Origin of the sequence: Bacteroides sp. 1001302B_160321_D4, assembly GCF_015667765.1 — a bacterium.
GTDB lineage: Bacteria > Bacteroidota > Bacteroidia > Bacteroidales > Bacteroidaceae > Bacteroides > Bacteroides xylanisolvens.
This window is the reverse complement of record NZ_JADPLO010000006.1, coordinates 1-57,671: the sequence shown is the minus strand read 5'-3', so window position 1 is coordinate 57,671 and position 57,671 is coordinate 1. Positions and strand designations below refer to the sequence as shown.

General features: G+C 42.1%; 45 protein-coding genes and 2 pseudogenes (1 of these 47 running past the window's edge). 24 read left to right on the top strand and 23 right to left on the bottom strand.

Features of this window, described 5'->3' with window-relative positions; genetic code table 11:
- The 5 genes from KFO40_RS03910 to msrB form a co-directional block, all read left to right on the top strand.
- A protein-coding gene (locus KFO40_RS03910) for an ABC transporter permease (protein ID WP_008026227.1) crosses the window boundary here: on the top strand, positions 1-121 show its final stretch. Its footprint begins 1,139 nt before the window's first position; only the last 121 of its 1,260 coding nucleotides appear in the window; its start codon lies beyond the left edge, outside the window; the stop codon is at positions 119-121.
- A 4-nt stretch (positions 122-125) separates the two neighbouring features.
- A complete protein-coding gene (locus KFO40_RS03905; protein WP_211146087.1) occupies positions 126-1,367 on the top strand; it encodes an ABC transporter permease in 1,242 nt (413 codons plus the stop codon).
- Positions 1,368-1,423: 56 nt separating this feature from the next.
- Positions 1,424-2,524: an efflux RND transporter periplasmic adaptor subunit gene (locus KFO40_RS03900; protein ID WP_055235819.1), complete on the top strand. Its 1,101-nt coding sequence runs from the start codon at positions 1,424-1,426 to the stop codon at positions 2,522-2,524.
- Between the two features lie 9 nt (positions 2,525-2,533).
- Complete coding sequence (locus KFO40_RS03895; protein WP_211146086.1) at positions 2,534-3,871, top strand: TolC family protein; 1,338 nt, start codon at positions 2,534-2,536, stop codon at positions 3,869-3,871.
- Between the two features lie 84 nt (positions 3,872-3,955).
- The gene (msrB, locus tag KFO40_RS03890) at positions 3,956-4,984 is read left to right on the top strand and encodes a peptide-methionine (R)-S-oxide reductase MsrB (protein ID WP_211146085.1); all 1,029 of its coding nucleotides are present in this window, start codon (positions 3,956-3,958) and stop codon (positions 4,982-4,984) included.
- Positions 4,985-5,128: 144 nt separating this feature from the next.
- Here the strand turns inward: msrB and KFO40_RS03885 are convergent, their stop codons facing one another.
- Complete coding sequence (locus KFO40_RS03885; RefSeq protein ID WP_008026222.1) at positions 5,129-5,644, bottom strand: DUF3836 domain-containing protein; 516 nt, start codon at positions 5,642-5,644, stop codon at positions 5,129-5,131.
- A gap of 315 nt (positions 5,645-5,959) precedes the next feature.
- On the opposite strand from KFO40_RS03885, the gene KFO40_RS03880 reads away from it, so the two are divergent.
- The gene (locus KFO40_RS03880; protein ID WP_087323297.1) at positions 5,960-7,918 is read left to right on the top strand and encodes a biosynthetic peptidoglycan transglycosylase; all 1,959 of its coding nucleotides are present in this window, start codon (positions 5,960-5,962) and stop codon (positions 7,916-7,918) included.
- A 27-nt stretch (positions 7,919-7,945) separates the two neighbouring features.
- On the opposite strand, the gene KFO40_RS03875 is transcribed toward KFO40_RS03880, so the two are convergent.
- The 3 genes from KFO40_RS03875 to KFO40_RS03865 all read right to left on the bottom strand — a co-directional run bounded on the left by KFO40_RS03875 (position 7,946) and on the right by KFO40_RS03865 (position 11,053).
- Positions 7,946-9,319: a hypothetical protein gene (locus KFO40_RS03875; protein WP_211146109.1), complete on the bottom strand. Its 1,374-nt coding sequence runs from the start codon at positions 9,317-9,319 to the stop codon at positions 7,946-7,948.
- Between the two features lie 86 nt (positions 9,320-9,405).
- Entirely contained in the window at positions 9,406-10,098 is a 693-nt protein-coding gene (locus tag KFO40_RS03870) for a DUF4476 domain-containing protein (protein WP_004314989.1), read from the bottom strand.
- A 115-nt stretch (positions 10,099-10,213) separates the two neighbouring features.
- A complete protein-coding gene (locus KFO40_RS03865) occupies positions 10,214-11,053 on the bottom strand; it encodes a S1 RNA-binding domain-containing protein (RefSeq protein WP_211146084.1) in 840 nt (279 codons plus the stop codon).
- Positions 11,054-11,240: 187 nt separating this feature from the next.
- On the opposite strand from KFO40_RS03865, the gene KFO40_RS03860 reads away from it, so the two are divergent.
- A complete protein-coding gene (locus KFO40_RS03860) occupies positions 11,241-12,242 on the top strand; it encodes a malate dehydrogenase (RefSeq protein ID WP_117684704.1) in 1,002 nt (333 codons plus the stop codon).
- 71 nt (positions 12,243-12,313) lie between these two features.
- Here KFO40_RS03860 and KFO40_RS03855 read toward each other — a convergent pair whose 3' ends face one another.
- From KFO40_RS03855 to KFO40_RS25810, 3 genes are all read right to left on the bottom strand, one after another.
- The gene (locus KFO40_RS03855) at positions 12,314-12,754 is read right to left on the bottom strand and encodes a Fur family transcriptional regulator (RefSeq protein ID WP_004314986.1); all 441 of its coding nucleotides are present in this window, start codon (positions 12,752-12,754) and stop codon (positions 12,314-12,316) included.
- 7 nt (positions 12,755-12,761) lie between these two features.
- Positions 12,762-14,708 carry a heavy metal translocating P-type ATPase gene (locus KFO40_RS03850; RefSeq protein ID WP_008026196.1) on the bottom strand — a complete coding sequence of 649 codons (1,947 nt, stop codon included), beginning with the start codon at positions 14,706-14,708 and terminating at the stop codon, positions 12,762-12,764.
- Between the two features lie 123 nt (positions 14,709-14,831).
- Positions 14,832-14,963 carry a hypothetical protein gene (locus tag KFO40_RS25810; RefSeq protein ID WP_008026195.1) on the bottom strand — a complete coding sequence of 44 codons (132 nt, stop codon included), beginning with the start codon at positions 14,961-14,963 and terminating at the stop codon, positions 14,832-14,834.
- Positions 14,964-15,962: 999 nt separating this feature from the next.
- Between KFO40_RS25810 and KFO40_RS03845 the strand changes: the two genes are divergently transcribed.
- Positions 15,963-17,285, top strand: coding sequence for an ATP-binding protein (locus KFO40_RS03845; RefSeq protein WP_211146083.1), 1,323 nt, complete (start codon positions 15,963-15,965; stop codon positions 17,283-17,285).
- Between the two features lie 71 nt (positions 17,286-17,356).
- On the opposite strand, the gene KFO40_RS03840 is transcribed toward KFO40_RS03845, so the two are convergent.
- The 5 genes from KFO40_RS03840 to rpoN form a co-directional block, all read right to left on the bottom strand.
- Positions 17,357-19,201 carry a 4-hydroxy-3-methylbut-2-en-1-yl diphosphate synthase gene (locus KFO40_RS03840; RefSeq protein WP_211146082.1) on the bottom strand — a complete coding sequence of 615 codons (1,845 nt, stop codon included), beginning with the start codon at positions 19,199-19,201 and terminating at the stop codon, positions 17,357-17,359.
- A 147-nt stretch (positions 19,202-19,348) separates the two neighbouring features.
- Positions 19,349-19,858, bottom strand: coding sequence for a 5-(carboxyamino)imidazole ribonucleotide mutase (purE, locus tag KFO40_RS03835; RefSeq protein ID WP_004296231.1), 510 nt, complete (start codon positions 19,856-19,858; stop codon positions 19,349-19,351).
- 52 nt (positions 19,859-19,910) lie between these two features.
- The gene (gcvH, locus tag KFO40_RS03830; RefSeq protein WP_087317834.1) at positions 19,911-20,291 is read right to left on the bottom strand and encodes a glycine cleavage system protein GcvH; all 381 of its coding nucleotides are present in this window, start codon (positions 20,289-20,291) and stop codon (positions 19,911-19,913) included.
- A 29-nt stretch (positions 20,292-20,320) separates the two neighbouring features.
- Positions 20,321-20,992, bottom strand: coding sequence for a hypothetical protein (locus KFO40_RS03825; protein ID WP_004316578.1), 672 nt, complete (start codon positions 20,990-20,992; stop codon positions 20,321-20,323).
- A 46-nt stretch (positions 20,993-21,038) separates the two neighbouring features.
- Positions 21,039-22,523: an RNA polymerase factor sigma-54 gene (gene rpoN / locus KFO40_RS03820; protein ID WP_074558636.1), complete on the bottom strand. Its 1,485-nt coding sequence runs from the start codon at positions 22,521-22,523 to the stop codon at positions 21,039-21,041.
- A 196-nt stretch (positions 22,524-22,719) separates the two neighbouring features.
- Here rpoN and KFO40_RS03815 point away from each other — a divergent pair, with 196 nt between their 5' ends.
- The 4 genes and pseudogenes from KFO40_RS03815 (at position 22,720) to KFO40_RS03795 (ending at position 31,221) form a co-directional block, all read left to right on the top strand.
- Complete coding sequence (locus KFO40_RS03815; RefSeq protein WP_087317833.1) at positions 22,720-27,531, top strand: RecQ family ATP-dependent DNA helicase; 4,812 nt, start codon at positions 22,720-22,722, stop codon at positions 27,529-27,531.
- A 74-nt stretch (positions 27,532-27,605) separates the two neighbouring features.
- Positions 27,606-28,405: pseudogene (locus KFO40_RS03805) on the top strand (KilA-N domain-containing protein).
- 115 nt (positions 28,406-28,520) lie between these two features.
- Positions 28,521-29,894, top strand: a complete 1,374-nt coding sequence (locus tag KFO40_RS03800) for an aminopeptidase P family protein (protein ID WP_015531661.1) — start codon at positions 28,521-28,523, stop codon at positions 29,892-29,894.
- Between the two features lie 16 nt (positions 29,895-29,910).
- Positions 29,911-31,221, top strand: a complete 1,311-nt coding sequence (locus KFO40_RS03795) for an acetylxylan esterase (protein ID WP_087317869.1) — start codon at positions 29,911-29,913, stop codon at positions 31,219-31,221.
- A 4-nt stretch (positions 31,222-31,225) separates the two neighbouring features.
- Here the strand turns inward: KFO40_RS03795 and KFO40_RS03790 are convergent, their stop codons facing one another.
- The gene (locus KFO40_RS03790) at positions 31,226-31,627 is read right to left on the bottom strand and encodes a hypothetical protein (protein WP_008026182.1); all 402 of its coding nucleotides are present in this window, start codon (positions 31,625-31,627) and stop codon (positions 31,226-31,228) included.
- Between the two features lie 220 nt (positions 31,628-31,847).
- Entirely contained in the window at positions 31,848-33,521 is a 1,674-nt protein-coding gene (locus tag KFO40_RS03785; RefSeq protein ID WP_008016291.1) for a nucleoside kinase, read from the bottom strand.
- 82 nt (positions 33,522-33,603) lie between these two features.
- Here KFO40_RS03785 and KFO40_RS03780 point away from each other — a divergent pair, with 82 nt between their 5' ends.
- Positions 33,604-35,301, top strand: a complete 1,698-nt coding sequence (locus tag KFO40_RS03780; RefSeq protein WP_008644967.1) for a Na/Pi cotransporter family protein — start codon at positions 33,604-33,606, stop codon at positions 35,299-35,301.
- A 158-nt stretch (positions 35,302-35,459) separates the two neighbouring features.
- Here the strand turns inward: KFO40_RS03780 and rd are convergent, their stop codons facing one another.
- Positions 35,460-35,624: a rubredoxin gene (gene rd / locus KFO40_RS03775; RefSeq protein WP_004306971.1), complete on the bottom strand. Its 165-nt coding sequence runs from the start codon at positions 35,622-35,624 to the stop codon at positions 35,460-35,462.
- A gap of 223 nt (positions 35,625-35,847) precedes the next feature.
- On the opposite strand from rd, the gene KFO40_RS03770 reads away from it, so the two are divergent.
- The 5 genes from KFO40_RS03770 to KFO40_RS03750 all read left to right on the top strand — a co-directional run bounded on the left by KFO40_RS03770 (position 35,848) and on the right by KFO40_RS03750 (position 42,342).
- Complete coding sequence (locus tag KFO40_RS03770; protein WP_087323313.1) at positions 35,848-37,023, top strand: sensor histidine kinase; 1,176 nt, start codon at positions 35,848-35,850, stop codon at positions 37,021-37,023.
- 90 nt (positions 37,024-37,113) lie between these two features.
- Entirely contained in the window at positions 37,114-39,819 is a 2,706-nt protein-coding gene (locus tag KFO40_RS03765) for a calcium-translocating P-type ATPase, PMCA-type (protein WP_211146081.1), read from the top strand.
- Complete coding sequence (locus tag KFO40_RS03760) at positions 39,809-40,432, top strand: HAD family hydrolase (RefSeq protein WP_117684711.1); 624 nt, start codon at positions 39,809-39,811, stop codon at positions 40,430-40,432. Before KFO40_RS03765 ends, KFO40_RS03760 begins: the two co-directional genes overlap by 11 nt.
- Before the next feature lie 10 nt (positions 40,433-40,442).
- Positions 40,443-41,423 (top strand): bifunctional riboflavin kinase/FAD synthetase, encoded by a 981-nt coding sequence (locus tag KFO40_RS03755; RefSeq protein ID WP_117684712.1) that lies wholly within the window; start codon positions 40,443-40,445, stop codon positions 41,421-41,423.
- Positions 41,424-41,562: 139 nt separating this feature from the next.
- Positions 41,563-42,342 (top strand): CPBP family intramembrane glutamic endopeptidase, encoded by a 780-nt coding sequence (locus KFO40_RS03750; RefSeq protein WP_008026168.1) that lies wholly within the window; start codon positions 41,563-41,565, stop codon positions 42,340-42,342.
- Between the two features lie 15 nt (positions 42,343-42,357).
- On the opposite strand, the gene KFO40_RS03745 is transcribed toward KFO40_RS03750, so the two are convergent.
- The 3 genes from KFO40_RS03745 to KFO40_RS03735 all read right to left on the bottom strand — a co-directional run bounded on the left by KFO40_RS03745 (position 42,358) and on the right by KFO40_RS03735 (position 44,780).
- Complete coding sequence (locus KFO40_RS03745) at positions 42,358-42,783, bottom strand: SufE family protein (protein ID WP_004316653.1); 426 nt, start codon at positions 42,781-42,783, stop codon at positions 42,358-42,360.
- 22 nt (positions 42,784-42,805) lie between these two features.
- Positions 42,806-43,801, bottom strand: coding sequence for a M20 family metallopeptidase (locus KFO40_RS03740; protein WP_004316652.1), 996 nt, complete (start codon positions 43,799-43,801; stop codon positions 42,806-42,808).
- 70 nt (positions 43,802-43,871) lie between these two features.
- Positions 43,872-44,780 carry an LD-carboxypeptidase gene (locus KFO40_RS03735; RefSeq protein WP_015531658.1) on the bottom strand — a complete coding sequence of 303 codons (909 nt, stop codon included), beginning with the start codon at positions 44,778-44,780 and terminating at the stop codon, positions 43,872-43,874.
- 218 nt (positions 44,781-44,998) lie between these two features.
- Here KFO40_RS03735 and KFO40_RS03730 point away from each other — a divergent pair, with 218 nt between their 5' ends.
- Positions 44,999-45,958: a phosphate acyltransferase gene (locus KFO40_RS03730; protein ID WP_008026160.1), complete on the top strand. Its 960-nt coding sequence runs from the start codon at positions 44,999-45,001 to the stop codon at positions 45,956-45,958.
- 25 nt (positions 45,959-45,983) lie between these two features.
- Complete coding sequence (gene buk, locus KFO40_RS03725; protein ID WP_008018575.1) at positions 45,984-47,045, top strand: butyrate kinase; 1,062 nt, start codon at positions 45,984-45,986, stop codon at positions 47,043-47,045.
- 138 nt (positions 47,046-47,183) lie between these two features.
- Here buk and KFO40_RS03720 read toward each other — a convergent pair whose 3' ends face one another.
- Both KFO40_RS03720 and KFO40_RS03715 read right to left on the bottom strand, forming a co-directional pair.
- On the bottom strand, positions 47,184-48,941 hold the full coding sequence (locus KFO40_RS03720; protein ID WP_211146080.1) for an ATP-binding protein: 1,758 nt from the start codon (positions 48,939-48,941) through the stop codon (positions 47,184-47,186).
- A gap of 29 nt (positions 48,942-48,970) precedes the next feature.
- Complete coding sequence (locus tag KFO40_RS03715; RefSeq protein ID WP_004316645.1) at positions 48,971-49,444, bottom strand: helix-turn-helix domain-containing protein; 474 nt, start codon at positions 49,442-49,444, stop codon at positions 48,971-48,973.
- 219 nt (positions 49,445-49,663) lie between these two features.
- Between KFO40_RS03715 and KFO40_RS03710 the strand changes: the two genes are divergently transcribed.
- Positions 49,664-49,927: a hypothetical protein gene (locus tag KFO40_RS03710; RefSeq protein ID WP_049701207.1), complete on the top strand. Its 264-nt coding sequence runs from the start codon at positions 49,664-49,666 to the stop codon at positions 49,925-49,927.
- Positions 49,928-50,424: 497 nt separating this feature from the next.
- On the opposite strand, the gene pnp is transcribed toward KFO40_RS03710, so the two are convergent.
- On the bottom strand, positions 50,425-52,551 hold the full coding sequence (pnp, locus tag KFO40_RS03705) for a polyribonucleotide nucleotidyltransferase (protein WP_117685059.1): 2,127 nt from the start codon (positions 52,549-52,551) through the stop codon (positions 50,425-50,427).
- Between the two features lie 196 nt (positions 52,552-52,747).
- Here pnp and KFO40_RS03700 point away from each other — a divergent pair, with 196 nt between their 5' ends.
- The 3 genes from KFO40_RS03700 (at position 52,748) to KFO40_RS03690 (ending at position 54,989) form a co-directional block, all read left to right on the top strand.
- A complete protein-coding gene (locus KFO40_RS03700) occupies positions 52,748-53,899 on the top strand; it encodes a TlpA disulfide reductase family protein (RefSeq protein WP_120069099.1) in 1,152 nt (383 codons plus the stop codon).
- Positions 53,900-54,080: 181 nt separating this feature from the next.
- Positions 54,081-54,545 carry a transcription elongation factor GreA gene (greA, locus tag KFO40_RS03695; RefSeq protein WP_032811363.1) on the top strand — a complete coding sequence of 155 codons (465 nt, stop codon included), beginning with the start codon at positions 54,081-54,083 and terminating at the stop codon, positions 54,543-54,545.
- A 51-nt stretch (positions 54,546-54,596) separates the two neighbouring features.
- Positions 54,597-54,989, top strand: a complete 393-nt coding sequence (locus tag KFO40_RS03690) for an HIT family protein (RefSeq protein ID WP_008026146.1) — start codon at positions 54,597-54,599, stop codon at positions 54,987-54,989.
- A 136-nt stretch (positions 54,990-55,125) separates the two neighbouring features.
- On the opposite strand, the pseudogene KFO40_RS03685 reads toward KFO40_RS03690, so the two are convergent.
- Together KFO40_RS03685 and KFO40_RS03680 are read right to left on the bottom strand one after the other, a co-directional pair.
- A pseudogene (locus KFO40_RS03685) lies at positions 55,126-56,024 on the bottom strand (DMT family transporter).
- 3 nt (positions 56,025-56,027) lie between these two features.
- Positions 56,028-57,344 (bottom strand): MFS transporter, encoded by a 1,317-nt coding sequence (locus tag KFO40_RS03680; protein ID WP_211146079.1) that lies wholly within the window; start codon positions 57,342-57,344, stop codon positions 56,028-56,030.
- Positions 57,345-57,671 lie beyond the last annotated feature (327 nt).

Genomic DNA, 57,671 nt, shown 5'->3' with positions numbered 1-57,671 from the left:
AGATATAAGAATCGCCATACAGGCTACACTCACATTAATAATAGCTGGTACGTTAGCCGGATTATTCCCTGCCCGAAAAGCAGTCAGCATCCGACCAATCGAAGCACTTAGAGCAGATTAAGACTATGAGAATAGACATGGATACCTGTGAGGAAATCCTCATTACCATTACAAGAAATAAAACGAGAAGCCTGCTGACTGCATTCGGTGTTTTCTGGGGAATCTTTATGCTCGTCGCCCTGATCGGCGGCGGACAAGGACTGGAAGGCATGATGAAAAAGAACTTTGAAGGATTCGCAACCAACTCCGGCTTCCTTGCCGCACAGAAAACGGGCGAAGCTTACAAAGGTTTCCGCAAAGGCAGGTGGTGGAATCTGGAAGCTATCGACATCGAGCGTCTTCGTTCGAAAGTCAAAGATGTGGAGGTCATTACTCCTTCCATTGCCCGTTGGGGTTCCAAAGCTGTATACGAAGATAAGAAATACGATTGCAGCGTGAAAGGATTATATCCGGACTATCTCCACATCGAATCACAAGAAATGGCCTACGGCAGGTTTATCAACGAAGTGGATATACAGGAAGCACGTAAAGTGTGCGTTATCGGAAAACGTATCTATGAAAGCCTGTTCAAACCGGGAGAAGACCCTTGTGGAAACTACATACGTGTGGACGGAATTTATTATCAGGTGATCGGCATGTCTTCCTCCGAAGGGGATATGAACATACAGGGACGGGCTTCGGAAGCTGTCACCCTGCCTTTCACCACGATGCAGCAAACGTATAACTTAGGGGGACGGATCGACGTCATCTGCTTCACCGTGAAACATGGAATCAAAGTGTCCGACGTACAACCGGAAATGGAACAGATTATTAAAGCTGCGCATTATATCGCGCCTAACGACAAACAGGCACTTATGTACCTGAATGCGGAAGCAATGTTCTCGATGGTAGACAATCTGTTTACCGGCATCAACATACTGGTTTGGATGGTAGGATTGGGGACTCTGTTGGCAGGTGCCATCGGCGTATCTAATATTATGATGGTAACCGTGAAAGAACGTACCACCGAAATTGGTATCCGCCGGGCAATCGGCGCACGCCCCAAAGATATTCTGCAACAGATTCTATCGGAAAGTATGGTGCTTACTACCATTGCAGGAATGTGTGGAATCTCTTTTGCCGTCATGGTGTTGCAACTGGTAGAGATGGGAGCAAACGCCGATGGAGGAGACGTCCGTTTTCAGGTTACCTTCGGACTGGCAATCGGCACTTGTGCTCTTCTGATCGCACTGGGAATGTTGGCAGGTCTCGCACCTGCTTACCGGGCTATGGCTATCAAACCAATTGAAGCTATTCGCGACGAATAAAGAGGTGCGAGGGATTTCAATTATTAATCGTAAACAATAGAAATATAAATAAAGTCATGAAAAAGTATCTGAAAATCACATTATTGGTAGTCATTGCTATCATTCTTGTCGGAACATTCGTATTCCTTTATCAGAAGTCTAAACCCAAAGTAATCACTTACGAAATTGTAAAACCGGAAGTCACTGATCTCCAAAAGACTACAGTAGCTACCGGAAAGGTGGAACCGAGAGACGAAATTTTAATCAAACCGCAGATTTCGGGTATTATCGACGAAGTGTACAAAGAAGCCGGACAAGCTGTGAAGAAAGGGGAAGTTATCGCCAAAGTAAAAGTAATCCCTGAACTCGGTCAACTGAATTCTGCGGAAAGTCGTGTGCGCCTGGCAGAGATTAATGCAACACAGGCAGAAACGGATTTTGCCCGTGTAAAGAAGTTGTACGAAGATCAGCTGATTAGCCGGGAAGAATATGAGAAAAGTGAAGTAGCCTTGAAGCAAACTCGTGAAGAGAGACAGACGGCTAAAGATAATCTGGAAATCGTAAAAGAAGGGATTACTAAAAACAGTGCATCGTTCAGTAGTACGATGATTCGTTCTACCATTGACGGATTGATTTTGGATGTACCTGTAAAAGCCGGTAACTCTGTGATTATGAGTAACACGTTCAATGATGGAACCACGATTGCTACGGTAGCCAATATGAACGACATGATTTTCCGTGGTAATATTGATGAAACGGAAGTGGGACGTATCCATGAACAGATGCCGATCAAACTGACAATCGGGGCTTTGCAGAATCTGACTTTCAACGCCATTCTGGAATATATCTCTCCGAAAGGGGTAGAAACCAATGGTGCCAACCAATTTGAAATTAAGGCTGCAATTACCATTCCGGATTCCGTTCAGATTCGTTCCGGATATTCGGCTAATGCGGAAATCGTGTTGCAAAGGGCCAATCAAGTATTGGCAGTGCCCGAAAGCACTATTGAGTTTAATGGCGACTCTACATTTGTGTACATCATGACAGATTCAGTGCCTGAACAAAAGTTCCAGCGTACGCAGGTGACTGCCGGAATGAGTGATGGAATCAAGATAGAAATCAAGAAAGGAATAACTGCACAGGATAAAATACGGGGTGCAGAGAAAAAAGACAAATAATTGAATTCAATGAAAATAATTCGTAAAACCATATCAGCCCTTCTGCTTGCCGGAATCGGAATCACTTCTATCCAAGCGCAGAACAACTCTCCGCAAGCATGGACATTGCGACAATGTATCGACTATGCTATCGAGCATAATATAGAGATTCGTCAATCGGCCAACAGTGTTGAAGCTAATAAAGTGAGTGTAAACACTAGCAAATGGACACGTCTTCCGAATTTGAGCGGTAGCGCCAGCCAAAACTGGAGTTGGGGACGTACTGCTTCTCCGATAGACAACTCGTATAGTGACATTAACAGTGCCAATACCAGTTTCAGCTTGGGAACCAATGTACCTATATTTACCGGTTTGCAGTTATCCAACCAATATTCACTTGCCAAGTTGGATTTAAAAGCCGCTATAGAAGATTTGAATAAAGCCAAAGAAGACATTGCAATCAATGTCACTTCCGCTTATTTGCAGGTTTTATTCAACCAAGAATTAAGTAAGGTTGCTCATAATCAGGTAGATTTAAGCAAAGACCAGCTAAAGCGCATCCAAGGGCTCCACGGAGTAGGTAAAGCATCTCCTTCTGAAGTGGCCGAAGCACAAGCCCGTGTCGCACAGGACGAAATGACTGCTGTACAATCAGACAATACGTACAAGTTATCATTATTAGACCTCACCCAACTTTTGGAATTACCTACGCCTGAAGGATTCGTGCTCGAAAGTCCTAAGGAAGAACTAGAGTTCGAATCTCTCACTCCACCGGATGATATATATACACAGGCTCTTGCTTACAAACCAAGTATTAAGGCTGCAGAATACCGTTTACAAGGTAGTCTTAATAGCATTCGTATTGCTCAAAGTGCATTCTATCCACAAATCTCTTTCAGTGCCGGTTTGGGTAGCAATTATTATACGGTGAGCGGAAGATCAGAAAACAGCTTCGGCAGTCAGATAAAGAACAACTTGAATAAGTATGTAGGATTCAATTTGAGCGTTCCGATCTTTAATCGTTTTTCTACACGAAACCGAGTACGCACCGCTCGTTTACAACAAATAGACTTATCTTTGAGATTGGATAACGCAAAGAAAGTACTCTACAAAGAGATTCAGCAGGCTTGGTATAATGCTCTAGCTGCTGAAAGCAAGTACAACTCCAGTGAAGTGGCAGTGAAAGCTAACGAGGAGTCTTTCCGCTTGATGAGTGAGAAATTTAATAACGGCAAAGCTACCTTTGTAGAATATAATGAAGCCAAACTTAATCTGACGAAAGCTCTCTCGGATAAGTTGCAAGCTAAATACGACTATCTGTTCAGGACTAAAATTCTGGATTTCTACAAAGGACAGATCATTGAATAAAAAGAAATATATTTGAGTTTAGTATAGTAGTTCCTTAAAACATATCCGTTGGTTCATTCGTTATTATAGAAAGAACTAACGGATATGAAGTATTTTATCATCATAGTGATCGTAGTGATTAGTAATACATTTTTAGGAGTTGCTAAACCAATGAAAAATCAAGCAGAAATTTATTTTGCAGGAGGATGCTTCTGGGGAACAGAACATTTCCTGAAACAAATTCGAGGAGTAGAAAGTACTCAAGTAGGATATGCCAACAGTAATGTTGCCAACCCGAGTTATGAACAGGTCTGTTCAGGAAAAACCAATGCTGCGGAAACAGTAAAGGTGGTTTATGATCCTAAAACGGTAGATTTAAATTTGCTGCTTGATCTGTATTTCAAGACAATTGACCCTACCAGCCTCAACCGTCAGGGTAATGACCGGGGAACACAGTATAGAACCGGAATTTATTATATAAATAAAGAAGATCTTCCTGTCATTAACCAGGCTATTAAACTATTGTCTGCACAATATAAGACTCCTATCGCTATAGAAGTAAAGCCATTGACTAATTTCTATCCCGCAGAGACTTACCATCAGGACTATCTGGATAAAAATTCTGGAGGATACTGCCACATCAATCCTGCTTTATTTGAAATGGCACGCAAAGCCAATGCACCGAAAACTAAAGTGTATCAAAAACCGGATGACTCAACCCTCCGCAAGGAACTGTCGGCGGAACAATATGCAGTAACCCAGAAGAATGCCACCGAACCGGCCTTCCACAATGAATACTGGAATGAGCACCGCCCAGGCATTTATGTTGATATTACCACCGGAGAGCCTTTGTTTGTTTCTACCGACAAGTTCGATTCGGGTTGCGGGTGGCCTAGCTTTTCCCAGCCGATTCAAAAAGATATCATCGCAGAGAAGAAAGATACTTCGCATGGCATGATACGTACGGAAGTGCGCAGTAAAACTGGGGATGCGCATCTGGGACATGTATTCACAGATGGTCCGAAAGAGAAAGGCGGATTACGTTATTGCATCAATAGCGCCTCCCTTCGTTTTATCCCGAAAGAGAAAATGAAAGAGGAAGGTTATGGAGAATATTTGCCACTCGTTAAATAGGCACCGCACCGGAAAGTAATACAAATCAATATAAGCTGTTTATCAGATAAACAGAACGGTGGATTTCCTCATAGGGCAATCCACCGTTTTTAATGCAGTTAAATTAAGAGAGAGAGAAGGAGTTTCACAACTCCTAATTTATTTTTATCTGCTGGCAGTCAGCAGAGTTGCTTCATTCGTTGCCGGAGTAGCCACGTTCATAGCCCAGTTCACACTGGATTCTTCAATCCATTTATCATTCCATTTATAGTTCATATAAGCTACCGGCATATTAGCGTCGTTCAATTCATACACGCTCTTTTCAACAGATGCATCGTAAGCTCTGTGTGAGTCATTCCAACGTGCGTATACCAAAGTGATTTCATTAGAAGAATAAGTATAATCAATCTTGAAGTACGGCAGCCATTTGTCAGTGGAAGCATCCCATTTGAAAGCCTCTTTGGTAGCCATTCTCTTTTGATCGTCATAGGTAAAATCATATTTCATGTGGCGATAAAGAGAGCCATCTAATCTGTAAATCACCTTCGATACTACAAGATCACCTACTGTTTCTTCATTAGTAATGAAGTTATTGTTTTGTGCCTTCACTGTTGCATTAGAGATACCTGCAAATACCATAGCAACTAAAACGATCATTCTGAATAATACTGTAGTTTTCATAATTGTATATTTTTTATTTGTTCAACATTCTGTTTTTTTGGTTCTTCTGTTTATTAGACGGATCAAGTGTCTCAAACGGTTGCAACATTCTGAACTTTTTTCATTTTTCTTCGTTGTCCGCTTGCGACTATAGATATGCAACGAGCGTGCCAAAAATATAACAAGCTAATAATCAGAAAGATTGCAAAACAGAGTGGTGTACGAAAATGAACAGTTGTACGCTTAGAATCGAACAACCAATTAAAAAAACAGTTTATATACTACGAAACAGAATATTGCCTACCTTTGCATCCGATAAATTATCAAAATCAAACGATGAAAAAGAACAGTAAGAAACATATTCTTCTGCTGTCAGCCAGTGGGGGTCTACTCATCTGTCTCATCAGTCTTTATTTAAGTCGCAACGCTCTCTTAAGAAGCATAGTCGACAAACGTACCTCCCATATTGAGCAAACTCACGGGCTACGTATTCATTACGATAATCTGGAAATGAATGGATTGAATGAAATCATCCTCGAAGGTCTCTCTGTTGTACCCGAACAACGAGACACATTACTGACACTCACATCCACTCGTGTCAAACTGAACTTCTGGAAATTACTAAGCAGAAAAATAAAAATACGTTATGTAGCCGCAGACGGAATTACACTTGCATTCACAAAGCGGGATTCCGTCGCCAACTACGATTTTCTTTTTAGAAAGAAACCAGAATATCTCACTCGAAAGTCGCCACAAACGGCCCCCCAAACAAATTACGCAGAACGAATCAACAAAATATTAAATTTATGTTATGGTTTTATGCCCGAAAACGGACAACTAAACAATATCTGTATCACGGAAAGAAAAAACAATAATTTTGTATCTCTCACTCTTCCTTCTTTTATCATTAAAGAAAATCATTTTCAATCCGTCATCACCATACAAGAAGACAGTTTAGCACAGCATTGGATAGCCAATGGTGAACTGCACCAACATTACAACTCATTAAAAGCAACGCTTTATTCATCTGATTCTCTAAAAGTTTCCATACCTTATATAACACGTAGATATGGTGCTAAGATAACCTTTGACACTTTATCGTATAGCCTGACGAAAGAAATAGGGTCTTCCAAACAAGTCTATCTCAAAGGAAAAGCAAGAGTGAACGGGCTGGACGTATTTCATAAAGCCCTCTCTCCTGAAATCATTCATCTCGATCGCGGACAACTCTGTTACGAGATGAACATAAACGGACACTCATTTGAATTGGACAGTACCACCATTGTTGACTTCAACAAACTCCAGTTTCATCCTTATTTACGGGTCGAGAAGGAGAAGGGAAACTGGCATTTCACTGCAGCAGTCAACAAATCCTGGTTTCCGGCAGACGATCTGTTCAGTTCTCTGCCGAAAGGATTATTCAGTAATCTGGAAGGTATAAAGACAAGTGGCGAGCTGGCTTATCATTTTCTGTTAGACATTGATTTTGCGCAACTGGATAGTCTCAAACTGGAATCTGAATTGAAAGAAAAAGATTTCCATATCATAAGTTACGGAGCTACTTCACTCTCCAAAATGTCCGACGAGTTCATTTACACAGCTTATGAGAATGGAGTGCCGGTACGAACCTTCCCTATCGGTCCTTCATGCAAACACTTTACACCCTTGGACAGCATTTCCCCCATTCTAAGAATGTCTGTCATGCAAAGCGAAGATGGAGCATTCTTTTATCATCGCGGTTTTCTGCCCGATGCCTTACGGGAAGCACTGATTTACGACCTGCAAGTGAAACGCTTTGCACGCGGAGGAAGTACGATCACCATGCAACTGGTAAAGAATGTATTCCTGAACCGTAACAAGAACTTTGCGCGTAAACTGGAAGAAGCATTGATTGTGTGGCTGATAGAGAATGAAAGACTAACTACCAAAGAACGTATGTACGAAGTATATCTGAATATTGTAGAATGGGGACCGCTCGTTTATGGTATTCAGGAAGCGTCTGCTTATTATTTCAAGAAACGCCCTTCGCAACTGACCACGGAAGAAAGTATTTTCCTGGCTTCCATTATCCCGAAACCCAAGCATTTCCGCAGTTCTTTTGCAGAAGGCGGACAATTAAAGGAGAATATGGAAGGTTACTACAAACTGATTGCAAAACGTCTTGCACAGCAAGGAGTAATAAGTGAAATCGAGGCGGATAGTATCCGCCCCGAGATCCAAGTTACGGGCGACGCCCGGAATAGTCTAGCCGGTGAAAAACCGGAGTCTAGTTCTCCTACCGCTGAGGAGCAATGAGATTGATATAAATAATAAAGGAATAGGTTATCTTCTTGAACTGCTGTTTCTTTCAGAAGAACGGGAAGAGCTTTGAGTGCTATTACTTCTCGTACTTCCGGAAGAAGAGCGTCTTTCTGTTTGTCCGCTGGAAACATTGCTCCGGGTAGAGCTACCGCTGCTTCGAGTAGAACTCGAACTACCGCTACTACGGCTAGAGGTAGTACTACTGCGACGGCTGGTAGTATTTTCACTACTGCGACTGGAATTACTACGACTGGAGCTAGAACTGCCACGATTGGAACTAGAACTGCCACGACCGGAGCTACCACGACTGGAAGAACTATTGTTTCTACCAGAACTGTTATTTCTATTATAGGAACCACTACTATCGTTTCGCCTACTTGAACTTTCCCTTGAACTACTACTTGTTTTTCCACTTTCACGGTTGGAACCGCTACTTGTCGAACTTCCGCTTGTCGGTCTGCGATTAGAGCTTGAAGAACCGGAACTTGTTTCCGGACGGCGACCGGAATTACGATCTCCTTCTACTCTGTTTGTATTCCCGTTTCTATCAGGAACAACCTCTTTATTCGGCCTCCCATTTCCGGACGGTGTAGACGGTCTGACAGAAGTTGAAGGTCTATCTCCTGATTCCGGACGAGGGCGAGTAGACGTACCAGGTCGCGTTGTCGTTCCGGGACGAGACGTATCAGGACGAGTAGATGTGCTTGGACGAGACGTTCCGGGACGTGTTGTTGATGAACCCGGACGGGAAGAATTACCCGGACGTGTCGGTGCATTATGCGGACGAGTGGAAGTATTCGGACGGAACCGGACAGAACCGAAGTCCGAACGACGATAAGAGTGATATACTCTCTGATCTCTCACTCGGTGCGGTGCAGAGTAATGGTTGAAATTAGTATATCTTCCCCGATAGTAGCTTGTATGGTGAAAGTGCGGACGATAATGCGCTCCACAATAAGTACGGTAATGATAAGGCACACCAAAATAGAACAAGCTACGGTTCGGGTAATTGATGTACACCCTGAAACTCCATTTCCCTCCGGTTACATAAATCGGCCGATAGAAATACTCGGCACCGAGAAACCGGCGATACTGCGCATCACTCAATACCCAGCGAAGATCGTCGTTACGGATATCCAAAGCTTCATAATAATCATCCAATGCCCATTCGTAACCACGTGCTACGTAATCCATTATATTACGGACAGAATAAATAAAGTCGTAATTAATCTCATACGCATCATTATATTGCTGTGTACTCAAACTCAATTCATACGCCATCTTATCGGTAAGAAAACGTGTCTCCTTACGTACCTTGCTGGTGCTCATTCCAGCCATTACGGTCATATTGGCAGTCAGACCGACCGCAAAGAGTAAAAACAGTATTCGTTTCATCATTTAATCTCCTATCATTTATTATTCCGATAATATTCCTCAATAAACATGCGTAACATATCTCTATAACCGTACAGTTAATAGTATCAACGCCGACCATACCCTATCACAAAATCATTCATCTTGTCCTTACTGGAAGTAAATGTCAGGGTATTAATCACTGTAAAGAAAGCTTCTTTATCTACAATGCGGGGATACATTATCTTCATAATTTCCATCCGGTCATCGTCGAATGTATAAAGTTTGGTCAGTTGGAGACATTGGGCAGATGTAAAATCAGAACCGGCCAATGCAGCATTAAGCAACTTTATACGATCATCTTTAAAAGGCTCCTTCTTCATCTCATTATAAAACGTTTGAAAGAGCTGATCGTTCATTACCCTGTTGTAACCATATCCCGGGCGGTGTTCTCCTTGTCCCGGACGATGTCCCCCCTGTCCGGGGCGGTCGGGTCTTTCCGGATGCATGTTATCACGTCCGTCTACCCATATCTCTTTCACTCCCCTACCATCGAAATAAACATAGTCTTTATACAATTTTTCTCCTTTCCATACTCGCTCTCCCGGACGGGTAAAGCGGGTGGCATATACTTCAACAGTATAATGTCCGGGATTCAAATTGGCTATAAAGCAGGTAGTAGTAGGCAAACTGATTTGGTTTCCTCCCAAGTAAACAAGTATCGGAGTATTCCCGCCGTCGATACGGATTCCGTTAACAGACTGCGCTTGTAAGGAAAGGGCAGCGAACAGGATGCAGAAACTTATTATAATCTTACGCATAACTTATCTCGTTTTTATTATTTATATCTTTAATCTGATACCACAAAAATAGGGTGAGGAAACTCCCCACCCCAATGATTCTCTCTATTCGTATGTAGGGAAATCCCTATTCTGTTTAGGAATCCGCCAAAACAATGCCATCCTCGTGCAAGGTTATCAGACGTTTCTTATACAAGTCGCCCACTCCTTTCTTAAAGGTTTTCTTGCTGACACCAAACGTGTCGTAGATATCTTCCGCAGGACTTTTATCATTCAAGTTGATTCGTCCCCCGTGCTCTTGGATATAGTCTAGCAACGTTTTCGAAAAATCGTCAATCTTTTCAAAACCGGGTTTCTGAAGAATCAAATCTACCTTACCATCTTCACGCACTTGTTTCACAAAAGCTTTCATCTCCATCCCCGTCTCCAACGGACAGAATATTTCATTTTCATACAACAAACCGCTATACATATCATCTATAATTGCCTTAAAGCCTAAATCCGTCTTCTGCCAGATAAGAATATTCACCTCTGCTCCCGGAGCATATTCCGGCTTTTCTTTCGACAGATAACGTTCCACTTTTGCTGAAGCCACAATACGGTAACTCTCTTCATCCACATGTGCATGAACCACGTATTTCCGTCCAACCTGCATTTTCATCTTCTGCTCACGGAACGGCACAAACAGGTCTTTCATCAATCCCCAGTTCAGGAAAGCTCCGTATTGATTTACCCAGGAGACTTCCAGACAAGCAAACTGTCCGACCTGCACTAACGGGGTCAGTGTCGTAGCAATCAGCCTCTCATCCATATCCAGGTAAAGAAATACATTCAAAAAATCTCCTATCTTACAATCCTCGGGCACATAGCGGGTAGGCAACAAAATCTCACCTTCTTCCCCACCATCGAGATATATGCCGAAATCGACTTCCTTCACGACTTCAAGCTGGTTGAACTTTCCTAATTCGATGCTCATATTCTTATCTATTATATTATATAAGCAGCAAAGATAATCTATTTTGAATAGATCCCTCAATCAGTCAGCTATAACTTTTCGTTATCGAGAAAAACTATTTGCAATGAACAATCTGCGTTCTAATATGTTAACTTTGTAGCGACAAAAAGAAAGAGTAAATTATTCACCTTTTTAAACATATAAAATTATGGAATTTCTAACCAACGAGAAACTTACGATTGTGGGAGCTGCCGGAATGATCGGCTCCAACATGGCACAAACAGCCATGATGATGAAACTCACTCCGAATATTTGTCTCTATGATCCATTCGCACCAGCTTTGGAAGGAGTAGCTGAAGAACTGTATCATTGCGGTTTTGAAGGTGTCAACCTTACCTATACTTCCGATATCAAGGAAGCGCTGACCGGAGCTTCTTATATTGTTTCTTCCGGTGGAGCAGCCCGTAAGGCAGGTATGACCCGCGAAGATCTGTTGAAAGGAAATGCAGAGATTGCCGCTCAATTCGGAAAAGACGTTCGTCAATATTGCTCGAACGTAAAACATATCGTTGTCATCTTTAATCCTGCAGACATCACCGGCTTGATTACTTTGTTGTATTCAGGTTTGAAACCTTCACAAGTTTCTACATTGGCTGCGTTGGATAGCACCCGCCTGCAAAACGAACTGGTGAAATACTTCCATATCCCCGCTTCCGACATTCAGAATTGCCGTACGTATGGCGGTCATGGAGAACAAATGGCTGTATTTGCATCTACCACCAAAATAAAAGGAGAACCCCTGACCGATTTCATCGGTACTACCCGCCTTCCGTTGACGGAATGGGAAGCACTGAAAGTACGTGTCATCCAGGGTGGAAAACATATCATCGACCTGCGCGGCCGTTCTTCTTTCCAAAGCCCGGCTTATCTGTCTATCGAAATGATTGCTGCTGCTATGGGCGGACAGCCATTCCGCTGGCCTGCCGGAACGTATGTTTCCAATGGCAAATTCGACCATATCATGATGGCGATGGAAACTTCAATTACTAAAGACGGCGTTACTTATAAAGAAATAGCCGGAACTCCTGCCGAACAGGAAGAATTAGAAAAGAGCTACGAACACTTATGTAAACTTCGTGACGAAGTGATTGAAATGGGAATCATCCCAGCCATCAAGGACTGGCATGCTTTGAATCCCAATATTGACTAATCAAACAATATTAGCGAAAGCAGAAGGCCGAAACCTGACGATCTTTTTATCGTTCCGGGTTTCGGCCTTTTTTATTTCATTGCCAATGTCATTCCCACGGAAGAACATTCCTGACAAATCCCTTTAAGGACATAATTAATGCTATGCAAAGTAAATCCTTCAGGCAAATCAATCACCGGGATATGGGTACCTTCCAGGCAGAATGTACGATGACATTTCTCACAATAAAAATGCGAATGTAAATCCTGTACCACACAATTGCAAGAGTTGTCGCAAACGGCATACTTCAACGAGCCGCTTCCATCGTCTATGCTATGTATGAGGTGATGAGACAAGAAGAGAGCGATGGTACGGGATATGGTCGATTTATCAACTGTGTCGAGCAATGTTTCGAGGTCAAGCAATGACACTGCACGCTCTGCCTGCATCATCTCTTTTATCACCAAGAGCCTTATTGCAGTTGGCTTAATGTCTCTTCTGACCAGCTTATCCAAATAAATATCTTCTTCCATCTTTCTCCTATTTTATCATTTTCTGTATTCTGACGGCGTTCATAATAGCAAGCAACGCAACGCCTACGTCTGCGAAGACAGCTTCCCAAAGAGTAGCGATTCCACCGGCTCCCAAAATCAATACAAGCAATTTCACTCCAAATGCCAGTGATACATTCTGCCAAATGATTCTTCGTGTCAACTTTCCTACTTTGATAGCTTCGGCTACTTTCGACGGCTGATCTGTCTGTATCACGACATCGGCTGTTTCAATGGCTGCATCACTGCCCAATCCTCCCATAGCAATACCGACATGACTCAAAGCAAGCACCGGTGCGTCATTCATTCCATCGCCGACAAATGCAATCCGGTTTGCCTCATCCTGACGCAATTCTTCCAGGTGTTTCACTTTCCCTTCCGGCAGCAAGTCGCCATAGGCTTTCGATATGCCGAGCTTCTCCGCAAAGTTAGTAACAATACTCTGTTTATCACCGGATAATATCTGTATGTTTTCAATATTTAAAGCTTTTAAGCGGTCAATAGCTACCTTTGCATCTTCTTTCAAGGCATCAGCCAACAACAGATAACCGGCATAACGGTTTCCAACAGCACAGACTACAATGGTATCTGTTATCTTCAACAATTCTTGCGGAAAGGATATATCAAACTTGGACAGTAACCGGCAATTACCAACCAGAACCGGTATTCCGCCTACCGTTGCTTCCAATCCGAAGCCGGCATATTCTTTCGTATCGGTAACGGTTACGCGTTCTATGTTTTGTTCTTTTGCGTAGTTTACAACAGCCTTGGCAATCGGATGTGTGCTATCACTTTCTACCGAAGCAATCAGTTTCACTAATTCTTCTTCCGAAATATCGCCTGCACTTTTACAAGCCTGCACATCAAAGGTTCCTTTTGTCAGGGTTCCTGTTTTATCGAATACCACCGTATTGATTTTGGTGATAGCATCCAGATAATTACCGCCTTTGAATAAAATACCCAATCGGGATGCCGCTCCGATACCACCAAAATAGCCTAATGGAATACTAACCACCAATGCGCATGGACATGAAATCACCAAAAAGACCAAAGCTCTGTATAACCAATCATTAAATGTGAATACAAATGCAGGATTGATAAGTGAATAGACAAATGGAGATAATACAATTAATACGGCCAGTATGATAACAATCGGTGTGTAAACACGGGCAAACTTGCGAATAAACAATTCTGCCGGGGCTTTGCGTTCGGCGGCATTCTGAACAAGTTCCAATATTCGGGCGAGTGCGCTCTTGTCAAAAGGTCTCGTCACTTCAAGTCGGATTACCTTGTCGGTTACAATCATTCCGGCAAGCACTTCCTCCCCTTTCCGAATATTACGAGGCACGCTTTCGCCCGTTAATGCAGCTGTATTAAAGGCGGCAACTTCATTCTGCATGATTCCATCCAATGGCACTCGCTCACCTGCCTTTATTTCTATGATTTCACCGACTTTTATCTTTTTAGGACTTTCAGTAACAAGATTACCCTCTCTAAGTACCAGTGCTTTTTCGGGTCTTACGTCTAATAAGGCTCCGATATTACGTTTGGCTTTATCTACCGCTTTACCCTGAAACAGTTCTCCTACTGTATAAAATAGCATCACGGCTACGCCTTCCGGATATTCGCCAATATAGAAAGCTCCCAAAGTAGCAATAACCATTAGGGTGAACTCACTGAAATAGTCTTTTCCCCTGATGCTTTCCCAGGCTTCTTTCATCACCGGAATTCCTACCGGAAGATAGGCTACGATATACCATATCAAAGAAACATATCCTTCACGGAAGAATGCTAAATCAAGAGCATTCATGATTATTCCACCTGCCAGCAGCAGGAGAGAGAATATCACTTTCCCATATTCATGGAATACCGAAACCTTTGCATCAACCTTTTTTTCTGCTGCGCATGAGTGAGCGCCACAACTACAATGTCCCATAACATTCATCATTTAGTTGATGCAAAGGTAGCAAATGATTTATGCAACAAAGTTGCAAAATCGGTTTTAGCACCTTTCAATGTCAGCAATATCGCAACAGCCATTTCCAAACCGGCACGACTTCTATATCCAACTCATTCCCTGAAATTGTCCTTTCTTCATCCCAAGTAATGATATCGGTCTTTCAACCAGCTGAATCTTACTAATTTCTTGCTGACGCTCGGCTATAATTGCCTTTATTATTCGTTTTTCCATAAAATATGCTCTTTATATTGCACAAATATAGCAAAAACATACTTAATATATTAAGCAAGACTTCTTTTTCTTTCCAACTGTAGCTACTATTTTCTTTAGTTGTCAACTGCTACTTATCCTTTACAGGACGAACTTTGACAGGACAGAAGAAGATTACATATAAATTTGATGATTCTTATTGTCAACCAAAGTTTTTTCCCGATAGTATAATGATTATCACCGGTTTACATGCTGACAATAAGCCATGACAATAGGCTGACAATAAAAAATCAGAACTTTTATTGTCAGCCTGTTCCATTTTATAAGCACCTGAAGGACATCATCGCCTGCAGTAACCATACCATCCACATAGAAAGCAGCTTTTTAAAATGAATCCCCCTATTAAATGAATGTTATATAGCCGGTATCTTTCACTTAACAAGTAGGTATTGTTCCATTAAAGCATCAGTATTGTTAACTCTCCACGGCTGTGACGAGATCTTTCCACAGCCGTGGTAGGAACTCGTCACGGCTGTGGGAAGAAGTCACCACGGCCGTGACAAAGTAAAGATAGCGGTACTTTAGTAGAACTATACTGGCACTCTAGGGCAACTACATAGGCACGTTAATGGAACTATATAGGTAGATATCACTTTGGGAGGCTGTTACTAAAATGCGACGTTACTTCAGAACATGCTTCTAAAGCTATTATTTATCAAGTCATAAAAGGATCATAAGAGATAAAAATAAGGCTGACAGTAAAAGTAGATATATTTTATTGTCAGCCTATTATCAGCATCTATTGTCAGGTGATATAGTATTGATATTCATATACTTGAATATCACCCTGACAGTTTGACAATAAAATTGGTACAAATCAATAGAAACGATCATAAAATTTTTAATTGGGAAGGGTAAAGAATTTATAAAAAGAAAGAAAAAGTTTGCCGTTCCCCTAAGAATAAATATCTTTGTAACCGTGGTTACAGTAACCACAGTTACTAATATAATTCACTGACTATGAGGTTTTATAATAGAGAAGAAGAACTAAAAGAGCTAAAACGAATTCAGCAATTGGCATTTGAGGAAAGTTCAAGAATGACAGTCGTTACCGGTCGCCGTAGAATTGGGAAGACAAGCCTCATTATGAAAGCCGTTGAACAGACTCCCACTGTCTACTTATTTATAGGGCGCAAAAATGAAGCAACCTTGTGCGAAGAATTCATCCCACTTATCGCACAAGCCCTACAAATCTTTGTTCCGACAGAAATCCGAAGTTTCCGAAACTTATTCCAATACCTAATGCAGCTTTCGACACAACGGACTTTCAACCTGGTTATTGATGAATTTCAGGAATTCTATACTATTAATGAATCCATATTCAGCGATATGCAAAATATTTGGGACCAATATCGGAAGTCCTCACACATGAATTTGATTGTCAGTGGTTCCATCTATTCTCTTATGCAAAAAATTTTCCAAGACAACAAAGAGCCGCTCTTCGGAAGAGCTGATAACATAATCAAGCTGTCAGTCTTCAGTCTCTCTGTTCTAAAAGAAATCATGCATGAATATGCCCCGACACATTCGAATGATGATCTTTTAGCACTTTATACTTTTACTGGCGGGGTGCCTAAATACGTGGAACTTTTTTGCGACAACCATACGCTTCACGTGGAAAGCATGATCCATTTTATGGCTCGCGATAATTCTCCCTTTACCGAAGAAGGAAAAAATTTGTTGATAGAAGAATTTGGAAAAAATTACGGAACCTACTTTTCTATTTTAAGTGCAATTGCCGGAGGCAGAAATACACAAGCAGAAATTGAGGCAGCACTAGGAGAAAAAAGCGCAGGTGGCTACCTGAAACGTCTGATAGACGATTATAATATTATCATACGCCAACGTCCCATTTTAGCTAAAGAGAGCTCAACAACTGTCCGATATGAAATATGTGATAATTTTATTAGGTTTTGGTTCAATTACTTCGATCGTAACCGTTCATTGATAGAAATTAAAAACTTTGTAGGGCTGCGTAATATCATAAAAGCTGATTATCCAACCTACAGCGGAAAGATATTAGAACTTTACTTCAAACAGAAATTCGCAGAAAGTTATCAATTCCGTGCCATCGGGTCATGGTGGGAAAACAAAGGGAACCAAAACGAAATAGATATTGTTGCACTCGGTCTTGAAAAAAACAAAGCAGTAGTTGCTGAAGTAAAACGCCAACGTAAAAACTTTAAGCCAGAGTTGCTGGAACAGAAAGTTGAACATTTGAAGAAAAAGCTATTGCCTCGTTATACTATTGAAACAATGTGTTTGTCATTGGAAGATATGTAGTACATAGTTAGGCACGGATGACAGGTTTTCTATGAGATCAGTCCCCATCACCTGTATTCCGTGCCCAATTATCATTGTTGGTTTTCTTCCCGATCTGTCCGGATAAACTCCAGGAGTCGTTCTACCGCCTCTTCTTCAGGAATATTCTTTTCTACACACACCTTGCCTTTATAAAGACTGATTTTGCCTCGTCCTGCTCCTACATAACCGTAGTCAGCATCCGCCATCTCACCGGGACCATTCACGATACAGCCCATAATGCCGATCTTCAAGCCTTTCAAATGTGAAGTGGCTGCCTTGATACGGGCAATTGTTTTTTCCAAGTCGTAAAGCGTACGGCCGCAACCGGGACAGGATATGTATTCTGTCTTAGAGGTACGGGTACGTCCGGCCTGCAAGATTCCGAAAGCAGTGGCGTCGACAACGGCATGGCTCAAACTGCCCTGATTGAACAGGAAGATACCATCGCAAAGACCGTCAAAGATCAAGGCTCCCATATCGGCTGCGGATTTTATCTGCAAATTCTCCGCATCATCTTCCGCATAATGCTGGAAGAAGACAACCGGATTCTGCAAACCTTCCGTCATTAGCTGATGCACCAGTGCACGGTGCTCACCCAAACGGTTCGGATGGTTGCTTTGAGAGATGATTACCACTTCCGGGTGGTACTTCAAACAGGCTATCACTTCATCTGTTTGGGCCATATAGGGTATAAACAGGAATTTAAGCGCTGCATCACATTCACCCATCAACGGTAATTGCGCATGATTGAAAGCAGGCCAGGTTCCGGCCTCTCCTTGCCATACGTCCGCATCAAGAATATATTCCACGCCTTCTTCCCGTTGTTCGGGCAAGGCTCTTCCGGCATAAATATAGTCCGGAGTGAATTGCGGATTTACTTCTGTCTTTCCGTCCATGCGGTCGGCAATGACTACGGGCACATGTTCGCCTCCGATATTACGGACCGCTTTTGTCTTCCGGCGTTCAGGAGACAGATAGTTGAATTCAGGCGCCTCCAATCCCGGAATATAAGGATGCTCCTGCCTCAACAGAACATAATCCACCAATTTACGGGCTACCGGAATTTCAGCTTCGGGTGCTTCACTCAAAGATACGCGGATGGTATCGCCCAACCCGTCGCTCAACAATGCTCCGATGCCGAGAGCCGACTTGATACGCCCGTCCTCTCCGTCTCCGGCTTCTGTCACTCCGAGGTGTAATGGGAAAGCCATCCCCTCTTTTTCCATGACGTCCACCAACAGACGAACGGTTTTCACCATTACCACGGTATTGGAGGCTTTGATGGAAATCACCACATCTGTGAAGTTCTCCGCTACACAGATACGAAGGAATTCCATACAGGATTCCACCATTCCTTCGGGAGTATCACCATAGCGTGACATGATGCGATCGGACAAAGAGCCATGATTCACACCGATCCGGATCGCAGTGTGATTCTCCTTACAGATATTCAGGAACGGGACAAACCGGTCATGGATTTTCTGTATTTCTTGCGCATACTCCTCGTCTGTATATTCCAGTTTCTTAAAAGTACGCGCAGCATCTACATAGTTTCCCGGATTGATGCGCACCTTTTCCGCATATTGAGCAGCTATATCCGCCACTTTCGGATTGAAATGCACATCGGCAACCAATGGAACCATATATCCCTGACTGCGTAGTCCGATATTGATATTCATCAGATTCTCCGCTTCCTTGATACCCTGCGTTGTGAGGCGGACATACTCGCCACCTGCATCAACAATACGTTTCGCCTGTTCCACACAAGCCTGCGTGTCCTGTGTAGACGTATTGGTCATCGACTGGACACGAATAGAATTGGGGCCGCCCAACGGCACAGCCCCAATATTTACTTCTGTGGTTTCTCTTCGAAAATAATTGAATAGATCAACCATTTTGATTTATGATTTATGATTTACGATTTATGATTTGATGACTGAAAACACTTTCTGCGCAATATGCAAAGACAATGCGCAAAGACAACATACGATTTACGAAGATATTTCAATCGTCAATCGTAAATTGTCAAATCGTAAATCACATTAGTTTGTTTTATATTCAAACTTAACTTCTTTCAGTTCTTCGTTTGCTTTTACGATTTTCTTTTTCAGTCCTTCTTTGTAAGCAGCAAAAGCTTCTGCCAATTTCTCGTCACTCAATGCCAACATCTGAATGGCAAGGATAGCGGCATTCATCGCTCCGTTTATAGCAACCGTTGCCACAGGAATGCCCGGAGGCATCTGGATGATAGAATAAAGTGCGTCTACACCATCGAGCACGGAACCTTTTACGGGTACTCCGATCACCGGTAGTGTAGTGTTGGCTGCAATTACACCGGGAAGGGCGGCAGCCATTCCGGCAGCGGCGATAATAACTTTAATGCCACGGTTGCGGGCATTCTTTGCAAACTCTTCCACAGCTTCAGGCGTGCGGTGAGCAGAAAGCGCGTTCATTTCGAACGGTACATGCATATCATTCAGCAGTTGCGCAGCCTTCTCCATAACAGGAAGGTCGGACGTGCTACCCATGATAATACTTACAATTGGAGTCATTTCGATTTACTATTTTACGATTTACTATTTACAATTTAAAGTGAGGTAAGAATTATCCGTTCACCACAGCTTTGTATGCTTCGGCATCCAGCAGGTCTTCCACAGCTTTTATATCTGTCGGTTTCATTTTAATCAACCAACCTTCGCCATACGGATCTTTATTAACCAGTTCCGGATTTTCTTCCAATGCTTCATTTTGTTCCATCACTTCACCTGCTACAGGCAGGAAAAGATCGGAAATTGTTTTCACTACTTCGATGGTTCCGAATGTCTCACCGGCTTCCAACGTTTCACCAACAGTCGGTATGTCTACGAACACGATATCACCCAATTGTTCTTGAGCATAATCAGTGATACCTACGTATGCAATGTCTCCTTCAACGCGAATCCATTCGTGTTCGTTCGTGTACTTCAAATTCTGTGGAAAGTTCATAATAATTAGTTTTTAGGATTTATACTGTTTTAAAATAAAAATACTCGAAATAAGATGTTGCTCACGGGATGAAGTACCAAAAGGGCACATATCAAGCCAACCGCAAAACCGGAAAGCACCTCACCCAACGTGTGATGTCCCAATACAATTCGTGCAGAACCTAATATACCGGCAATCAATATAAACAGGCATAACCATCCGACCGGATTGTAACCGAACAAAGCACTGAAAGAAACCAGTCCGCCGATCACTCCGCCTATTCCTGCCATGTGTTCACTCAATTTCCATTTCAAATTCACTGCAATGCAGATAATAGATACTACCAAAGAAACGAGGATGATCCCTGTCATATACCAAGGTATATTCAGCCGGCGCATCATCAACAGGCAGAACACATACGAGATGATAGTCAGCAGAATCGGTACATAACGTTTCTTGCGCTCACTTAACTCCTGACGGGCAAAGCCATTGATTTTACGAAACAGGAAAATGGTAATGGTAGGTGTCAGTATGGTAAAGCAGTAAACAATTCCCAACACGATCAACTTATATTGTATCGGCATGATACGAAGATAAGAAAACAGGAATAACACCAGAAACGATAAAAACGGAATAGAAAATGGAGTAAAGACCATCGAAGTAGCTCTCGCCACCTGCAACATTGTCTTATCCGCTATGATATGTTCTCTCTCTCTGTCCATCAGCACTAATACTTAATACTTTATACTTAATACTTTATATTCGTTCTCATTTTCGAAGTCGCGCAACCGGAATATTCAACTGCTGACGGTATTTGGCTACCGTTCTACGAGCAATGGGATAACCTTTCTCTTTCAAGATGTCCGCCAATTCATCATCTGTCAGCGGTTTCTTCTTGTCCTCCCCATCAATACACTCTTTCAGAATCTTGCGTATCTCGCGGACAGACATTTCTTCGCCGTCCTCTGTGGTATACCCGTCGCTGAAAAAGAATTTGAGCGGATAGATGCCGTAATTTGTCTGCACATATTTACTGTTGCTCACGCGGGAGATCGTTGAAATGTCCAGTCCGGTACGTTCAGCCACATCTTTTAAAATCATCGGTTTCAACAGAGATTCGTCTCCTTCCAAGAAGAAAGGACGTTGTAAGTCAATGATAGCCTGCATGGTAGTCATCAGGGTATTCTGACGCTGCCGCACAGCATCGATAAATCCTTGTGCCGCATCCATTTTCTGCTTCAGGAACATCATCGCTTCTTTGGATTCTTTTGATTGATTAGCCCTGTTTTTGGTATGTTCTTCCACCATTTCCGTGAAGTCGCGACTCATACGGAGTTCGGGGACATTACGGTTATTGAGGCTTATATTGATGGTTCCGTCATCATACGTTTCCACGATAAAGTCGGGAACTATCTGTTGGAGATTCCTGCCGATCGCTTCTCCCAAAGAAGCACCCGGACGGGGATTCAGCTTGGTTATCTCATTAAGAGCTTCCTGGAAAGTCTCTTCATCAATGTCCAGTTTCTTTATAATCTTCTCCCAGTGTTTACGGGTGAATTCTTCATAGCACTCTCTAATGATACGTTCTTCCAACTCCAGTATCGGATTGGGCTTCTTCTCTTCATCCTTCTTCCGGCAAATCTGTATCAACAGACATTCCTGAAGGCTACGGGCACCGATACCAGCGGGATCAAAATCCTGCAAGATACAGAGTGCTTCTTCCAGTTCTTCTTCTGTCGATTCGATGCCGGCATAAATCGCCAGTTCATCACAGATGCTCTCCAATGACTTACGGAGCAGTCCGTCATCGTCCAATGAACCGATCAGATATTCCACCAAGTCACGCTGATGTTCAGTCAGGTTGCGTTCACGCAACTGTTCTTTCAGGATTTCATAAAAAGAAGTGGAATCGGAGAACGGAATATCCTCCGCCTGTTCATCTTTCGAACGGTTGTTTTCTTGTAATTTATAATCGGGAATATCGTCTTCAGTCAGATAATCACTCAAAGAATCATAATCGTTGGCATCGCTATCCATGCCATCTTCCGTAGTGTCGGAATCAGCATACTCATCCGCAGTGTTTTCTTCTTTACCTTCTTCAAGTGCCGGATTTTCAAGCAGTTCAGCATGGATACGGTCTTCCAGCTCTACTGCGGGAAGCTCCAACAGTTTCACGACCAGAATCTGCTGGGGCGAGAGCGTTTGTACTTGCTGTTGCGCCTGAGATTGTATTTGACGGGAACCTTGTGCCATATTCGTTTTTGCTTTCTACTATTTCTCGCTACAAAAGTAACTTTTTAACGAGAGATTACACAGATTAGGGAGATAATTTTTAATCCTATAACACTAAAATTATCTAATGAACAAATATTTATCCACCGAAGTTCACGAAATTTCAATCAGTTAGTATTATCTTTGGACAGTTGATTTACAAAATAAAACAACACGTATGACAAATATCACATTCATCGACCTTGAAGTTAATCCTGTAAATCGTCAAATATTGGACATGGGAGCCATCCGCAACGACGGAGTCCCTTTTCATGCCAATTCGCCTGCCCAATTCATACAATTCATCACGCAAACGGAATACATAGGCGGGCACAATATACTCAATCACGATCTTAAATATATCATTCCCCTATTTCAACAAACCGGGTATATACAGCCCAAAACAATAGATACGCTCTATCTGTCCCCACTTCTGTTTCCTGCCAAACCGTACCATCATTTACTAAAGGATGACAAGTTGCAAACGGACAGCCTCAACAATCCGCTGAATGATTCGATGAAAGCGCATGAACTTTTTCTAGCGGAAGTGGAAGCCTTCGGACGCCTGGACGAAGATTTGAAATATATCTATTACTCATTGCTGCATCCTACTGACGAATTTAAGTCTTTCTTCGATTTCATTGCTTATACCATACCATTCGGAAAGTACGATAATCCGGAAACAGTTATCCGTCGTCGTTTCGCAAAGGAAGTATGCGAGCATGCCCAGCTCGAAAACTATATTTCCCGGGCTCCCATCGAACTGGCTTATTGCCTTGCACTTATCAATTGCCGGGATCGGTATTCCATCACCCCGCCATGGGTGCTGCATAACTTTCCAAGAGTGGAATCAATCATGTACGTGTTGCGCAATACTCCTTGCCTGACAGGGTGCGTCTATTGCAACCAGGCTTTCGATATACACCGTGGATTAAAACATTTTTTCGGTTTTGACGCTTATCGTACTTACAACAACCAGCCTTTACAGGAGAATGCGGTACAAGCGGCGGTAGAAGGGAAATCGATTCTCGCTGTTTTCCCTACCGGCGGGGGAAAGTCTATCACTTTCCAAGTACCAGCTCTAATGAGCGGGGAACAGGTAAAAGGACTTACCGTAGTCATTTCTCCCCTGCAATCTTTAATGAAAGACCAGGTGGATAATCTGCGAAAAAACAACATCACTGACGCTGTCACTATCAACGGACTGTTGGATCCTATAGAACGTGCCAAGTCCTTCGAAAGTGTAGAAAACGGTTCCGCTTCAATACTTTATATATCACCGGAATCATTAAGGTCAAAAAGTATCGAAAGGTTACTATTAGGACGGAAAGTAGTCCGCTTTGTTATTGACGAAGCACACTGTTTCTCTTCTTGGGGGCAGGATTTCCGTGTGGATTATCTTTATATAGGTGATTATCTTAAACAGCTTCAGGAGAAGAAAGGTTTGCAACAGCCGATACCCGTCTCCTGTTTCACAGCCACGGCGAAACAGAAAGTTATTGAGGATATCTCTACCTACTTTAAGGATAAATTAAATATCCGTCTCGAACTGTTCCGTAGCGACATCAGCCGGACCAACCTGCAATATCAGGTTTTCGAGCGGAATCAGGAAAATGAAAAATACAATAGTCTGAGAGATATTATCGAGCAGAAAAGCTGTCCGACCATTGTTTATGTCGCCCGTACCCGTACAGCTACCAAACTGGCAGCACGCCTGAAACAGGATGGATTTTCGGTTGCCGCTTTTCACGGGAAAATGGACATTAAGGATAAGACAGAAAACCAGAATGATTTTATCGCCGGCAACATACAGATTATGGTAGCTACTTCTGCCTTCGGAATGGGAGTGGATAAAAAAGATGTCGGTCTAGTCGTCCATTATGAAATATCGGATTCTCTCGAGAATTATGTTCAGGAAGCAGGCAGGGCAGGACGCGACGAGCACATCAACGCTTCCTGTTATATTCTCTTCGATGAGGAAGACTTGAATAAACATTTTATCCTGCTCAACCAGACCAAATTGCATATCGGAGAAATACAGCAAGTATGGAAATCCATTAAAGAAATTACCCGTCTTCGCCCCAAGGTTTCCCAGTCCGCTTTAGAGATAGCACGCAAAGCCGGATGGGATGAAAACGTAACCAACATAGAAACCCGTGTCACCACTGCCATAGCGGCACTTGAAGAGTCCGGTTATCTGCATCGCGGACAAAACTCTCCCCGGGTGTTTGCCGACAGCATATTGGCCAAAACGGCTCAAGAAGCTATTGACAAAATAAATCTGTCTCCCCGCTTCAACGAGAAACAGAAGATGCAGGCTACACGAATCATCAAGAAACTGATTTCAACCAAAAGTCGCAAGCATGCAAACAGCGAAGTACCGGAATCCCGGATTGATTATATCTCCGACCATCTAGGCATCTCCAATGAAGAGGTTATTCAAATCATCACCCTGCTTCGGGAAGAAAAGATACTGGCTGACTCACGTGACCTCACTGCTTATATTTTAAGAAAAGAGCAGTGCAACCGTTCACTGGAAATAATCAGATTTTATAATAAGCTAGAGAATTTCCTACTGACTGTTTTTGAGGAAGAACAAAAAATAGTCAATCTGAAGGAATTACGGGAAGAAGCGGAAAATGCAATTCAAAGAAATGTAAGCCCGGACAAGCTAAAAGCACTTATAAACTTCTGGGCGGAGAAAAACTGGATAAAACGTTCCTATCGGGACGACAACAGAAATCATATTTCCGTTTATCTTCGTCCGCAAACCGGCATTCCATTCGAAAAAAGATGTGAGAACAGGCATTGCCTGTCCGAGTTCATTATCGATTATCTTTTCAATAAAATCGAATCAGATACTGAATCTGTAACAAGAGAAGAAATTCTTGTCGAGTTTTCCATTTTGGAATTAAAGAAGGCTTACGAGAATCAGAATGTTCTGTTCCAAGAATCAGTCACTCTCGAAGAAATAGAAGATACTCTCTTTTATCTCTCCCGAATGGGAGCTTTACAGATAGAGGGTGGGTTTCTTGTGATATATAACCGGATGAACATTGAGCGGTTGGGGGCTACTAATATACGATATAAACAGGATGATTACCGTAAGTTGGAACAGTTCTACACCAATAAGATACAACAGATACATATTGTAGGCGAATATGCCCGGAAAATGGTCCATGACTATCAGGCTGCCTTGCGACTTGTAGACGATTATTTTAGTTTGAACAGTACTTCTTTTATTCAGAAGTATTTTCCCGGCAGCCGGAAGGATGAAATTAACCGACGAATCACACCGGGCAAATACAGGCAGTTATTTGGGGAATTATCCAAAACGCAGTTGGAAATCGTTAATGACAATCAACCGGGGCATATCGTTGTAGCCGCCGGTCCGGGAAGCGGAAAGACACGCCTGCTTGTGCATAAACTGGCTTCTCTCCTGTTAATGGAAGATGTGAAGCATGAACAATTATTGATGCTCACTTTCTCCAGAGCAGCCGCCAATGAATTCCGAAGCAGGTTACACGATTTAATAGGTAATGCGGTGGGGTATATTGAGATAAAGACATTCCACTCCTATTGCTTTGATTTGTTGGGACGCCAAGGGTCTATCGAGAAATCAAAATCCGTAATTAAGGATGCAGTAGAAAAGATTAGAAACAGCGAAGTGGAAATCAGCCGCATCACCAAAAGCGTACTCGTGATTGATGAAGCCCAGGATATGACAGAAGACGAGTTCGCACTTATCGCAGCACTTATCGAAAAGAATGAATCATTGAAAGTTATTGCTGTGGGAGATGATGACCAGAATATCTATGCTTTCAGAAATTCCGACTCCCGGCATATGCAGTCTCTTATTACCAACTATCAGGCACGGCATTATGAGTTATGCGAGAATTTTCGAAGCAGGAGCAATCTCGTTGCATTTGCCAACGCGTTCGTCAATCTGATCCCGCACCGGATGAAACATACACCGATACAAGCCCATCAACTTGAAAAAGGTTCCATCCGTATTACACAATATCAATCCGACAATTTAATTGTTCCGCTAATAAAGGATGTTCTCGAAAGTCCGCTAGCCGGCACCACCGGCATACTTACAAAAACAAATGAGGACGCTGTCTTTATAGCTTGTCTTTTACAGGAACAAGGGATGCCTGTCCGGTTGGTACAAACTAATAGTGGAAACTTTTATCTGGGTGATTTAGACGAGATTCGTTATTTCAACCGGGCATTGGATCTGAGTCAAGATACTCATCTTATTGATGACGAACGGTGGGAAACTGCTAAGAGATGCCTTAAAAGAGAATTCGGCCATGCCCAATCATGGGAAATATGTCGCAATATAATACTCAATTTTGAACAAGTCTATTCGCGCAAATATCACTCGGATTGGACTAATTATCTTTTTGAGTCAAAGTTGGAAGATTTTTATCCGGTTCAAGGTGAAGCGATTGTTGTCTCTACTATTCATAAAGCGAAAGGAAAAGAATTCGACAATGTTTTTCTGCTCCTTACTAATATAGAATCACTTTCGGACGAAAAGAAGCGTGAAGTCTATGTCGCCATCACTCGTGCCAAACAAAATCTGTCTATTCACACAAACGGACATTATCTGAGCAATATTGCTAATGGTCTTGCAGAATACCGGATAAACAGCAATACATATCCGGCTCCGCAAAGTTTATGTTATACGTTAACTCATAGAGACTTATGGCTTGATTTCTTCATTGACTCTCATTGCCAGGCTGCAATAAATACCCTAAAAAGCGGTATGTCTCTACGACTTACAGAGAAAGGATGCACAGATTTTTCAAATAATGAGATTCTACGTTTCTCTAAAAAGTTTAAAGATATACTCAACGAATTAATACAGAAAGATTATAAACTGGAAAAAGCTTCTGTCAACTTCGTTGTATATTGGGAAAAACAGGAAGATAAGAAAGAAGCCAAGATTGTATTGCCGAAGGTTGTTTTTAAAAAGGTATAAAAGGAAATTGGATTACTCGGTTATTTACTAATATATTATCGTACCTTTGAAAAGTTAAAACCTAAAAGACTGACATGACAAAGATAAAAGTACAGAATACAGAGATTGCAGTCGTATCATATCATGATGACGATTATATTTCATTAACCGATATGGCACGCAGTCAAATGCAAGAACATATTATTTTCAGATGGCTTAGTCTGAAAAGTACCCTTGAATATATAGGTGAATAGGAAATGCTATACAACACTAATTTTAATTGTACCGAATTCGGTACAATTAAAATGCAGCCGGAAGCAATAATTTTGTACTTTCTGTAAAGACGTGGATTGAGCGCACAGGAGCTATCGGCATTATCTCAAAGGCAGGACGATATGGAGGCACATATGCTCACCGTGACATTGCCTACCATTTCGGAATGTGGATCAGTCCTCGTTTTCAATTGTTGCTTGTTAAAGAATACCAACGTTTAAAAGAGCAAGAACAGACTCAAGTAGGATGGAATGCAAAAAGAGAACTATCTAAGATTAATTACCGTATTCATACTGACGCTATTAAGCAAAATCTAATTCCTACCGAAGTTACCCCCAAACAAATAAGTATTATCTACGCCGACGAAGCTGATATGCTAAATGTAACGATGTTCGGCATGACAGCTAAGATGTGGCATGAACAGAACCCCGAACTAAAAGGAAATATCCGCGACTATGCCTCTATCAACGAACTCATTTGTCTTTCTAATATGGAAAATCTCAATGCTGTCTTTATTAATCAAAGCATCCCACAAGGTGAACGGCTGATTAAGCTCAATCAAATTGCCATTCAACAAATGAAGATATTAGAAGGTGACGGAAAGAGGAAACTACTGAAATAAACTTCTTTATTATGTGTTTAGGATGTTCATGAGTAAGACACATATTCTTCCAACTTTATTCGTTTATTCCAACGTTTTTATGTAAATTTGCTACAAAACTAAAAATTAGGACAATATGTTTGCCAAAGAAACGTATATGCAGCGAAGAGCCCTGCTAAAAAAGAATTTAGGCTCCGGGGTATTGTTATTTCTCGGAAATGACGAGTGCGGACTGAACTACGAGGATAACACCTTCCGTTATCGTCAGGATTCTACTTTCCTTTATTATTTCGGACTTTCATGCGCCGGCCTTTCGGCTATTATCGATATTGATGAAGACAAAGAAATCATTTTTGGAGATGAACTGTCTATCGACGCAATCGTATGGATGGGATCGCAACCTACATTACACGAAAAATGTGAACGTGTGGGCGTAAAAAATCTGATGCCGTCCGCAGAAATTACAAGCTATCTCCACAAGTGCGTCCAGAAAGGGAAAGCGGTTCATTATCTGCCACCTTACCGTCCCGAGCATAAATTGAAACTGATGGATTGGTTGGGTATTCCCCCTACACGCCAGGAAGGTTCTGTTCCATTCATCCGTGCCGTTATCGCCCAACGTAATTACAAATCTGCCGAAGAAATTGTAGAAATAGAGAAGGCTTGCGATGTAACTGCCGATATGCACATCACCGCCATGAAAGTGCTCCGTCCGGGCATGTATGAATACGAAGTGGTAGCGGAAATGAACCGGGTAGCCGAATCTAACAACTGCCAGCTTTCTTTTGCCACCATTGCCACTATCAACGGACAGACTTTACACAACCACTATCATGGAAATAAAGTAAAACCGGGTGATTTATTCCTAATTGATGCAGGCGCAGAAGTAGAATCAGGCTATGCAGGCGATATGTCGTCTACCATTCCTGCCGACAAAAAGTTTACAGCCCGCCAGCGCGAAGTATACGAGATTCAGAATGCGATGCATCTGGAATCTGTAAAAGCCCTCCGTCCGGGTATTCCTTATATGGAGGTATACGAACTGTCTGCCCGTGTCATGGTAGACGGTATGAAGGCACTCGGATTGATGAAAGGAAATACGGAAGATGCGGTCCGCGAAGGTGCTCATGCGTTATTCTATCCTCACGGATTAGGTCACATGATGGGATTGGATGTACACGACATGGAAAATCTAGGAGAGATATGGGTAGGATATAACGGTCAGCCGAAGAGCACACAGTTCGGTCGCAAATCGCAACGTCTCGCCATTCCGTTGGAACCGGGATTTGTACACACGGTAGAACCAGGTATTTATTTTATTCCGGAACTGATTGACATGTGGAAAGGAGAAAAGAAATTTACCGATTTCATCAATTATGATGTAGTGGAAACTTATAAGGACTTCGGTGGTATCCGCAATGAGGAAGATTATCTAATTACAGAAACCGGCGCCCGCCGATTAGGTAAGAAGATTCCTTTGACACCGGAAGAGGTGGAAGCTTTAAGATAAAACAATGAATAACACCATGAAGAGACTACTTTTATCTGTATGGCTATTGTCACTTACCTTGCTATCCGCCGTAGCTGAAAACTATCCTTATAAAAGCGATGTGCTTTGGGTCACCGTACCCAATCATGCCGACTGGCTTTATAAAACAGGAGAAAAAGCAACTGTGGAGGTACAATTCTATAAATACGGTATCCCCAGAGATAACGTAACCGTCACTTATGAAATAGGTGGTGATATGATGCCTGTTGCCGATACCAAAGGAAGTGTAACTTTAAAGAATGGCAGGGGAGTGATTCCTGTGGGCACAATGAAAGAGCCGGGATTCCGCGACTGTCGCCTGAAAGCAACCGTAGATGGAAAGACCTATTCACATCATATCAAAGTAGGATTTTCACCGGAAAAACTTCGTCCGTATACCACCATGCCTTCCGATTTCAAGGAATTTTGGGAAAAGGCAAAAGCGGAACAAAAGGAGTTTCCCCTAACGTATACCAAAGAACATGTCGAAAAATATTCCACTGATGAAATAGACTGTTATCTCGTAAAATTGCAACTGAACAAACGTGGGCAATGCGTCTACGGATATTTATTCTATCCGAAAAAAGAAGGAAAGTTTCCGGTTGTCCTGTGCCCTCCGGGAGCAGGTATCAAAACCATCAAAGAACCTCTACGTCATAAATATTATGCGGAGCAAGGATGCATCCGTTTTGAATTCGAGATACACGGCCTGAATCCGGAAATGACTGATGAAGAATTTAAAGAAATCAGCAACGCTTTCAATGGCAGAGAAAACGGCTATCTGACCAATGGGCTCGACAGTCGTGATAATTATTATATGAAACGGGTATATCTGGCCTGTGTACGCGGTATCGACTTTCTAACTTCCCTGCCGGAATGGGATGGCAAAAATGTAATTGCACAAGGAGGTAGTCAGGGAGGCGCCCTGGCATTAATCACCGCCGGACTGGATGAACGGGTGACAGCTTGTGTCGCCAATCATCCTGCATTAAGCGATATGGCAGGCTATAAAGCCGGACGTGCCGGTGGATATCCTCATTTCTTTAGAAATTCGGTAGATATGGATACCCCCGAAAAAATAAAGACAATGGCCTATTATGATGTAGTGAACTTTGCTAAATTGATAAAAGCAGACACCTATATAACATGGGGATTCAATGATGACACCTGTCCTCCAACCACCAGTTATATTGTATACAATGTACTAAACTGTCCGAAAGAAGCCCTAATTACTCCTATTAATGAGCATTGGACCTCTAACGATACGGAGTATGGACATCTGCTTTGGATAAAGAAGCATTTAAAATAAAGAATCAATCATTCCATCTGGATACGGGCAACTCTTTCTTCCCGTAACCTTTCTTCCAGGCATACGCTTTTCTCTTTCGGAGATAAAGCGTATCACCGCTATGCTTTATCGCCTCCCAATTAAATATTGAATGGTGGTAGATGATCTTTTCAAACCAATAAAGGAGGTCATAAGTTATGAATGGTAGTATCATACACCACCATGAAAACAGTAATGACAAAATCAACGCTGGTATCAGAGTCAGAGAAAAGCATTCCCAATATTGCTTTGCATGTATCCGTAACTCCATATCTTCCCAAACTTCCAGATATTTATACCGGGTAAAGAAAAACCAGCCTAACATAAAATAGTGTTTCTTTCCTTTTCCCAAGAACCACTTTGCTAAAAGACTATTATAAAAAATCATATTCACATTTTTTTTGTTGCATGTAGTCCTTTTATAACAGCAAAAGTAACCAAAGGTTCAATATTATAGTTTAGTATAACAGTCATTATACAGTATTCTCCCCTAAAGAATCCTATTCAAATATTGTTTATTTTGTGTTCTCTTGCCTTACTACAACAAAAGGTAATTCATATTTTCTGCAAAGAAAGTACAAATAACGAATATATCCTAATTTTTCTACTTAATATTTAAAGCTACTACCTCCCAAAAATTCGCGCAGTAAAGACGTAGGCGGAATCTCCTTATCCTGTACAGGAACAAAATATTTGATAAACTTAAGTAACCGGTATGCTTCGCAATATTCAGGACAGTTGCGCGGTACACCCATCAGAATAGGTTCGGCATGCAAACGGAGTACTGCAAACTCAAAAAGCAACGCTGAATTAAACATTACGTCGGCATTCTCCTGATAGGGAAAAATCCATTTATCTTCACCGGCACGTACACTCGGCCAGCGTGATATCGTTTCACGTGCCGAATATCCCCGATAATTGAAGTCACGGATAATACGACGCAACAGACGGTTGTCAGTTGTCGGAATCCAGTTATGGTCATCCAAAGAGATGGTGGTCAATGCCGAAACATAAATCTTGAATTTCCGTTCAGCCGGTATATGCGGCGTCAGTTCCGGGTTCAGGGCATGAATACCTTCCAGAATCAGAATCGTATTATCTTCTATTTTCAGTTTATCACCTTTATACTCCTTCTTGCCAAGGGAGAAATTAAAACGAGGCAGTTCGACCTCTTCACCGCGCAGGAGTGCCTGCAACTGTTGATTGAACAGTTCCAAATCAAGTGCATACAGTGATTCATAATCATAATTTCCGTTTTCATCCAGAGGAGTCTCTTCACGATCCACAAAGTAATTATCTAAAGAGATCGGGAATGGTTTCAGTCCATTGGTCATTAGCTGTATAGAAAGCCGTTTGCTGAAAGTTGTCTTTCCCGAAGAGGATGGTCCGGCAATCAATACCAGTTTTACCCGGTTACCGTTTTCACCACGATGGAATATGGTATCGGCTATCTGGGCTATTTTCTTCTCCTGCAGTGCTTCTGCAACATTTATCAGATCGGTTGCATGTCCCTCTTCACAGGCCAGGTTAAAATCTCCGGCATTGTTAAGCCCCATGATATAACTCCAGTTCAGGTATTCTTTAAAGACATCCAGCATTTTTTCCTGCTTCACCACATCTTCAAGCACATTCGGGTTTTCCCGGCTCGGAATCCGAAGGAGCAATCCATCGTAATATTTCACGATATCGAATAATTTAAGATATCCGGTACTGGGTAGCAGATTCCCATAATAATAATCAATGGTATCACCCAATGTATAATAATAGGTATAGAGCGAACCGGAAGTTTCCAGTAATCTCACTTTATCATTCATTCCCCGTTCGCTGAAAACACGCACAGCTTCAGCCGTATGACATTCGATGCGATGATAGGAAATATTCTCCGCGATAATCTCCTGCATCCGTTGCTTGATGCGTGTCACATCTTCCAGTTCGATGGGACGGCCAATCCGCAAATTGCAGAAATAGCCTTTTGAAACAGGATGTTCTACAAACAATTTTCCGTCGGGAAACAGTTCCGTGACAGCCTTAAACAAGACAAAACAAAGCGAACGGACATACGTACGCATACCGGACTGATCTCTCACATCCAGAAACTCTACATCTTTATTATTATAAACTCTGAAATTCAGTCCCTCGGAACGATTATTGACCTTGGCACTTACTACTTGATAAGGAAAATTAAGATTAAAACCGTAATAAATATCCAAAAGTGAGCTTCCGATAGGGAATTCTTTGGAAATATTGTTATTTTTGCAACATATTTGTAACATCTGTTTCATCGAGTTCGTTAAAAGGTGAATAATTTGGGACTAATATACTTATAATCAGATAGAGAACAAATAACCATTAAAAATATTATAGATGGAATATTCTTTTTATGATTTTTTAAAGCTCATAGGCTCATTAGGACTCTTCCTTTACGGAATGAAGATTATGAGCGAGGGTTTACAAAAGGTCGCGGGTGACAGATTGCGAAGTATTCTAACGGCAATGACTACCAATCGGGTAACGGGAGTTTTAACAGGAGTGTTGATAACAGCTCTTATCCAGTCTTCTTCAGCAACGACAGTGATGGTCGTAAGTTTCGTAAACGCCGGATTGCTCACACTTGCCGAATCCATCAGCGTCATTATGGGTGCTAATATCGGTACTACCGTGACTGCCTGGATCATTTCAATTTTCGGATTTAAGGTTGATATGGCTGCTTTCGCTCTTCCGCTCTTAGCCATCGCCCTCCCGCTCATCTTCTCCGGCAAAAGCAACCGCAAGTCCATCGGTGAATTCATTTTCGGTTTTTCTTTCCTTTTCATGGGGCTTTCTTACCTGAAAGCAAACGCGCCCGACCTGAACGCCAACCCGGAAATGCTTGCCTTCGTACAGAACTACACGGACATGGGATTCTTCTCCATCATTCTGTTCTTACTCATCGGTACTATATTGACGATGATTGTACAGGCCTCCGCCGCCACCATGGCAATTACATTGATTATGTGCGCCAACGGATGGATCAGTCTGGAACTGGGAGCAGCACTTGTTTTGGGAGAAAACATCGGAACCACTATCACGGCCAATCTTGCCGCACTTACAGCCAATACACAGGCTAAGCGGGCAGCATTGGCCCATTTTGTTTTTAACGTGTTCGGCGTTATCTGGGTCTTGATTGTCTTCCATCCTTTCATGGAACTGGTAAACTGGGTAGTAGATACCTTTTTCCAAAGTAACAATCCGGAAGTTGCCATCTCCTACAAGTTATCTGCTTTCCACTCAATCTTCAATATCTGTAATGTATGTATTCTGATATGGGCGGTTAAACTGATTGAACGTACCGTATGTGCTCTTATCCACCCCAAAGAAGAAGACGAAGAGCCCCGTTTGCGGTTTATCACCGGTGGTATGCTTTCTACCGCTGAACTTTCTATCCTTCAGGCACGCAAAGAAATCCATCTTTTTGCAGAACGTACACACCGGATGTTCGGCATGGTGCAGGATTTGCTACACACAGAAAAGGATGACGATTTCAACAAGCTGTTCAGCCGGATCGAGAAGTATGAGAATATCAGCGACAACATGGAACTTGAAATAGCCAACTACCTGAATCAAGTATCTGAAGGTCGGTTAAGTTCTGAAAGTAAACTACAGATACGTGCCATGTTGCGTGAAGTGACGGAAATTGAAAGTATCGGTGACAGCTGTTATAACCTGGCACGTACCATCAACCGGAAACGCCAAACCAACCAGGACTTTACCGAGAAACAATATGAACATATCCACCTCATGATGAAGCTGACCAACGACGCACTTGCTCAAATGATTGTGGTTGTAGAAAAACCGGAACATCAGAACATTGACATCAATAAGTCCTTCAACATCGAGAATGAAATTAATAACTACCGTAACCAACTGAAGAATCAGAACATTCTGGACGTAAACAACAAAGAATACGATTATCAGATGGGAGTTTATTACATGGATATTATCGCCGAATGTGAAAAACTAGGTGACTATGTGGTGAATGTAGTAGAAGCCAGTAGTGATGTAAAAGAGAAAAAAGCTTCTTGATAGAGCTTAATTGAATGATAAAAAAGGAGAATCAGTCTATCATAGCATTACTGATTCTCCTTTTTAATTTAAATCATCCTCCAGAAAAACAAAAAAGACCGGGCATATATCTATACACCCGGCCATTCTCCTCTTAAATAATTCTCTCTCTCTTGGTTTTATCCTTCGTACGGTTCAAAATCTTCTTTGCCGACTCCGCATAACGGACAAGTCCAATCATCTGGAATGTCTTCAAAGGCTGTTCCTGGTTCAATTCCGCTTTCCGGATCTCCTTGTTCGGGGTCGTAAATATATTCACAGACCGTGCAAATGTACTTTTTCATAACGTTCGTATTTTTAAATGGTTTTCTGAATAATATAACACAAATAGCTGGATATTTGTTCAACACTATTTTCCAAACTAAAGAAAAAAGCTATCTTTGTAGTCATATTATCAAGCTAAAACAACAATATTATACTATGCTTATAGCACTATTGTCAACTTTAATAGTTTTATGCGCAGTCCTACTAATCAGTTTTTTATGGGAACGCAGGAAATGCCTACGGATGCAACAACGATTGTTCCGTGAATCCAGAAAGTTGGAACGTACCAGCCATATCGCCGGTGCCGTTTTAAAGAATGTACATGCTTTTATTCTGCTAATAGATAACGATTTTAAAGTACTGAAGACCAACTATTACCAAAAAACCGGAACCAGAAAAGGAACAGAAGAAAAAAGAGTGGGCGACCTGCTGCAATGCCGTAACGCATTGGCTGCCGAAGGAGGCTGCGGCACACATAGCTTCTGCGGTTCCTGTCCGATACGTACTGCCATACGTCAGGCCTTCGAACAGAGACGGAACTTCACGGATCTCGAAGCAACTTTATCCGTAGTCACATCGGATAATACGACTGTGGAATGTGACGCAGTAATATCCGGCTCCTACTTCCTTCTCAATGAAGAAGAGAATATGGTTATCACCGTACATGACGTCACCCGACGGAAACAGGCCGAAAATGAATTGAGACTAGCCAAAGAAAAAGCTGAAAAAGCGGATATTTCAAAATCTGCCTTTTTAGCTAATATGAGCCATGAGATCCGTACTCCTCTCAACGCTATTACCGGATTTGCAGAAGTGTTAGGCAGCGCAAATACCGAAGAGGAAAAGGCTCAATACCAGGAAATCATAAAAATGAATGCTGATCTCCTGATGCAGTTGGTCAACGACATTCTGGATATGTCCAAAATCGAAGCCGGAACCTTGGAATTTGTACAGACAACGGTCGACGTCAATCTATTGCTTTCAGATTTACAACAACTTTTCCAGATGAGAGTCAATGACGCTGGAGAAAAGATACAAATTATAGCAGAACCGTCTCGTTCTTCGTGCATGATTCAAACGGATCGTAACCGGGTGGCACAGGTGCTTTCCAACTTTGCCGGTAATGCCATTAAATTCACCCATGAAGGTAGTATCCGCATCGGATATGAGGCAAGAGATACCGAACTTTACTTTTATGTAAAAGATACCGGAGCCGGAATTCCGGCAGAAAAACTACCGGATGTATTCGAGCGCTTTGTAAAACTGAACAAAGATAAGAAAGGAGCCGGACTGGGACTCTCTATTTCTCAAACCATTGTCACGAAACTAGGCGGTCAGATTGGTGCGGATTCCGTAGAAGGTGAAGGCTCTACATTCTGGTTTACAATTCCTTATCGCACATGTGGTAAACCACGGTAACAAATTCGACTTCATAAAAAGTTTTAATTAAACAATTTATCACAATTTTATGTTGTATTTTTGCGGTTCAAACTAAACGCATGTATCTGCATGAGTACAAATAAAAATGACTATTATCATTTAGGACTTACGGATGACGAAGTCCTACAAAGCAGGGAGAAAAATGGTATTAACCTGTTAACACCTCCCAAGCGTCCTTCCCTCTGGAAACTTTATCTGGAAAAATTTGAAGACCCGGTTGTACGCGTACTATTAGTAGCAGCCGCTTTTTCGTTAATCATTTCTATCATCGAGAACGAATACGCTGAAACAATCGGAATTATAGCAGCTATCTTACTGGCCACCGGAATCGGTTTCTTTTTCGAGTATGATGCCAGCAAAAAGTTTGATCTGCTGAATGCAGTCAATGAAGAAACATTAGTAAAAGTGATCCGAAACGGACGTGTACAAGAAATTCCCCGCAAAGACATAGTGGTAGGTGATATTGTAATTCTGGAAACCGGTGAAGAAATTCCTGCCGACGGAGAACTGCTGGAAGCCATCTCTTTGCAAGTAAACGAATCTAATCTGACAGGCGAACCCGTTATTAATAAAACAACTGTAGAAGCTGACTTTGATGAAGAGGCAACTTATGCTTCCAATCTGGTGATGCGTGGAACGACAGTGGTGGACGGTCATGGCACCATGCGCGTGCTGCATGTGGGAGATGCTACTGAAATCGGGAAAGTAGCCCGACAAAGCACGGAAGACAATCTCGAACCTACTCCGCTGAACATACAATTGACCAAACTCGCAAACCTCATCGGAAAGATTGGTTTTACCGTTGCCGGTCTCGCTTTCCTTATTTTCTTTGTCAAAGACGTATTGTTATTCTTTGATTTCGGTTCACTGAACGGATGGCACGAGTGGCTTCCTGTTTTCGAACGGACACTGAAATATTTTATGATGGCAGTTACGCTGATTGTGGTAGCTGTGCCCGAAGGATTGCCAATGAGTGTTACGCTTAGTCTGGCATTGAATATGCGCCGCATGCTTTCTACCAACAACCTGGTGCGGAAAATGCACGCTTGCGAAACAATGGGAGCCATCACCGTGATTTGTACGGATAAAACCGGTACACTGACTCAAAACCTCATGCAAGTGCACGAGCCTAATTTTTACGGCATCAAAAATGGCAGTGTTTTGTCCGACGATGATATCAGCACACTCATTGCAGAAGGAATCAGCGCTAACTCAACCGCTTTCCTCGAAGAGTCAACGACCGGTGAGAAGCCGAAAGGAGTAGGAAATCCCACCGAAGTAGCTTTATTACTCTGGCTTAACAAGCAGGGAAAAAATTATCTGGAACTTCGCGAGAAAGCACAGATCCTCGACCAACTCACTTTCTCTACCGAACGGAAATTCATGGCAACCCTTGTTGACTCGCCACTGATCGGGAAAAAAATACTCTATATAAAAGGAGCCCCGGAAATTGTTTTGGGCAAGTGTAAAGAAGTTGTCTTGGACGGACGACGAGTGGACGCCGTAGAATATCGTTCCACAGTAGAAGCACAACTGTTGGGCTATCAGAATATGGCTATGCGCACACTTGGATTTGCATTCAAGATTGTCGGAGAAAATGAGCCAAACGATTGTACGGAACTGGTTTCAGCCAACGACCTGAATTTCTTGGGAGTAGTTGCCATCTCCGACCCGATTCGTCCGGACGTACCTGCTGCGGTTGCTAAATGCCAGTCCGCAGGTATCGGCATCAAGATCGTGACCGGTGATACTCCGGGAACTGCAACGGAAATCGCACGTCAGATAGGTCTTTGGAACCCCGAAACAGATACCGAACGAAATCGAATCACTGGTGTTGCATTTGCTGAATTGAGCGATGAAGAAGCATCGGATAGAGTGATGGATTTAAAAATCATGTCCCGCGCCCGCCCGACTGACAAGCAACGTCTGGTACAGCTGCTTCAGCAAAAAGGAGCAGTCGTAGCCGTAACCGGAGACGGAACCAACGACGCTCCGGCTTTGAATCATGCCCAAGTAGGTTTATCAATGGGTACAGGTACTTCTGTAGCCAAAGAGGCCAGCGATATTACCCTGCTCGACGACTCCTTCAACAGTATCGGAACTGCCGTTATGTGGGGACGCTCCCTGTATAAGAATATCCAGCGTTTCATTGTTTTCCAGCTGACGATCAACTTCGTAGCACTGCTCATTGTCTTGTTAGGTTCTGTGATCGGTACGGAACTTCCGCTGACTGTAACACAAATGTTATGGGTGAACCTGATTATGGACACTTTTGCCGCTTTGGCACTTGCTTCCATTCCGCCCAGCGAAACCGTGATGCTTGAGAAACCCCGTCGAAGCACTGATTTTATTATCAGTAAGGCAATGCAGTCTAATATATTAGGTGTAGGCTCCATCTTCCTCATCGTACTGCTCGGAATGATTTATTATTTCGACCACAGCACGGAAGGTATGGATATACACAACCTGACCATTTTCTTCACCTTCTTTGTCATGCTGCAATTCTGGAATCTGTTCAATGCCCGTGTATTCGGCACTACCGATTCGGCATTCAAGGGACTTTCCAAATCGTATGGTATGGAACTTATTGTATTGGCTATTCTTGCCGGACAATTCCTGATCGTACAGTTCGGTGGAGCTGTATTCCGTACGGAGCCGCTCAACTGGCAAACCTGGCTTCTTATTATAGGCGTTTCGTCCACGGTGTTATGGGTTGGAGAACTTATTCGCCTTGTTCAACGTATTATTCACAAAAAAAACAGAAATGAAAAGTAAAGGAATAAAAAACCTTCTTATTGATTTGGGTGGTGTACTTATCAATCTCGACCGCCAACGTTGCATTGAGAACTTTCAGAAATTAGGGCTCCGGAACGTGGAGGACCTACTGGATATCCATAATCCGAACGGACTCCTGATGCAACAGGAAAAAGGACTGATTACACCCGCCGAATTCCGTGACGGAGTTCGTAAAATGATAGGCAAAGCAGTGAGCGACACACAAATAGATGCAGCCTGGAATAGTTTTTTAGTAGACATACCGACACACAAACTTGATTTATTATTAAAATTACGTGAGAAATATGTCGTCTATTTATTGAGCAATACTAACCAAATCCACTGGGACTGGACATGTATTCATCTGTTTCCCTACCGCACATTTAGGGTGGAAGACTATTTTGAGAAAACATATCTCTCTTTTGAAATGAAAATGGCCAAGCCCGAACCGGAGATCTTCAAGGCAATCATAGAGGATGCCGGTATCGAGCCGCAAGAAACACTCTTCATCGATGATTCCGAGATGAACTGTAAGGCAGCGCAAAATTTAGGAATTATCACTTATACAGCAAAAGCAGGCGAAAACTGGAGCCATCTTTTCAACAGCAAATAATTTTAGAGATATGCAGATTATACGTGACACATCGGCTATTAACCCGGAACCCAGTGTAGCTACCATCGGTTTTTTTGATGGAGTACATGCAGGACATCGCTATCTGATTCAGCAAGTGAAAGAGATAGCCGCCGCCAAAGGTCTACGCTCTGCATTGGTTACTTTCCCCGTTCATCCCCGCAAAGTGATGAACACGAATTATCGTCCGGAACTTCTGACTACCCCGGAAGAAAAAATAAGGCTGCTGGCAAACATCGGGGTAGATTACTGTCTGATGCTTGATTTCACTCCAGAAATTTCCCGGCTTACTGCCCGAGAGTTCATGACGCAGCTGTTAAAAGAACGTTACCAGGTAAAATACCTGGTTATCGGCTATGACCATCGTTTTGGGCACAACCGCAGCGAAGGTTTCGAGGATTATGTACGCTATGGGAAAGAAATTGGCATAGAAGTGATCCGCGCCAAAGCATATACCAGCAATATAGAAATAGAGAACATACCCAACGTTCCGGTAAGCTCTTCCCTGATCCGCAAACTTCTTCATCAAGGAGAAGTGGACTTGGCTGCCGATTGCCTGAAATATGAATACTTCCTGGACGGAATAGTAGTAGGCGGCTATCAGGTAGGCCGCAAAATTGGTTTTCCAACGGCCAATTTAAGTGTGGATGATCCTGATAAACTGATCCCCGCGGACGGGGTATATGCCGTATGGGTGACATTTGATAAAAAGACATATATGGGGATGCTGAACATAGGTGTCCGCCCGACGATTGATAATGGCCCTAACCGGACCATTGAGGTGAATATCCTTCACTTCCATTCGGACATATACGATAAATTCATCCGGCTTACTTTTGTAAAACGGACACGTCCCGAACTGAAATTCTCCAGTATCGACGAGTTAATAGTGCAACTCCATAAAGATGCAGAAGAGACAGAAGCTATTCTTCTTGCCAGCAAGGCAGGCAGTAACAGCAGAGAAACAAAATAAATAATATAATAACCGAACAATAATAATTTAAAAATAGATTCTTATGCAAAAGTCATTTATGAGCATCTCTTTGGTGGTAATAGCTATTTCGATGTTAGCTATGTTTATCTATAGTTTCTTTACAACTAACTAAAGACCAATGAAAACGGCTATCAAACTGATATTAATAGACCTTCTCATTGCGCAGATTGTCGCCCCTATCCTGATTATGATTCCCTGTACGATCTATTTGTTAGTCACCACAGGAGATTTGGATAAGGTTGCTCTGACGCAAATGATTATGATTCCGGCCCAATTAGCCGGTCAGATTATGATGGGTATTTATCTATGGAAAGCCGGCTATATCAGTAAAAAGAAAGCGACATGGTCGCCTGTATCAGTGCCATTCCTAATTTGTAGCGGGCTGGCTATTCTCACCGCTGGCTTTCTGGTATCTGCACTTATGGGACTGCTAGACTGGATACCCAACATCATGGAGCAATCTTTCGACATTCTCCAATCCGGTTGGGGCGGTATTCTTGCAATAGCTATCATCGGTCCTGTACTTGAAGAAATCTTGTTTCGCGGAGCAATCACCCGCGCTTTACTTCAACAATATAATCCGACTAAAGCCATTCTGATTTCCGCGCTTCTGTTCGGCGTCTTTCATATAAATCCAGCCCAGATCCTTCCCGCATTTCTGATCGGTATCCTGCTGGCATGGACTTATTACAAAACAGGCAGCCTGATACCTTGTATACTCATGCACGTGCTCAACAACTCGCTATCCGTATATCTTAGCATCAAATATCCCGAAGCCGAGAATATGGATGACCTGATTAACGGTAGCCCGTATCTCGTCACTCTGGTCGGTTCAATCCTGCTACTTATCTGCACCATACTGACCATGAACAATCTGACTTCCAGAAAGCAACCATAAAAAAAGGGAAGTTTTTCACTTCCCCTCTTTTGCTTTGAATGCTAGTGCATACATTCGTATTTGTTTCACCATCGACAGCAAACCATTGCTACGCGTTGGCGACAGATGCTCTTTCAGCCCAATCTTGTCTATAAAATAAAGATCTGTATTCAAGATTTCATCAGGAGTATGTCCTGAAAGGACTTTAATCAATAAGGCAATAATTCCTTTGACTATCAAAGCATCACTTTCCGCTTTAAAAACGATTTTACCATCTACATCATCCGCTTGAAGCCACACCCTACTTTGGCATCCTTCAATCAGATTTTGTTCCGTCTTATATTTTTCTTCAAGTGGTTCCTGCTCATTTCCTAAGTCAATAAGTAGTTGATAACGGTCCATCCAATCGTCGAAGTCACTGAATTCTGCAATCACTTCGTCCTGTAATTCATTAATTGACATTATAAATAATTATTTAATCCTGTTATTTCTCATTATAGATCACTTCCAATACCGTCTGGCCTACTGCTTTCAACGTATTCTTATCTATATGCTCCATATTGTCATTGACGGTATGCCATGTCGGAGTAAAGTCACCCTCCTGATTATATGGAATAATATCGATTGTTTTAATACGTGCCAAGCGATTAATGAACAGATGGTCATCGGTAACAAATCCTCCGTTACCATCCATGAACGTCTTCCCGTTGCCAATCTTCTTCGCCGCTTTCCAGACTTTCTTATTTATATCGGGAGCAAATTCTTCAGAATATCCCTCTTTCATAAACACGCTACCTTCACCGCCCACCATATCGAGCAGGATGCCAAAACGTGCATTGTATCCCTGCACATGAGGATTGCGTGCCCAATACTGTGATCCGAGACACCAGAATTCCTCTTTATGCTGCCCCGTATAGAACTGCGGCGCACCATAATCCTCTGCATCCAGCAAAATAATATCGATACCTAACTCCGGTTGTTGCTGATTGACCAAGCGAGCTATTTCCAATAAAGCCCCTACACCACTGGCACCATCATTGGCACCCAAAATCGGAGTATTATGATTCTTCTCGTCAGGATCGTTATCAGCCCATGGACGTGTATCCCAGTGCGCAAACAGAGCGATTCGTTTTTTGCTTTCCGGCTTATAAGAACCGATAATGTTTCTCGCTTTCAACAGAGTTCCGTCATAAGCAATCAAATCGGCATATTGATTAGTCACTTGAGCACCGAAAGCCTCCAACTGACCGGCAAGGTAATTGCCACAGGCAACATGTTCTTTTGTATTAGGAACACGAGGCCCGAAATCCACCTGATTCTTTACATACAAATAAGCACTATCCGCATCAAATTGAGGTACATTCACTGCTGTCTCTTCGCTTTGTTCACTCGTACTATTTGCCTTATTACCTCCTCCGCAAGAGAATGCTGATAATAACAAAAAGGCACTCATTAATACTATCATAGTTTTCTTTTTCATCGTCCTTTCATCTATTAGGGCTTCAAAATTAGTTATTTTCATCACAGCATCGTTCAGATGGAATGGTTTATTAACATATAAACTTCAGTTCCACATTTTTCTTTCCGACCACAAGTTCCACTTTTGCGCCATTTATAAGCGGCAGATTATGAGTCACGTGTCCTACCGGAAAATTAAAGCAGACCGGATAATCATACTCTTTTACTAAATCCGCCAAAGCTGCATACAATTCCTTACCCAACGAACAGTCTTCTTCATATTCCGTAAATTGGCCGATAATCAGTCCGGACAGTTTTTCAAGCACGCCTCCCAATTTCAAATTATACATCATACGCTCGATGGCATGCGGACGTTCGCTGACATCTTCAATAAACAGTATCGTCCCTTCTGCCGGAATATCGTATGGAGTTCCCCGCAAACCGTATGCTACCGCCATATTACCACCATGCAAAACGCCTTGTGCAGTCCCCTGCTTATTCAGTTTGTGCTTCTCACACGTATAAGAAGGGATATTTCCAAATAAGATATCCTTCAGATAGTTCGTACAAAGATCATCTTCCGGTTCTACCGTAAGATGACGGGCCATCAACGAATGTAGGGAAGCATATCCATTTTTCTGAAACAGATTGTGCAACGCTGTTATATCGCTAAAACCCAGTAACCATTTCGGATGTTCACGAAAAGCCGTAAAATCAATTTTATCAATCAAATGTACCGCCCCGTACCCTCCGCGACTACACAGAATAGCTTTCACCTCAGGGTCGTCCATCGCGTCCTGCAAATCTTTCAGCCGTTGCCTGATTGTTCCGGCATATCTCCCGGATGAACTTCCGGCATATTTTCCCATAGCCACTTTCAAGCCCCATGATTCTATCCGTTTCTTGGCTCCTTTCAGGAATTGTTGGTCTATCTTACTCGAAGGTGATACAATAACCACTTTATCACCTTTCTGCAAAAAGGGAGGAAATTGAATATCCATATATATTCTTATTTAATTGACTTTCGTTGATAAAATACCAGACTGCCCGGATGCATTTGTTTTCATCTGCAAAAATACAGGAAAAAACGGTTCCATGCACATCCAACAGTCAAAACAAATGAAATATAGCAAAATGTTACATAACGGGTGCATTTTTTTCGGGTTATAATCGTTATTTTTTCAATCATTTTTCTGATATTTGCTAAAAATCTAACGTTATGGAACCTATTCTAAATTTTGCCCAGCTAACGGCCCATCTCAAAAAACTAAACCATAGAAAACGAATTGCCGTGGTCTGTGCCAACGATCCTAACACAGAGTATGCCATCTCTCGTGCGCTGGAAGAGGGAATTGCAGAATTTCTTATGATTGGAGATTCTACAATTCTGAAGAAATATCCCACGCTCAAACAATATCCCGAATATGTAAAAACTATCCATATCGAAAATCCGGACGAAGCGGCACGCGAGGCTGTCCGTATCGTTCGCGAAGGGGGAGCCGATATTTTGATGAAAGGGATTATCAATACAGACAACTTACTGCACGCCATACTCGACAAAGAAAAAGGGTTGTTGCCGAAAGGAAAAATCCTCACGCATTTGGCAGTGATGGAAATTCCTACTTATCATAAACTGCTTTTCTTTTCGGATGCTGCGGTCATTCCGCGTCCCACGCTACAACAACGCATAGAGATGATTTGGTATGCTATCTGTACCTGCCGCCACTTTGGCATCGAGCAGCCGCGTGTCGCATTGATTCACTGTACGGAAAAAGTGAGTGCCAAGTTCCCTCATTCATTAGATTATGTGAATATCGTAGAGCTTGCCGAAGCGGGAGAATTCGGAAATGTGATTATTGACGGCCCGCTGGATGTACGTACTGCGTGCGAACAGGCAAGTGGTGATATTAAAGGGATTGTATCTCCTATCAACGGACAGGCAGACGTACTGATATTCCCGAACATCGAATCGGGCAATGCATTCTACAAATCTGTCTCCCTGTTTGCAAAAGCAGAGATGGCAGGATTACTGCAAGGACCTATTTGTCCTGTAGTACTTCCGTCGCGTAGCGATTCCGGCTTGTCCAAATATTATAGCATTGCGATGGCATGCTTACAAGTGTCAGGAGATTGCGAGTGCAGAAAACAGGCCAGTCAGGTCACCAACTCATCATTCTAAATTCACCATTTAAAACTCACCATTCATGAAAATACTGGTTATCAACCCCGGCTCAACTTCTACAAAGATTGCGGTTTACGAAAACGAGACTCCGTTATTTATCAGCAATATAAAACATTCCGTAGAAGAGCTGTCTGCTTTTCCCGAGGTAATAGATCAGTTTGAATTCCGCAAAAATCTGGTATTACAAGAATTGGAGAATAACAAGATTCCTTTTTCTTTTGACGCAATCATCGGACGCGGAGGTTTGGTGAAACCGATACCGGGCGGAGTGTATGAGGTGAACGATGCCATGAAACGTGATACAGTGCATGCCATGCGTACCCATGCCTGCAACTTAGGAGGACTGATTGCCAGCGAACTGGCCGCCACCCTACCCGATTGCCCGGCTTTCATCGCTGATCCGGGAGTGGTGGATGAACTGGAAGACATAGCCCGCATTACAGGTTCTCCGTTAATGCCGAAAATTACCATCTGGCACGCCTTGAACCAAAAAGCAATCGCGCGGCGTTTCGCCAAAGAACAAGGGACGCAATACGAAGAGTTGGATTTAATCATCTGCCATTTAGGAGGAGGTATTTCTGTCGCAGTCCATCACCATGGAAGAGCCATCGACGCCAACAATGCGTTGGACGGCGAAGGCCCTTTCTCACCGGAACGCGCCGGCACACTTCCTGCCGGTCAACTGATCGACCTTTGTTTTAGCGGTCAGCATACCAAAGACGAATTGAAGAAACGTATTTCCGGACGTGCTGGATTGACTGCTCATTTAGGTACGACCGATGTGCCTGCCATCATCCAATCGATAGAAGAAGGAGATAAAAAGGCGGAATTAATACTGGACGCCATGATTTATAATGTTGCAAAAGCGATAGGCGCCAGTGCTACTGTACTTTGCGGGAAAGTAGATGCTATCCTCCTGACAGGAGGAATCGCTTATTCGGACTATGTGGTTTCAAGGCTGAAAAAAAGAATCTCTTTCCTGGCTCCCATCTATGTTTATCCGGGAGAGAATGAAATGGAGTCGTTAGCTTTTAATGCCATAGGAGCATTGAAAGGAGAATTGCCGATACAAGTTTATAAGTAACATAAACTATTGATTTATCGGTTTCACCTTATTTTACTTTATACTTTTATCTGTTATCTCCTTATTTATGAGCATTTCAAGAATTAGGTAAAATGGATGAACCGCAAACCTTACAATAACATTTATGGTACTTATTTCTTAAGAAAGAGTTACCTCCTCCAATAAAACAAGCTCCCAGCTACGCCAAACAATAGTAATTAACTTCAGTTCACCTTTCGCCTTGGCTTCTGCCACCAGCTCATCTTCACTATAACGAAGTAACTGTTCGCGCGCCTCATCAGCAAGGGCACGTATTTCTTTTTCCGAAGCACCGGCTTTTGCATATTTCACCTCAAGCAGATAGGTGAAAGGAGGAAGTACGGGAACCGACAGACTAGGTTTGAAGAAGAAATCTGCAAAGCCTTTATTCAATTCGTATTCCGGATAAAGTTGATAATAACGATACATTCCTAAATAAGCAAGCAAGAAGCCTTTAATGTGCGCTTCACCTTCAATATATTCACGAATACGGCTTTGCTCACGAACAGCGTTGGCGATAAAATCGAACAAAGGTTTCCAATCTCCTCTGAAAGCCATATTCTCAAATAAAGCACTCATCTTGTTCATGTCTATTTTAAAGATATCATGCTTGATGTAGCCTTGTATCAAGAAGTTAAAAAGCTGTTCTCTTACAACTAAATTCGGTACATGCAGGATGGGTCTTCCCACCATATCTACACCTTTGATGGAAAGAAGTCCGAAATAGAATAATAAAGACTTGAAATTACTGGGGTCCGTCATCTCCAATGCAGAAAAATGAGTAACAATGTCAGTAATAATCTCTCCTTGCTCGGCTATTTCCTTTATAACAGAAAAATTCTCTCCCAATCCATGATCTAATTTTATCAAGTATGCCAACTTGTTAAAGTCAGTGCGAATGTTAGGGTCTACAATTTCTTTAGGCTTTTTATGATGAAGTACAAAAGATTTCAGAAAATAAAGTGCCATGTCAGAATTAAACATACACTGTTCCAATGTATCTTCACTAAAGCAATAATTGTCATAATTGGGTTTCATCATGGCAACTATTTCATCTATAGATTCTTGAAGTACTCCCTGCTCTTTATAATATTCCAGCATCTCACGCAACTCATTCTCACTGAATCCAACCAAATCATTAAACCATGAATCATTTGTGATATTGGTTCCGATGTTAAAGCCACTAGTTACATCATCCATCGTCACCGGACTCACTCCGGTAATAAACAACCGTTCAAGAGCAGCTCCGGTTCCGGTAGTAGCGGATTTTATCACGTTAAAGAAGCCACGAATAAAACCTTCGCCATGCGTTGCTTTCCTGTAAAATTCCGTACCGTAAGTTGAAAGAATGGTATTGGTGAAATTATCATATTCATCAATGAGTAAATAAATACGAATATTTTTCTTACGGGTAGCATAGGAATTAATCGCAGACAGAAAAGCACCGGGTTCTTCTTGTATTTTCTCATCAAGAACATCCCAAATTTCTTTTCCTAACAAATCTTCATACTTAAAGACAAAATCTTTAAGTTTGCTACAACAATGTAGCTTAAACGATAGTTCTACTTCGTTGACATTGGAACTCACTTCCGAAAAATTAAATCGCATGATGAGAAACTGATTGTGAAGCTTCGTCGGATGCTGACCTATGTATAGCTGACCAAACAACTCGTCAAACTGTTCAGCATGATTTACGTCATAATAGGCCTCTAACATAGCCAAAGTCAGACTCTTCCCAAATCTACGAGGACGTATCAGAAACAGATAAGGCGGTTGCATCTCTATTTTTTCAATGAACATTGTCTTATCTACATAATAATAATTCTCTTTCTGAATTCGGCTAAAATCAGTTATTCCGTAAGGTATTTGTTTCATCATATTGCGATTCCTTTCAATTTATCTGTCTCTTATTTCTGCAGACTTTTTTCAATATTCTGCAAACGGCGTTCTAATGCTGCATACTTTTCATCCTTTTCTTTTAAAAGACGCTCGTAGAGTTCAGTGATTTTGTCGATAGGATTGAAGTTGTTAACTCGACTATCATTAATACTATCTTCGGTATCAGACTTAACTATACCCATGCTGATGTTTGCCCCACCTGCACTTTGTTCTGAATTATTCACCGTATTATTTTCAAACACCACCGTCTGTGCATCCTCCTCCAAAGTCTTGAGATAATCGAAAGGGACATTCAATGCACGTGCAAAGCGTTGCAACATCTCATCATCAATCACCTTCATCTTCTCATATTTAGAAACAGCAGGTTGTGAGAGATGTACTAATTCACTCAAACCCTCCTGGTTCATATTCTTTTCAATACGGGTACGACGTATATTGCGTCCGTGATGGACTCTCCCAATTGTCAATTCTTCTGTTTCCATTTTTATTTTCTTTCTTTTTAAAATCCAACAAATATACAAATGAAAAGTTTCGCTCGAAGCAAATATACGAAAAAAACGAATAGATGTGATAATATGGATAAAATGAATATTACAACCTGACAAATAGAATAAAATGAATACTTCAAACAGCGTATAATGTGTTAAATTATCACGAACTTTACCGCACAAAAGGACAACAAAACAAAAGAGCTTACGAACATGAAAAGAATATTGACAAATAAAGAATACAGGTTCATAAAAGAGCTCAAAGAATTGATGACTAAATACAATGCAGTGATCTCTACAGATGCACAAGGAAAAATTGAGATTGTGGTGAATGAAGACAACGAATCATTTGATTTTGAAGCAGAAAGCACGATCTATTTAGGAGCTTGTTTTTCAGATTATGAGTTAAATGAATTACTGGAAAAGAACTTCGCACACATAATACGAATAAAAGAGGAGTATAAAACAAACTTGTAAACGGATTTATATAATTGAAAAATCATTAATCCAAATTTCTATATAAACACCCCACCAGATTTCTTTAGAACCAACGGCCTCTTCCTTTTAAAGGAAGGGGTCGTTCCTTTAAAAGGAGTGAAGCTTTGGTTTTAAAGCAAGAAAAACGACCTTATTAACAGGTATATTTGCCTGTATCATAAACTTTTTAAATAAAAAAGCTCTTTCAAAGAAATTTTTCTCATATCTTTGCGACGTGTTAAGTTAATAAATTGATTAAGGTCGATTTTTGACTGTTTCGAATCGGGAAGTATGGGGGTACTTTCCGATTCTTTTTTTGGGGAGGATATAATAAGGTGTCTTTCATCTTTTTAAAGGTTTTAATAAACTGGATAAATCTAATATATACTAACTCTATATATAAAACAGTTCAACTCCGGAGGATACTAATAAAAAAGAAGGCTGTTTCAAAATTAAATTTGAAACAGCCTTCATTATATATAGAAGCTATCGCTTTCTTACTTCTTTTCCGGTCTTGGCAACAAAACCTTTCTTGAAAGTTTGAATTTGCCAGTTTTCGGATCGATATCAATCAGTTTTACCTCGATTTCATCACCTTCTTTGATTCCGGCTTCTTCTACTGTTTCCAGACGTTTCCAGTCAATTTCGGAGATGTGCAGCAAACCATCCTTGCCCGGCAAGAATTCGATAAATGCACCATAAGGCATAATAGAACGAACTTTACCTTTATAAACTTCGCCTACTTCAGGAACAGCAACGATTGCTTTAATCATGCGCATTGCATCATCAATACATTTCTTGTTTGTTCCGGAAACTTCGATGCGTCCCATACCATCAATTTCTTCGATAGTAATCACAGCACCAGTTTCTTCCTGCATACCTTGGATGATCTTTCCACCAGGGCCAATCACAGCACCGATGAATTCTTTAGGAATTGTCATCGTTTCGATACGTGGAGCATGTTCTTTCAGGTCGGCACGTGGTTCAGCAATTGTTTCAGTAATCTTATTAAGGATATGCATACGTCCTTCTTTAGCCTGGTTCAAAGCACGTTCCAGAATGTCATAAGACAGACCGTCTACCTTGATATCCATCTGTGTAGCAGTGATACCGTCTTTTGTTCCGGTCACCTTGAAGTCCATATCTCCCAAGTGGTCTTCGTCACCCAGGATATCAGACAATACAGCATATTTTTCTTCGCCCGGATTCTTAATCAATCCCATAGCGATACCCGATACCGGTTTCTTGATCTTCACACCTGCATCCATCAATGCCAATGTGCCGGCACATACGGTAGCCATAGAAGAAGAACCGTTAGATTCGAGGATATCTGAAACCACACGTACTACATACGGATAGTCAACAGGAATCTGTCCTTTCAAAGCACGCCAAGCCAAGTGACCGTGACCGATTTCACGACGGCCTACACCACGTTGTGCTTTTGCTTCGCCTGTAGAGAAAGGAGGGAAGTTATAATGTAACAAGAAACGTTCTTTTCCGTGTTCCAAAACATCGTCGATAATCTTCTCATCCAGTTTTGTACCCAGAGTAACAGAAGTCAATGACTGTGTTTCACCACGAGTAAAGATAGCAGATCCGTGAGGGCCAGGCAGAGGACCTACTTCACACCAGATCGGGCGGATTTCGGTAGTCTTACGACCATCCAGACGCTTACCTTCGTCCAAAATAGAACGGCGCATGGCTTCTTTTTCTACATCGTGGTAGTAACGGTCGATCAATGCAGCCTTTTCGTCCAACTCTTCTTCAGAGAATTGAGCTTTGAATTCTTCGCGGATCGCTTCGAAAGCAGCAAAACGTTCGTGTTTGTTATTGTTTCCGGAAGCGGCAACTGCGTAAGCCTTGTCGTAACATGCTTCGCGAACAGCCTTGCGCAAGTCTTCGTCGTTTACTTCGTGGTTGTATTCACGTTTTACAGTTTTTCCAACCTCTTCAGTCAACTCCATCTGCGCTTTGCAATGAATCTTGATAGCTTCGTGAGCCACTTTCATTGCTTCCAGCAATTCAGCTTCAGATACTTCATGCATTTCACCTTCTACCATCATGATGTTCTCATAAGTAGCGGCTACCATCAAGTCCATGTCAGCTTTTTCCAGTTGTTCAAAAGTAGGATTGATAACGAACTGACCGTCGATACGCGCTACACGCACTTCAGAGATCGGTCCGTTGAAAGGAATATCTGAAACGGCAAGTGCTGCAGAAGCGGCAAGTCCTGCCAATGCATCCGGCATATCCACACCATCAGCAGAAAAGAGGATGATGTTCACATATACCTCTGCGTGATAATTATCGGGGAATAAAGGACGGAGAGCACGGTCTACAAGACGGCAAGTCAGAATCTCATAATCAGAAGCTCTACCTTCTCGCTTGGTGAAACCACCAGGGAAACGGCCGAATGCCGCAAATTTTTCTTTGTACTCTACCTGTAAAGGCATAAAATCTGTTCCGGGAACTGCATCTTTAGCGGCACAAACAGTAGCTAACAACATGGTGTTGCCCATGCGAAGCATTACAGAACCGTCTGCCTGTTTTGCCAACTTTCCCGTCTCGAGTGTGATGGTTCTTCCATCAGGTAACTCGATTGTCTTAACAATTGGGTTAATCATAAAAATTGTTTTATCTATACTTTTTCTTTCAAAATTCCTGCAAAGATATACATTTATCGTGGTAATCAGGTGGAAATGAGGTAAAAAGTTAGTGGTGAACTGATTTTTTTTCAAAATTAGGATGAAGAACCCGGCAAAATGCTTTGACTAATCTCGAAAAGAAGTATATTTGCATCTCGTTAATAACACACACTATATGAAAAAGGTTACTTTTGCAGCGCTCGCCGCACTTACTATTACTGCTTGTAGTTCCGGTCCTAAATTCCAGGTGAACGGGGATGTATCAGGAGCCGATGGTAAAATGCTTTATCTCGAAGCTTCCGGTCTGGAAGGTATTGTTCCGCTCGATTCAGTGAAGCTGAAGGGGGAAGGTACATTCAGTTTCAAGCAGCCTCGTCCCGAATCACCCGAATTTTATCGCTTGCGGATTGACGACAAAATCATCAATTTTTCTGTAGATTCTATCGAAACGATTCAGATCAAAGCGCCGTATGTGGATTTCTCCACAACTTACACGGTGGAAGGTTCGGAAAACAGCAACAAGATAAAAGAGCTGACGCTGAAGCAGATCCGCCTGCAAAAAGAGGTGGACGACTTGCTGGCAGCTTTACGCAGTAACAGAATGGGGCATGATGTGTTTGAAGACAGTCTGGCAACGTTGCTCAACAATTACAAGGAAGATGTCAAAGTGAACTATATTTTCGCTGCTCCCAACACGGCAGCCGCTTACTTTGCCCTGTTCCAAAAACTCAATAATTACCTGATATTCGATCCGTTGAACAATAAAGATGATGTGAAATGCTTCGCTGCTGTTGCTACGAGCCTCAACAATGCGTTCCCTCATGCCGTACGTTCCAAGAACCTTTATAATATTGTAATTAAGGGGATGAAGAACACACGCCAGCCACAGGCGAAAGCATTGGAGATTCCTCAAGAGAAAATAGTGGAAACCGGAATTATCGACATCGCCCTGCGTGACGTGAAAGGAAATGTGCGCAAACTGACCGACCTAAAAGGAAAAGTCGTATTGCTCGATTTCTCTGTATTCCAGTCGCCTGCCGGATCTCCTCACAACCTGATGCTTCGCGAACTATATAATGAATACGCAAAACAAGGACTGGAAATATACCAGGTATCTCTCGATGCGGACGAACACTACTGGAAAACTGCGGCAGACAACCTTCCTTGGGTTTGTGTACGCGATGGAAACGGAGTGTATTCTACCAACGTGGCTGTATATAATGTTCGTCAAGTTCCATCTATCTTTTTGATTAACCGTAACAACGAATTGAAGCTTCGTGGCGAAGATATCAAGAATTTGGAAGCAGCTGTCAAGTCATTGCTCTAAGTTGTTATAATTTAGCATATTTCATTTAAATATGTTACATAGCATCTTTTTTCACTTGACACGTATCACTTAAAAGTCTATCTTTGCAAAGAAATAATGATAAGAGGGTTCCAACATGGCTCATGTTGGAATTCTTTTTTGTTTATATGACCATTTAAAACAATTAAAGGAGGAAAACATCATGGCTTATATGTCAGAAGAAGGTTACAAGAAACTGATGGCGGAACTGAAGGAACTGGAAACAGTGGAACGCCCGAAGATCTCTGCGGCAATAGCCGAAGCCAGAGATAAAGGAGACTTGTCGGAAAATGCAGAATACGATGCCGCCAAAGAGGCGCAGGGTATGCTTGAAATGCGCATCAACAAATTGAAAGCTACCATTGCAGACGCAAAAATCATTGATGAATCTAAGCTGAAAACAGATTCTGTGCAGATTTTAAATAAAGTGGAACTGAAGAATGTAAAGAACGGTATGAAGATGACTTATACCATCGTTTCCGAAAGTGAAGCTAACCTGAAGGAAGGAAAAATTTCCGTTAACACCCCGATTGCACAAGGTCTGCTTGGCAAGAAAGTGGGTGATGTAGCCGAAATCACTGTTCCACAAGGCAAAATTGCATTGGAAGTAGTAAACATATCAATTTAACGTAAAGGCAGGTCTCCTTGTGGGGCTTGCCTTCATTTATCAATAAAAGTTATGGCAACAATATTCAGTAGAATCATCGCAGGCGAAATCCCCTGCTACAAGGTGGCGGAAAACGAAAAGTTTTTTGCGTTTCTCGATATCAATCCGTTGGTAAAGGGACACACATTGGTGGTGCCCAAACAGGAAGTAGACTATATTTTCGATTTGAGCGATGAGGACCTGGCTGCTATGCATGTATTTGCAAAGAAAGTGGCCCGTGCCATTGAAAAAGCTTTCCCCTGTAAAAAGGTGGGCGAAGCGGTTATCGGACTGGAAGTTCCTCATGCACATATTCATTTAATTCCTATTCAAAAGGAATCGGATATGTTGTTCTCGAATCCGAAACTGAAATTGTCGGATGAAGAATTCAAGTCCATAGCACAAGCAATCAACTCCTCTCTATAAAACATGATGATGAAATAAGCAAGAGCGTTCTGTGAAGGACGCTCTTTTTTTGTTCCATGCCTTGAAACAAAGTGTTCCTCGGTGTGAAACGAAGTGTTCCTCACCGAGGAACAACCTGTTCCACACCGAGAAACTTTTATCGCTCCTTACTTTCGGCAACTTCTACCAAATAAACTCCGATACAGATAAAAATAATGGCAAACGTCTGCGTCCAGCTAAAACGGTCTTGTCCCAAAGCAAGGGAGGCAATAGTTGCCACAATCAGAATCAGATAACCATAAATGGCAACCACCGTTGTCTTCAGATATTTCAAACCGACAGGCAACAACATATAACTGATAGTGGTCGGGAAAATCAATACGAACATCAGGATAAGGAAAGGTGTCCAATGGAACGGCATGGAGAATACCGGAGCATCAAATCCCGTAATGAACGTTACTATTATAGCAGATACAGCAGCACCGGAAAAAGTATAGCGCAACATGGTTATTGCTCCGATAGCAGTCAAGATACGCTGACTAAGAATCAGATAGACAGCATATACCACAGAGCTAAGAAGACAAAGCATATTTCCCGTGAAAGCATCGGACGCCAAATCATCGCTTTGCTGGGTTAAAATACAAACCAATGCTCCTATCAAGCCGATAGAAATTCCTATTATTTTTTAGTGGTCGCCTTCTCCTTATAAAAGAATATCATCATGAGAAAAACCCAAATAGGCTGGAGGCTGGTAAAAATAGAGCTGGAAACAGGAGTTGTTTTACTCAATCCGGCCAGGTAAAGAAACATAAAGCCATAAAGTCCCAAGGCCCCCAACAGAAAAAGGAGCCATTTATCTTTGGCGGATGATTTTTCCGGAGGCATAAACCACCCGATTACCCAAAAGGCTGCTGCTGCAAACGTGCAGCGAAGGGTTGCTCCTGTCAGCGGACTCATCCACAAAGGCAGAAGATACTTCAGGGCATTCATATTTAACCCGCTAAAAACTTTCGAGACGGCCATGCTAAGATTGGCTTCCAGTTTCTTATTCTTCATTTTTTATTTCAATTGGTCGTTAAACAAAAAGGTATGACGGCGCCTATATGCCCAGAAAAGAGTAACAACAGTAATCAGCAGATTAAAGATAAACGGAAACTCTTGCGATTGGGTATGGAATACCCACTGGAAAAAATCGACGATAAAGGGATAGAGCAAAATAGCCAGGTAGTTCATCATCATCACAAATGCCAAAGCTAATGTGGACTTTTGCGGTAATGCGGTCTGCGTGGTCTTGTCATAAAGCATGGGCTGGATAATGCCATACCCTAAACCGACCAGAATACACCCGGGAATAATCAGCCACTCTATCGGAGCTATCCAAATTAATAATAGTCCCAATGCCATCGACAACAGGCTATATGCCTTCGTACGTTCTTTAAGCAAGCCTACAATTTTATCCAGACAGAAGCCCGGAGCCGTGATAGCCAGGAAGAAAAGCGAAATCATCAGTCCGGAATTACCGCTGGAAAAGTGATGCTTTTCCATTAGGAAAGGCAGATTGAAGATCACTACTACCACGATATATGTAATCACCCCATAGAAAAGCATCAATTCTATCAGATGCTTGATGTGAATACCATATTTACTGCCTCCAATGTCTATGGCAGACTGTCGGGCAGCTTTGCTGTCGTCCGCTGAACTCGTCTCCGGCACAGTCACCGTCGCCGCATTCGCAGTTGCTACATTTGCCGCCGTAGTAGTAGCAGTATCAGACGAAGAAGATGCCGTTAAAGCGGCTTCTCCGGACCGGTCTTCTTTCAAATGTCCCACCAGCAGAATGGAAACCAACGGAAGAAGATAAACAAGAAAAGGCAGGTGCCAACTGACTTCTGCCAGATAGCCTGTCACGGCAGTTGCTATCACTAACGTGAAATTAGTAATGGCCGAACTCAACCCGAACTGTTTCACCCGATAAGTTCCCACAAAATATCTGGAAACCAATCCGGTAGACAAAGGGATAATAAGTCCGGACCCGATGCCGAGCAGAGCACTAACCACAATCAACTGCCACATTCGATTGGATATCAAATACAGAACACCGCTTGCAGCAAAAAGCCAGAGTCCGACTTTCAATACACGGACATAATCGACTTTCTCCGTCAGTTTACCACCCAGCAATATAAAAGGTATGATGAGCAATGATGGCAGTGATGTCAACATCTGTATGTCCAGATCCGTAGCTTTCGGAAATATCTTTGTAAGGTCACCCAATATGGGTGAAACAGCGAGTCCCGGCAATGAAGTCAATGCCGAAATAGACCAAATGGCAATTAAAGTGATAAGAGGAATTGTTCCTCGTCCCGTCTGTATCTTCATAATGCTTATTCGTTAAAAGTTTAGGTTTGAAGAAAACAATAGTCGCTTTATAAAGTTCATTTATTCACCACAGAGGACGCAGAGGACACAGAGGGGAATCTTGTTCATGCCGGTACCGTTTTGAATAAAATAATGGAGTATTCTGAAAACGTTGTGGTAAATCTGAAAAAGATGATTGAGTTTTTAAGATTCCCCGTTATCTTTTTATTATAAGATATGGGTCAAGGGTGAGGGGTGGTGAGGGTAGATTTATAACTTTTTATTTTATTATTTTCTATACTATCTCCTTTTTTTATCTATAAAAAAAATACGAAAGTTATAAATCTA

What these genes read in the sequence shown, in the direction of transcription:
- KFO40_RS03850 (WP_008026196.1), bottom strand. Translation starts at nt 14,708, where the DNA reads ATGGGACATTGTAGTTGTGGCGCTCACTCATGCGCAGCAGAAAAAAAG.
- KFO40_RS03690 (WP_008026146.1), top strand. Translation starts at nt 54,597, where the DNA reads ATGGCAACAATATTCAGTAGAATCATCGCAGGCGAAATCCCCTGCTAC.
- KFO40_RS03880 (WP_087323297.1), top strand. Translation starts at nt 5,960, where the DNA reads ATGAAAAAGAACAGTAAGAAACATATTCTTCTGCTGTCAGCCAGTGGG.
- KFO40_RS03680 (WP_211146079.1), bottom strand. Translation starts at nt 57,344, where the DNA reads ATGAAGATACAGACGGGACGAGGAACAATTCCTCTTATCACTTTAATT.
- KFO40_RS03760 (WP_117684711.1), top strand. Translation starts at nt 39,809, where the DNA reads ATGAAAAGTAAAGGAATAAAAAACCTTCTTATTGATTTGGGTGGTGTA.
- KFO40_RS03885 (WP_008026222.1), bottom strand. Translation starts at nt 5,644, where the DNA reads ATGAAAACTACAGTATTATTCAGAATGATCGTTTTAGTTGCTATGGTA.
- KFO40_RS03875 (WP_211146109.1), bottom strand. Translation starts at nt 9,319, where the DNA reads ATGAAACGAATACTGTTTTTACTCTTTGCGGTCGGTCTGACTGCCAAT.
- KFO40_RS03745 (WP_004316653.1), bottom strand. Translation starts at nt 42,783, where the DNA reads ATGTCAATTAATGAATTACAGGACGAAGTGATTGCAGAATTCAGTGAC.
- pnp (WP_117685059.1), bottom strand. Translation starts at nt 52,551, where the DNA reads ATGATTAACCCAATTGTTAAGACAATCGAGTTACCTGATGGAAGAACC.
- KFO40_RS03790 (WP_008026182.1), bottom strand. Translation starts at nt 31,627, where the DNA reads ATGATTTTTTATAATAGTCTTTTAGCAAAGTGGTTCTTGGGAAAAGGA.
- KFO40_RS03865 (WP_211146084.1), bottom strand. Translation starts at nt 11,053, where the DNA reads ATGAGCATCGAATTAGGAAAGTTCAACCAGCTTGAAGTCGTGAAGGAA.
- KFO40_RS03765 (WP_211146081.1), top strand. Translation starts at nt 37,114, where the DNA reads ATGAGTACAAATAAAAATGACTATTATCATTTAGGACTTACGGATGAC.
- KFO40_RS03740 (WP_004316652.1), bottom strand. Translation starts at nt 43,801, where the DNA reads ATGAAAAAGAAAACTATGATAGTATTAATGAGTGCCTTTTTGTTATTA.
- KFO40_RS03900 (WP_055235819.1), top strand. Translation starts at nt 1,424, where the DNA reads ATGAAAAAGTATCTGAAAATCACATTATTGGTAGTCATTGCTATCATT.
- KFO40_RS03825 (WP_004316578.1), bottom strand. Translation starts at nt 20,992, where the DNA reads ATGGACAGAGAGAGAGAACATATCATAGCGGATAAGACAATGTTGCAG.
- rpoN (WP_074558636.1), bottom strand. Translation starts at nt 22,523, where the DNA reads ATGGCACAAGGTTCCCGTCAAATACAATCTCAGGCGCAACAGCAAGTA.
- KFO40_RS03755 (WP_117684712.1), top strand. Translation starts at nt 40,443, where the DNA reads ATGCAGATTATACGTGACACATCGGCTATTAACCCGGAACCCAGTGTA.
- KFO40_RS03860 (WP_117684704.1), top strand. Translation starts at nt 11,241, where the DNA reads ATGGAATTTCTAACCAACGAGAAACTTACGATTGTGGGAGCTGCCGGA.
- KFO40_RS25810 (WP_008026195.1), bottom strand. Translation starts at nt 14,963, where the DNA reads ATGGAAAAACGAATAATAAAGGCAATTATAGCCGAGCGTCAGCAAGAA.
- buk (WP_008018575.1), top strand. Translation starts at nt 45,984, where the DNA reads ATGAAAATACTGGTTATCAACCCCGGCTCAACTTCTACAAAGATTGCG.
- msrB (WP_211146085.1), top strand. Translation starts at nt 3,956, where the DNA reads ATGAAGTATTTTATCATCATAGTGATCGTAGTGATTAGTAATACATTT.
- KFO40_RS03715 (WP_004316645.1), bottom strand. Translation starts at nt 49,444, where the DNA reads ATGGAAACAGAAGAATTGACAATTGGGAGAGTCCATCACGGACGCAAT.
- KFO40_RS03855 (WP_004314986.1), bottom strand. Translation starts at nt 12,754, where the DNA reads ATGGAAGAAGATATTTATTTGGATAAGCTGGTCAGAAGAGACATTAAG.
- gcvH (WP_087317834.1), bottom strand. Translation starts at nt 20,291, where the DNA reads ATGAACTTTCCACAGAATTTGAAGTACACGAACGAACACGAATGGATT.
- KFO40_RS03770 (WP_087323313.1), top strand. Translation starts at nt 35,848, where the DNA reads ATGCAACAACGATTGTTCCGTGAATCCAGAAAGTTGGAACGTACCAGC.
- KFO40_RS03780 (WP_008644967.1), top strand. Translation starts at nt 33,604, where the DNA reads ATGGAATATTCTTTTTATGATTTTTTAAAGCTCATAGGCTCATTAGGA.
- KFO40_RS03700 (WP_120069099.1), top strand. Translation starts at nt 52,748, where the DNA reads ATGAAAAAGGTTACTTTTGCAGCGCTCGCCGCACTTACTATTACTGCT.
- KFO40_RS03730 (WP_008026160.1), top strand. Translation starts at nt 44,999, where the DNA reads ATGGAACCTATTCTAAATTTTGCCCAGCTAACGGCCCATCTCAAAAAA.
- KFO40_RS03870 (WP_004314989.1), bottom strand. Translation starts at nt 10,098, where the DNA reads ATGCGTAAGATTATAATAAGTTTCTGCATCCTGTTCGCTGCCCTTTCC.
- rd (WP_004306971.1), bottom strand. Translation starts at nt 35,624, where the DNA reads ATGAAAAAGTACATTTGCACGGTCTGTGAATATATTTACGACCCCGAA.
- KFO40_RS03815 (WP_087317833.1), top strand. Translation starts at nt 22,720, where the DNA reads ATGACAAATATCACATTCATCGACCTTGAAGTTAATCCTGTAAATCGT.
- KFO40_RS03795 (WP_087317869.1), top strand. Translation starts at nt 29,911, where the DNA reads ATGAAGAGACTACTTTTATCTGTATGGCTATTGTCACTTACCTTGCTA.
- KFO40_RS03800 (WP_015531661.1), top strand. Translation starts at nt 28,521, where the DNA reads ATGTTTGCCAAAGAAACGTATATGCAGCGAAGAGCCCTGCTAAAAAAG.
- KFO40_RS03845 (WP_211146083.1), top strand. Translation starts at nt 15,963, where the DNA reads ATGAGGTTTTATAATAGAGAAGAAGAACTAAAAGAGCTAAAACGAATT.
- purE (WP_004296231.1), bottom strand. Translation starts at nt 19,858, where the DNA reads ATGACTCCAATTGTAAGTATTATCATGGGTAGCACGTCCGACCTTCCT.
- greA (WP_032811363.1), top strand. Translation starts at nt 54,081, where the DNA reads ATGGCTTATATGTCAGAAGAAGGTTACAAGAAACTGATGGCGGAACTG.
- KFO40_RS03785 (WP_008016291.1), bottom strand. Translation starts at nt 33,521, where the DNA reads ATGAAACAGATGTTACAAATATGTTGCAAAAATAACAATATTTCCAAA.
- KFO40_RS03905 (WP_211146087.1), top strand. Translation starts at nt 126, where the DNA reads ATGAGAATAGACATGGATACCTGTGAGGAAATCCTCATTACCATTACA.
- KFO40_RS03840 (WP_211146082.1), bottom strand. Translation starts at nt 19,201, where the DNA reads ATGGTTGATCTATTCAATTATTTTCGAAGAGAAACCACAGAAGTAAAT.
- KFO40_RS03895 (WP_211146086.1), top strand. Translation starts at nt 2,534, where the DNA reads ATGAAAATAATTCGTAAAACCATATCAGCCCTTCTGCTTGCCGGAATC.
- KFO40_RS03750 (WP_008026168.1), top strand. Translation starts at nt 41,563, where the DNA reads ATGAAAACGGCTATCAAACTGATATTAATAGACCTTCTCATTGCGCAG.
- KFO40_RS03735 (WP_015531658.1), bottom strand. Translation starts at nt 44,780, where the DNA reads ATGGATATTCAATTTCCTCCCTTTTTGCAGAAAGGTGATAAAGTGGTT.
- KFO40_RS03710 (WP_049701207.1), top strand. Translation starts at nt 49,664, where the DNA reads ATGAAAAGAATATTGACAAATAAAGAATACAGGTTCATAAAAGAGCTC.
- KFO40_RS03720 (WP_211146080.1), bottom strand. Translation starts at nt 48,941, where the DNA reads ATGATGAAACAAATACCTTACGGAATAACTGATTTTAGCCGAATTCAG.